At 61.7% G+C, this 57671-nt stretch carries 46 protein-coding genes (2 of these 46 running past the window's edge); 22 read left to right on the forward strand and 24 right to left on the reverse strand.

The features are described from left to right. Nucleotides 1–873, forward strand: partial view of a hypothetical protein gene (locus ACOZ4I_RS18920; protein ID WP_424004995.1) — the 3' portion only. It extends 387 nt beyond the left edge of the window; 873 of the gene's 1260 nt are visible here — the last part of the coding sequence; its start codon lies beyond the left edge, outside the window; it ends in the stop codon at nt 871–873. Here the strand turns inward: ACOZ4I_RS18920 and ACOZ4I_RS18925 are convergent. The 6 genes from ACOZ4I_RS18925 to ACOZ4I_RS18950 all read right to left on the reverse strand — a co-directional run bounded on the left by ACOZ4I_RS18925 (nt 870) and on the right by ACOZ4I_RS18950 (nt 8842). After that, nucleotides 870–1715, reverse strand: coding sequence for a class I SAM-dependent methyltransferase (locus ACOZ4I_RS18925; RefSeq protein WP_424004996.1), 846 nt, complete (start codon nt 1713–1715; stop codon nt 870–872). The genes ACOZ4I_RS18920 and ACOZ4I_RS18925 overlap by 4 nt on opposite strands. A 96-nt stretch (nt 1716–1811) precedes the next feature. Next, nucleotides 1812–3107 (reverse strand): hypothetical protein, encoded by a 1296-nt coding sequence (locus ACOZ4I_RS18930; RefSeq protein ID WP_424004997.1) that lies wholly within the window; start codon nt 3105–3107, stop codon nt 1812–1814. Between the two features lie 83 nt (nt 3108–3190). Beyond that, nucleotides 3191–4348 carry a glycosyltransferase gene (locus tag ACOZ4I_RS18935; protein WP_424004999.1) on the reverse strand — a complete coding sequence of 386 codons (1158 nt, stop codon included), beginning with the start codon at nt 4346–4348 and terminating at the stop codon, nt 3191–3193. 265 nt (nt 4349–4613) lie between these two features. Continuing rightward, nucleotides 4614–5570 (reverse strand): glycosyltransferase family 2 protein, encoded by a 957-nt coding sequence (locus ACOZ4I_RS18940; RefSeq protein WP_424005001.1) that lies wholly within the window; start codon nt 5568–5570, stop codon nt 4614–4616. 60 nt (nt 5571–5630) lie between these two features. Beyond that, nucleotides 5631–7421, reverse strand: coding sequence for a hypothetical protein (locus ACOZ4I_RS18945; protein WP_424005002.1), 1791 nt, complete (start codon nt 7419–7421; stop codon nt 5631–5633). A gap of 224 nt (nt 7422–7645) precedes the next feature. Further along, complete coding sequence (locus ACOZ4I_RS18950) at nt 7646–8842, reverse strand: glycosyltransferase family 4 protein (protein ID WP_424005003.1); 1197 nt, start codon at nt 8840–8842, stop codon at nt 7646–7648. 415 nt (nt 8843–9257) lie between these two features. Between ACOZ4I_RS18950 and ACOZ4I_RS18955 the strand changes: the two genes are divergently transcribed. Then, nucleotides 9258–10427, forward strand: coding sequence for a glycosyltransferase (locus ACOZ4I_RS18955; protein WP_424005004.1), 1170 nt, complete (start codon nt 9258–9260; stop codon nt 10425–10427). A gap of 14 nt (nt 10428–10441) precedes the next feature. Here the strand turns inward: ACOZ4I_RS18955 and ACOZ4I_RS18960 are convergent, their stop codons facing one another. Next, on the reverse strand, nt 10442–11239 hold the full coding sequence (locus ACOZ4I_RS18960) for a glycosyltransferase family 2 protein (RefSeq protein WP_424005006.1): 798 nt from the start codon (nt 11237–11239) through the stop codon (nt 10442–10444). Between the two features lie 290 nt (nt 11240–11529). On the opposite strand from ACOZ4I_RS18960, the gene ACOZ4I_RS18965 reads away from it, so the two are divergent. Further along, nucleotides 11530–12834: a glycosyltransferase family 4 protein gene (locus ACOZ4I_RS18965; RefSeq protein WP_424005008.1), complete on the forward strand. Its 1305-nt coding sequence runs from the start codon at nt 11530–11532 to the stop codon at nt 12832–12834. Further along, on the forward strand, nt 12827–14770 hold the full coding sequence (locus ACOZ4I_RS18970) for a heparinase II/III family protein (RefSeq protein ID WP_424005010.1): 1944 nt from the start codon (nt 12827–12829) through the stop codon (nt 14768–14770). Before ACOZ4I_RS18965 ends, ACOZ4I_RS18970 begins: the two co-directional genes overlap by 8 nt. Nucleotides 14771–14800: 30 nt before the next feature. Here ACOZ4I_RS18970 and ACOZ4I_RS18975 read toward each other — a convergent pair whose 3' ends face one another. Beyond that, the gene (locus ACOZ4I_RS18975) at nt 14801–15988 is read right to left on the reverse strand and encodes a glycosyltransferase family 4 protein (protein ID WP_424005012.1); all 1188 of its coding nucleotides are present in this window, start codon (nt 15986–15988) and stop codon (nt 14801–14803) included. Between the two features lie 447 nt (nt 15989–16435). Between ACOZ4I_RS18975 and wecB the strand changes: the two genes are divergently transcribed. After that, on the forward strand, nt 16436–17581 hold the full coding sequence (gene wecB, locus ACOZ4I_RS18980) for a non-hydrolyzing UDP-N-acetylglucosamine 2-epimerase (protein ID WP_424005013.1): 1146 nt from the start codon (nt 16436–16438) through the stop codon (nt 17579–17581). Nucleotides 17582–18034: 453 nt separating this feature from the next. Next, on the forward strand, nt 18035–19423 hold the full coding sequence (locus ACOZ4I_RS18985; RefSeq protein ID WP_424005015.1) for a glycosyl hydrolase family 28-related protein: 1389 nt from the start codon (nt 18035–18037) through the stop codon (nt 19421–19423). 95 nt (nt 19424–19518) lie between these two features. On the opposite strand, the gene ACOZ4I_RS18990 is transcribed toward ACOZ4I_RS18985, so the two are convergent. Continuing rightward, the gene (locus ACOZ4I_RS18990) at nt 19519–20505 is read right to left on the reverse strand and encodes a hypothetical protein (RefSeq protein WP_424005017.1); all 987 of its coding nucleotides are present in this window, start codon (nt 20503–20505) and stop codon (nt 19519–19521) included. 524 nt (nt 20506–21029) lie between these two features. On the opposite strand from ACOZ4I_RS18990, the gene ACOZ4I_RS18995 reads away from it, so the two are divergent. The 3 genes from ACOZ4I_RS18995 to ACOZ4I_RS19005 all read left to right on the forward strand — a co-directional run bounded on the left by ACOZ4I_RS18995 (nt 21030) and on the right by ACOZ4I_RS19005 (nt 25534). Further along, nucleotides 21030–22406, forward strand: coding sequence for a right-handed parallel beta-helix repeat-containing protein (locus ACOZ4I_RS18995; protein WP_424005019.1), 1377 nt, complete (start codon nt 21030–21032; stop codon nt 22404–22406). Nucleotides 22407–22665: 259 nt separating this feature from the next. Beyond that, a complete protein-coding gene (locus tag ACOZ4I_RS19000) occupies nt 22666–23628 on the forward strand; it encodes a glycosyltransferase family 2 protein (protein WP_424005021.1) in 963 nt (320 codons plus the stop codon). A 109-nt stretch (nt 23629–23737) separates the two neighbouring features. Further along, nucleotides 23738–25534 carry an asparagine synthase-related protein gene (locus ACOZ4I_RS19005; protein WP_424005023.1) on the forward strand — a complete coding sequence of 599 codons (1797 nt, stop codon included), beginning with the start codon at nt 23738–23740 and terminating at the stop codon, nt 25532–25534. 57 nt (nt 25535–25591) lie between these two features. Here the strand turns inward: ACOZ4I_RS19005 and ACOZ4I_RS19010 are convergent, their stop codons facing one another. Together ACOZ4I_RS19010 and ACOZ4I_RS19015 are read right to left on the reverse strand one after the other, a co-directional pair. Then, on the reverse strand, nt 25592–27391 hold the full coding sequence (locus ACOZ4I_RS19010) for a hypothetical protein (protein ID WP_424005025.1): 1800 nt from the start codon (nt 27389–27391) through the stop codon (nt 25592–25594). Between the two features lie 70 nt (nt 27392–27461). Continuing rightward, complete coding sequence (locus tag ACOZ4I_RS19015) at nt 27462–28466, reverse strand: DUF1616 domain-containing protein (RefSeq protein WP_424005026.1); 1005 nt, start codon at nt 28464–28466, stop codon at nt 27462–27464. Between the two features lie 265 nt (nt 28467–28731). Between ACOZ4I_RS19015 and ACOZ4I_RS19020 the strand changes: the two genes are divergently transcribed. Together ACOZ4I_RS19020 and ACOZ4I_RS19025 are read left to right on the forward strand one after the other, a co-directional pair. Then, nucleotides 28732–29139 carry a hypothetical protein gene (locus tag ACOZ4I_RS19020; RefSeq protein ID WP_424005028.1) on the forward strand — a complete coding sequence of 136 codons (408 nt, stop codon included), beginning with the start codon at nt 28732–28734 and terminating at the stop codon, nt 29137–29139. Nucleotides 29140–29207: 68 nt separating this feature from the next. Beyond that, the gene (locus ACOZ4I_RS19025) at nt 29208–30380 is read left to right on the forward strand and encodes a glycosyltransferase (RefSeq protein ID WP_424005029.1); all 1173 of its coding nucleotides are present in this window, start codon (nt 29208–29210) and stop codon (nt 30378–30380) included. Between the two features lie 83 nt (nt 30381–30463). Here ACOZ4I_RS19025 and ACOZ4I_RS19030 read toward each other — a convergent pair whose 3' ends face one another. Continuing rightward, the gene (locus ACOZ4I_RS19030; protein ID WP_424005031.1) at nt 30464–32032 is read right to left on the reverse strand and encodes a lipopolysaccharide biosynthesis protein; all 1569 of its coding nucleotides are present in this window, start codon (nt 32030–32032) and stop codon (nt 30464–30466) included. A 295-nt stretch (nt 32033–32327) separates the two neighbouring features. Between ACOZ4I_RS19030 and ACOZ4I_RS19035 the strand changes: the two genes are divergently transcribed. Further along, nucleotides 32328–33608 carry a nucleotide sugar dehydrogenase gene (locus ACOZ4I_RS19035; RefSeq protein ID WP_424005032.1) on the forward strand — a complete coding sequence of 427 codons (1281 nt, stop codon included), beginning with the start codon at nt 32328–32330 and terminating at the stop codon, nt 33606–33608. 70 nt (nt 33609–33678) lie between these two features. On the opposite strand, the gene ACOZ4I_RS19040 is transcribed toward ACOZ4I_RS19035, so the two are convergent. The 5 genes from ACOZ4I_RS19040 to ACOZ4I_RS19060 form a co-directional block, all read right to left on the reverse strand. Then, the gene (locus ACOZ4I_RS19040; RefSeq protein ID WP_424005034.1) at nt 33679–34815 is read right to left on the reverse strand and encodes an FG-GAP repeat domain-containing protein; all 1137 of its coding nucleotides are present in this window, start codon (nt 34813–34815) and stop codon (nt 33679–33681) included. 157 nt (nt 34816–34972) lie between these two features. Beyond that, entirely contained in the window at nt 34973–35914 is a 942-nt protein-coding gene (locus ACOZ4I_RS19045; protein WP_424005036.1) for a DUF1616 domain-containing protein, read from the reverse strand. 455 nt (nt 35915–36369) lie between these two features. After that, nucleotides 36370–37215: a glycosyltransferase family 2 protein gene (locus tag ACOZ4I_RS19050; RefSeq protein WP_424005038.1), complete on the reverse strand. Its 846-nt coding sequence runs from the start codon at nt 37213–37215 to the stop codon at nt 36370–36372. A gap of 377 nt (nt 37216–37592) precedes the next feature. Next, on the reverse strand, nt 37593–39434 hold the full coding sequence (locus ACOZ4I_RS19055; protein WP_424005040.1) for a CARDB domain-containing protein: 1842 nt from the start codon (nt 39432–39434) through the stop codon (nt 37593–37595). Nucleotides 39435–39692: 258 nt separating this feature from the next. Further along, the gene (locus tag ACOZ4I_RS19060; RefSeq protein WP_424005042.1) at nt 39693–39974 is read right to left on the reverse strand and encodes a winged helix-turn-helix domain-containing protein; all 282 of its coding nucleotides are present in this window, start codon (nt 39972–39974) and stop codon (nt 39693–39695) included. 782 nt (nt 39975–40756) lie between these two features. On the opposite strand from ACOZ4I_RS19060, the gene ACOZ4I_RS19065 reads away from it, so the two are divergent. From ACOZ4I_RS19065 to ACOZ4I_RS19075, 3 genes are all read left to right on the forward strand, one after another. Continuing rightward, complete coding sequence (locus ACOZ4I_RS19065; protein ID WP_424005396.1) at nt 40757–41341, forward strand: DUF7344 domain-containing protein; 585 nt, start codon at nt 40757–40759, stop codon at nt 41339–41341. Nucleotides 41342–42192: 851 nt separating this feature from the next. After that, nucleotides 42193–43263, forward strand: coding sequence for a D-xylose 1-dehydrogenase Gfo6 (gene gfo6 / locus ACOZ4I_RS19070; protein WP_424005043.1), 1071 nt, complete (start codon nt 42193–42195; stop codon nt 43261–43263). Nucleotides 43264–44191: 928 nt separating this feature from the next. Continuing rightward, nucleotides 44192–44482 carry a HalOD1 output domain-containing protein gene (locus ACOZ4I_RS19075; RefSeq protein WP_424005045.1) on the forward strand — a complete coding sequence of 97 codons (291 nt, stop codon included), beginning with the start codon at nt 44192–44194 and terminating at the stop codon, nt 44480–44482. A 173-nt stretch (nt 44483–44655) separates the two neighbouring features. On the opposite strand, the gene ACOZ4I_RS19080 is transcribed toward ACOZ4I_RS19075, so the two are convergent. The 4 genes from ACOZ4I_RS19080 to ACOZ4I_RS19095 form a co-directional block, all read right to left on the reverse strand. Beyond that, on the reverse strand, nt 44656–45303 hold the full coding sequence (locus ACOZ4I_RS19080) for an MBL fold metallo-hydrolase (RefSeq protein WP_424005047.1): 648 nt from the start codon (nt 45301–45303) through the stop codon (nt 44656–44658). 166 nt (nt 45304–45469) lie between these two features. After that, nucleotides 45470–45901: a universal stress protein gene (locus ACOZ4I_RS19085; RefSeq protein WP_424005049.1), complete on the reverse strand. Its 432-nt coding sequence runs from the start codon at nt 45899–45901 to the stop codon at nt 45470–45472. Between the two features lie 349 nt (nt 45902–46250). Beyond that, a complete protein-coding gene (locus ACOZ4I_RS19090) occupies nt 46251–47732 on the reverse strand; it encodes a tripartite tricarboxylate transporter permease (RefSeq protein WP_424005051.1) in 1482 nt (493 codons plus the stop codon). Further along, nucleotides 47723–48247, reverse strand: coding sequence for a tripartite tricarboxylate transporter TctB family protein (locus ACOZ4I_RS19095; RefSeq protein ID WP_424005053.1), 525 nt, complete (start codon nt 48245–48247; stop codon nt 47723–47725). The genes ACOZ4I_RS19090 and ACOZ4I_RS19095 overlap by 10 nt, the downstream gene beginning before the upstream one ends. A gap of 252 nt (nt 48248–48499) precedes the next feature. Between ACOZ4I_RS19095 and ACOZ4I_RS19100 the strand changes: the two genes are divergently transcribed. Beyond that, nucleotides 48500–49171: an MBL fold metallo-hydrolase gene (locus tag ACOZ4I_RS19100; RefSeq protein WP_424005055.1), complete on the forward strand. Its 672-nt coding sequence runs from the start codon at nt 48500–48502 to the stop codon at nt 49169–49171. Between the two features lie 131 nt (nt 49172–49302). On the opposite strand, the gene ACOZ4I_RS19105 is transcribed toward ACOZ4I_RS19100, so the two are convergent. Then, on the reverse strand, nt 49303–50343 hold the full coding sequence (locus ACOZ4I_RS19105; protein WP_424005057.1) for a zinc-dependent alcohol dehydrogenase: 1041 nt from the start codon (nt 50341–50343) through the stop codon (nt 49303–49305). Nucleotides 50344–50523: 180 nt separating this feature from the next. Here ACOZ4I_RS19105 and ACOZ4I_RS19110 point away from each other — a divergent pair, with 180 nt between their 5' ends. From ACOZ4I_RS19110 to ACOZ4I_RS19120, 3 genes are all read left to right on the forward strand, one after another. Further along, a complete protein-coding gene (locus ACOZ4I_RS19110) occupies nt 50524–51534 on the forward strand; it encodes a Bug family tripartite tricarboxylate transporter substrate binding protein (RefSeq protein WP_424005059.1) in 1011 nt (336 codons plus the stop codon). Nucleotides 51535–51683: 149 nt separating this feature from the next. Then, nucleotides 51684–52373, forward strand: coding sequence for an RraA family protein (locus ACOZ4I_RS19115; protein ID WP_424005061.1), 690 nt, complete (start codon nt 51684–51686; stop codon nt 52371–52373). A gap of 127 nt (nt 52374–52500) precedes the next feature. Then, a complete protein-coding gene (locus ACOZ4I_RS19120) occupies nt 52501–53277 on the forward strand; it encodes an IclR family transcriptional regulator (protein ID WP_424005063.1) in 777 nt (258 codons plus the stop codon). A 40-nt stretch (nt 53278–53317) separates the two neighbouring features. Here the strand turns inward: ACOZ4I_RS19120 and ACOZ4I_RS19125 are convergent, their stop codons facing one another. Then, the gene (locus tag ACOZ4I_RS19125) at nt 53318–54214 is read right to left on the reverse strand and encodes an NAD-dependent epimerase/dehydratase family protein (RefSeq protein WP_424005065.1); all 897 of its coding nucleotides are present in this window, start codon (nt 54212–54214) and stop codon (nt 53318–53320) included. A gap of 484 nt (nt 54215–54698) precedes the next feature. Here ACOZ4I_RS19125 and ACOZ4I_RS19130 point away from each other — a divergent pair, with 484 nt between their 5' ends. Beyond that, nucleotides 54699–55877 (forward strand): MFS transporter, encoded by a 1179-nt coding sequence (locus ACOZ4I_RS19130; protein ID WP_424005067.1) that lies wholly within the window; start codon nt 54699–54701, stop codon nt 55875–55877. Nucleotides 55878–55899: 22 nt separating this feature from the next. Here ACOZ4I_RS19130 and ACOZ4I_RS19135 read toward each other — a convergent pair whose 3' ends face one another. Further along, nucleotides 55900–56379 (reverse strand): N-acetyltransferase family protein, encoded by a 480-nt coding sequence (locus tag ACOZ4I_RS19135; RefSeq protein WP_424005069.1) that lies wholly within the window; start codon nt 56377–56379, stop codon nt 55900–55902. Between the two features lie 273 nt (nt 56380–56652). Between ACOZ4I_RS19135 and ACOZ4I_RS19140 the strand changes: the two genes are divergently transcribed. Together ACOZ4I_RS19140 and ACOZ4I_RS19145 are read left to right on the forward strand one after the other, a co-directional pair. After that, complete coding sequence (locus ACOZ4I_RS19140) at nt 56653–57108, forward strand: type I 3-dehydroquinate dehydratase (protein WP_424005071.1); 456 nt, start codon at nt 56653–56655, stop codon at nt 57106–57108. A gap of 324 nt (nt 57109–57432) precedes the next feature. Continuing rightward, nucleotides 57433–57671, forward strand: the start of a protein-coding gene (locus ACOZ4I_RS19145; RefSeq protein ID WP_424005398.1) for a type I 3-dehydroquinate dehydratase. The gene runs 439 nt beyond the window's last position; 239 of the gene's 678 nt are visible here — the first part of the coding sequence; its start codon is at nt 57433–57435; its stop codon lies beyond the right edge, outside the window.

Raw genomic sequence — 57671 nt, forward strand, 5'->3', positions numbered from 1 at the left:
AAGCTCCGACGGAACGTTCGCCTCGAGTGCAACGGCGCTCGCATCGTCCCCGACGGTGACTTCAACGTCGTCGAGATGTACCGCGGGACCCAGCTGATCGATCCGTTCATCGACACCCGTCCCGTCTCCTGGAACTCCGCTCAGGTCGTTGTCGGCGCGAGCGACGCGTCGAAGATCGAGCCGGCGAACCGCGCGACCGTCGAGAACGCGTATCTCCTCGGAGACAAGGGCGAAGGGATCGGCCTTCAGTTCCTCGGCGGCTCCCATCCGTGTTCGATGCAGGTCGCGTCCGGGAGCATCTCCGGATTCGACATCGGTATCGACTGCTACGCGAACGGGAGCGACACCAGCGGGCAGGGCGACTGGTCCAACGGCAACCGGTTCTACGGCACGCTCACCGACTTCCGCATCGGCGTGAACCACCGGTCCGAGGGCGCGGAAGTCTCGGGTAACGTCTTCCGGCTCATGGTCCAGCCAAGCGACGACGTGAGCGAGTGGCTCTGGTACATGGAAGACGACCCGCGCTCGGAGAGCCAGCGGGGCGACAACTCCTACGTGAAAGGTAGCAACACCATGCTGGTGTACCCGTGGGACACGGCCCTGTTCATGGAGAACAACGACTACAACGACGGCGGTGACCGACGCGCGCCGATCTGGTACCTCGGCAAAGGGAAGAACTACGCCAATTCGATGGTCGATCTGTCCGGAACGCTGGGTAACCAGTTCATCGTCAACAACTCGGACTACCCCGACCGCAACGGCATCTTCACCTACCACGGTGGCAAAGTTACCGGGACGAGCCAGTTCTCGCATCCCCCGTCGTACCAGCCAAACAGCGACAGTCGGATGTGGCACGAGGGCTCTATCAACTAACGACGCGTCGCGTAGCTTTCGCGGCCAACGGCGACGCCGGCGTTTCCGTAGGTGTCCCACCGGAGCGCATTCTCCATCGCGAACCGCTCGAAGGAGACGTTCCAGGCGATGTCGTCACAGAAGTACAGACACCCGTCCACGCCGGCGGCGACCCTCTCGAACGCCCGTTTCCGAACTGAGTACCGCTTCGGACCGTCGTAGACGAACGCATCGACCTCACGGTCGTCGAGTTCCACCGGGAGCAGGTCATTCATGTTCCCGAGTTGCATCTCCCAGCGGTGGCGATACTCCGCTGGAACGATCCATCCGACGTCTCGCCCCGTCGGAATCCAGGCTCCCGCAGAGTCCTCCCACTCCCCGGTGTGGTCGTCTTCGTACTTCGGGCGGTCGATACTCGTGAGGGTCCCGCCATTTTCGTTCCGCTCCAGCGCGGCCAGGGCGTAATACGAGGAGACGCCGTTGGCGACCCCGATTTCGACGACTGACTCGGGGCGCGCCGTCCTGAGCGCTGCGTAGAGGACGGGCGCTTCCACTTCGATGCCGCCGATTGCGAACGGCTTGTCGTCGAACACGCGTCGGCAGGACTCGACGTGAGGTTTGACGTCAGACTCGAACTCGTCGAAATACTCCTGGATCTCCCGGCCACTCGTCCCGAGGAGGTTTGCCAGCGCCGACCGACAGGACCGCTCTCGGAACGCGTCCTGTAGCCGTCTTGCTCGTCCCGTCGGGTCCGAACGCCGGAACCGAACCGACCGCAGAAAGTGATACAGCTCGTCGGGATTTCTGAGGCCCGTCAGGACCGATCGAGTCGTGACGTCGTGGAGGAGTCCCCCAATAGCCATGCAAGCGAATCTCGGTGGGCGGACATGAGAACACGCTCTCTACTTACATAGCGGTCCGCGGTTCTCGCTCTCACATTTCGGCGGAGTGGGGGCGAGCTACGAGTTCCGGGACTCGTGGTGCCAGACTCGGCTGTCGTTTTGCTGGTAGGCCGGATTCATCTCGAACTGCGAGGTTCCGACGACGAACCCACCGTGTGCGGTGAAGATGCCGTTTCGCATCGGGTTGTCCGAGTTGTTGACCAGATACTGGTTCCCGCGGACGCCGCTGAGGTCAACCAGGGAGTTGCCGTACCGCTTGCCGCGACCGATCAGCCAGATCGGCGGGTCACGATCACCGTCCGAGTAGTACTCGTTGCTGGCCTGATATCCAGAGACGTCCCAGGGGTGTGCAACGACGGTGTTGCCGTTCATCACGTATCTGTTGTCGTTTCGCTGTTCTCTCGGATCGCGGTCCATCTTCCAGAGCCACTCGCTCACGTTCTCGTTGGTCTGGGCCTGGACGCGAACCGTGTTTCCGCTCACCGCCGCCCCCTCCGAGCGCATACTGATGCCGATGCGGAAGTCCTGAATTCGGCCCCAGAACTGGTTGCCGTTCGTCCAGCTCCCTTGCCCGCTGGTGTTCTCTCCGGTGGCGTAGAAGTCGAGTGCTCGGTCGAATCCATTCAGCGTCCCGGTCGCGACCTGCATCGAACACGGTTTCGAACCGCCGCGGAACTGGATCCCGATTCCACTCCCGGAGTCAGCGAGGAGATACGCGTCTTTCACCCAGGCTCGATTGGCCGTGTCCAGCTTCTGTGCGTCCTCTGGACCGATGACGATCTGCGTCGAACTCCAGCCCATGTCCCGCGTGTCGACGAACGGGTCGACGAGCTGCGTGTCTCGGACGAGTTCGAACACGTCGAAGTCACCCGACGGAACCACCTTCGCACCGTTGCATTCGAGCCGGACGCCGCGTCTCACTCGGACGGTATCCTGTATCTCGTACGTCTCCCCGGACACCATCCGAACAGTCTGTGTCGGTTGTTGCCCGAACTCGGACCCCGTGGTGGCGGCGTCGATAGCGGCCTGCAGCTGGCCGGGGCGAGCGATGATCGTCCCGTCGCTCGTCCGGGTCGCTGTGGCGCTCCCGTCACCCAGCGAGACGACCGTTTCGCGACCTGCCGCGCTCCCGAACTCGAGCCACTGGTCTCCATCCCCCAGAAAGATCCGTCTCGTATCCGTGGCGAGGAACTTCGCGCCCTCTTTGGGTTCGTAGTCGCTCCGGTTCTCGGCGGCGTCTTTGATTTCGACGTCCGTGTCGATGCGAGCGAAGTTCTCGTTGAGCGGGACGTGCCAGTCCTGGGCCCCGCGATCCGGGCGCTGGTACCCGTGATTCGAAGTGTCCTCGGCCATACACTGTACTCCGCACAGGCCTAGTAAAATATACTGTCGCTACTCTTTCAGGAATGCTCGTCGCCACGACGGCTCGCGAATCGCTAGCCGTAAACGGACCCTTCGACTCCTGGCTCGTGGACGCGACGGTACACCGACTCGAACCCATCGACCATCGATGCGATCGTGAACTCGCGGGCTGCTCGCGCTGCGGCGGTCGATCCCAGCGACTCGGCGAGGTCCGGGTTCTGCAGCAGTCGAATCGTCGCCCACGCGATCTGCGGGGACGACTCTACGTCGACGAAGAGCCCCGATCGATAGCCGTCGATGAGGTCGCTGTTGCCGTCGACCGGCGTCGCGACGATCGGGAGCCCGGCGGCCATCGCCTCGATGACCGCACCGGGGAGCCCCTCGAAGTGCGAAGGGAAGACGAACAGATCCATCGCGTTCAACAGCTCCGGGACGTCCTGTCTGGTGCCGAGGAAGTGGACCGTTTCGGCACAGCCGATCTCCTTTGCGCGTCGTTCGAGCCCCGACCGTTCCGGTCCGTCACCGACGAAGACGAGATGGGCGTCCGGGATTTCCGCGGCGATTTCGGGCCAGGCGTCGAGCAGGTCGTAGTGCCCCTTCCGCTCCAGTAGTCGGCCGACGGTCCCGACGACGGTCGCTTCGGCCGGCAGATCCAGTTCCTCGCGCACCGCCGCGGGCTCTGCCGTCCGGTACGTCTCGATGTCGCGGCCGTTGTACACGACCGACACGTCGTCGCGGTCTGCACCGCGATCGATGACGAACTCGCGACCGGCCGTGGAATTGGAGACGATTCCGTCCGAGAGCGACATCGTCAGCCGGTCGAGGAGTCGGCGTGCGAGCGGATCGGAGTCAGGAACCGACCTGACGCCGGTGATCACGGTCGCGGAACAGAGGAGGCCGGCGATTCGCGAGATCACGTTGCCGTAAAAGAGAAACGACTGGATGATGTCGGGATCCTCGCGTCGGACGGCGAGCCAGAATCGTATCGGAGCGAGGACGAACGCGAGCGGTGTCTCGACGCCGGCGATCACCCCGTTTTCGAGGCGTCCGGCATCCGTGAGGCTCCTGACGGTCACGTCGTCGGAGAGTTCCGACGCGAGCGGATTCGTCGAGAAGATCGTCCAGATGGTCACGTCGTACTCGTCGTGGTCGACCTCGTTCGCCAGGTCGATCAGCGTGCGTTCGGCTCCCCCGACGACGAGGGCACCGATGAAGTACCAGAGCGTCGTCACGGTCAGTCACCCCTCGGCGGCGTCTCTTCGGCCGTATCGGAACGAATGGCTTGGTTCGTTATTGCTTCGAGTGTACGATGACCGCGCTTCCGTTTCCGGTTTTTCGATTGTCGTCCGTCTCGTGATCGTCGCGTTCCACGTCGCCGTCCGTCGACTTCCATGCTGTCTGGGGGACAGACCAGCGAACGGCATAGTAAACCAACTCCTAATCGGCGCATACTTCCGATATGTCTGGTGGGCGGCGTCGTTCCTCGGAGCCGAACGCTCACTCGGTTACCGTCCCGTTGCTGATTGCGTGCAGCGTCCGGACCGCCAGGCGCGCGGGCTCGTAGCTTAGTCGCCCGCCGAGCGCGACCAGCGCGTAGACGAGTCGGTCAGTGTGGAACGGGTAGTAGTAGACCGACTTGAGCAACTGCTTTCTGGCGTCGCCGTAGAACCGGTTTCGGAGCGCTTCCTGGCCGAGAATGAACAGCAGCGAGGCGAGAAACGCCCGCTCGTACTTGCGCCCGTGACTCTTCGCGAGGTCCCGGTGTTTCTCGACCAGCAGCGGGAACGACACGTCTCGCTTCTCCGTGTAGTTGTTGCTGATCCGCTCTTCGCCCTCTGGACAGTGCCGCCGCGTCAGTAGCTCGCGGATGACGCGGAATTCGGTGTGCTGTGACAGTCTGATCAGCCACTCCCGGTCCTGCCAGCTCGGGAACCGCTCGTCCGGCAAGCCCGCTTCGAAGACGACGTCGGTGCGGACCATGAGCGTCGAAAACTCTCCGAACGATTTCCCCACGAGAAGGTCCTCGGTCACGTCGCCCTCACAGGTGAAGATCACGTCCCGCGTGTAGTCGCCGTAATCGTACTCACAGCCGGTGTACACCACCCCGACCTCGTCGTCCGAGTTCTCGAACACTTCGACCTGTCGACTGATCTTCTCCGGTCGCCAGTCGTCGTCGTCGTCGAGCAGTGCGATGTACTCTCCCTCTGCTTTACGTATCCCGGTGTTTCGGGCCTGATTCGCACCGCGGTTCTCCTCGTGGCGAAGACAGACGAGATCCAGGTCGTCGAAAGACTCGGTCGCGAGCGTATCGGCTGCAGGCTGGGGCGAGTGATCGTCGACGACGATGAGTTCGATGTTCGGGTACGTCTGGTCTGCGACGCTGCGCGTCGCGCGCCGGAGCTTGTCCGGCCGTTTGTATGTCGGGATCACGACGCTCACTAGCGGTTTCGACATCAAGGTGCCCATAGCTTCTCGATACCTGAGTAAAGTTAGTGCCTCACTATGCCCCGTTGATCAGTTCTCCGGCGACACGGACCAGCCGGTGAACCCGCCGTTCGTGTACACCTTGTTTGCCGTCGGGTCGTTGTCGATCCGGGCGAGACTCTCCTCGCCGTACCTGAAGAGGTACTCCTGCTGTTCTGCCGTGTAGTACGAGGCAGTGTGCTGTTCGGTGTCGTGCGTCTTCGTCACGACGTAGCTCCGTCCGTACGTGTCCGCGGCTGTGATGTCTTCGCTGTAGTACCCGAGGTTCCGCGGGAGGTTGTTGTTCAGACTGAAGCTCATCGGATAGTACTGCGGGTGGTTCCGGCCGAGGACGAACGCTTCCATCTTGTGTGACGTGTCCATCGAGTGAATCGGTACGCCCGGGTCGTCGTGGGTCGCCATGAACTGGGTCCCGTCGTACTCGGCGTACGTCATGTGATTGTTCGGCTCGTACGCAGCGCCGGCCGCGAGTCCCGCGCTCAGTAACACGAGGGCCGTCAGTGCGACCGTGACTGTCGAGTACCGATTGCTGGCACAGTAGACGAGCGCCAGGGCCACGAGGACCGCGGAGAACAGGAGCGAATACCTGTTCGCACGGATGATTCCTTTGACGATGAGGTTCCCGAGCAGGAACGTCGCGGCGATGACGAGTCCGGCGACGAAGTGGCTCGTTCCGAGCCCCCAGTCGTACCGTGGACCGCGCCAGAGGAACCAGTACAGGGTCAGCAGGGTAAACAGCCCGGCGATAGCGAAGTAAATCGTCGTCGACCCGTACAGTGTGATGAACTTGTTGACGAGCTGCGGAACGGTGAACTCGACCGATCCTGCCTTCTGTAACTCCCTCGCCGCGGGGGTCGCGTCGTTCTGCGTGGCCGCGACTTTCGCGATCGCTTGCCGCGTCTGGCCGAAGTTCGTCAGCCAGGCGAACAACAGCGGGAGAAACGCCACGCCGATCCGCGGGCTCAACTGCCTGATTGGTGCCGTCGACAGCCGTCCGAAGACGCCCGAGTAGACCGCAGTAAGCAACAGCAGTCCGACCATGAACAGCGTCGTCATCGGGTGCGAGTAGATGACGAAGATGCCGATGAGGAGAAAGAGGATGAGGTACTCGTTGTCGTTGCTCCGGCGGTACAGTTCCGCCAGCGCTAGCAACGCCGGAATCAGCATGAACGAGTTCATCGCGGGGTGATTCGACAGGTGGAACGTGGTGTACACCAGGGGGCTCCCGGCCGCTAGCCCAGCCGCCAGACTCCCTCGTTTCCCCGAGATCGTCCGAACGAGGACCCCGATACCGACGATCTGTAGCACAGTGAACAGCAGAGCGGTGACGTAGGGAATCGCGATCAGTGGGACCCCAAGCATCGTCATCTCCGCCATCAGAACGTGCTCACCGGGGTACCAGATCCCGGGCAGCGACCCCGTGTCAATGATCGCTCTCACGTCGCCGAAGTGACGTAAGGCGTCGGCCGTCCCTTGCCCGTAAAACCGATAGCCACGAGCTTTCGGGAGGAAGAAGTACAGCGAGTAGTTTGCGATGACGATTGCGATCCCGTGTCGCCAGTATCCAGAGCCGGTGACTGCAGCGGCGATCAGTGTCAGGATCCCGCCGGCCAGGACGGCGTAAAAGAGGAACCAGAAGGACTGCGGAAGCGCGTTCACGAGCGAGGTCTCGTAGCCCGTCACCGGCTGGATGGTGAGGAATATCCCGCTCTCGAGCACGAGGAACCCGGCGAGTATGATGACCAGGTACTCCTGGAGGTCACGGTTCGCAAACTCGTAGCTGTCGAACAGCCCCCGTTCAAGATCTGTCTCGTAACCCATATCTTATCCCTGTAAACCGCCGACTCCCGGAACCGCTACCTGGCCCAGGTCTTGCTCTCGATTCTGCTCTTTCGCTATTAAGTAATCACTCGTTAACGCCGAGCGGAACTGGCCCTCACGCGGCGACCGATCGGTCCGGTGAGTCCATCCGAAGCCGTGCTCTGGGGCGTCGCTGACGGGGACGAACACGCGGGCCGGTGATCCGACCGTCGTTCCGCGTCCCATCATTTCACGTCTAGTTCGTCCTGTGCGATGGGCAAACTGCTGGACTGCTCTTTGCGCTCTTTCGTGGCCGGATCGCTGATCTCGGCGATCTGTCCGAGCACTCGCGTGGTTTCACGGACGGTGTCGCGCCAGTCGTACCTCGTCGTGACGATATCACGACCGTGGTTCCCGAGGTCGGCCAGCAACTGCCGATCGGTTACGAGGCTCGAGATCGCGTCTGCGAGCCCCGAAACGTCGCCGACTTCGACCGTCTTCCCCGTCTGGTCGACGATCTTCGCGGTCTGTTCGAGGTTGCTCGAGACGACCGGTGTTTCACACGCCAGCGCTTCCAGGACCGTTCGCGGGAACCCCTCAGTTCGGCTCGGGAGGACGAACAGATCGGCCGCCCTGAACACGGTCGGCATGTCGCTGTACGGGACTCGACCGAGGAAGCGGACCGACTCGCTCAGGCCCTCTTCGGAGACGGTGGCTTCGAGCCGATCTCGAAGCGGTCCGTCACCACAGAAGAACAGTTTCGCGTCGGGGCACCGCTCGCGCACTGTCTCGAACGCCGCGAGTGCGTCCTGTGGGCGTTTCCCGTCGACCAGTCGACCGACGAAGACGATTGCCGGTCCGTCTGCCGCTGCGATTTCAGCGTGTTGCGGACCGGCGGGCGAGAACCGCTCGGTGTCGATGCCGTTGTTCACGACCGCGATGTCGGCGTCGACGCCGAGTTCTCGCAGCCGCGATTGTTCCACGTCGGTGTAGCAGAACGTCACGTCCGCAGAATCGTACGTCCACTTGCCCAGCGTTCGCAGGTGGGCACGAGAGAACCAGAACGGTCCCCGCTGAGAGTTGAGTCCGTGGCAGGTAACCGCAAGCGGCGTATCGGTGTAGCGGCAGTATCCCGCCGCCACGTTGCTCGAGAAGAACAGGTGCGAGTGGGCGTGGACGATGTCGTAATCGTCTGCGTCTCGCAGATAGCCGATCGTATCAGTGAACAGCTGATTGCCGAGGAGTTCGAGTTTCGGTGGCTGTCTGACCAGCGTGTACCCGTCTCGTTCGACAGTCTCTCGCTCGTTCAGCTCGTCCGCGACGGTCAGAACTGTCACGTCGTGACCGTTCGCCGCCTGATCGCGGCTAAGGGCGTGTATGTGGTACGGTGCTCCGCCGACAGTTTCAGGGAAGATGTCCTGAGCGACCCGGAGAATACGCATTTGTGTCGGCCGAGTCTTACCGATAGACGGGTTTAGTTAATAGTCGTATTTTTCGAGTAGTACCTTTCTATACCGTCGGTGAGCACCCCTGTCCGTCCACCAGACCCCGCCTGCCGATCGTCAGCAAACGAGTACTTATCAGGCAATGTCGGTTCGCGCAGTCCCTGACTCCCTGTGTATTCGTTGTATATATTTGTATACCTCGGCCCACTATCAGCAGATTACGGCGGCTATTCCCTCGTCACGTTCCAACGTCCACTCCTCACGCTGTGAGACTCCGCTGGCCGATGGAGTCGTCATCCATGTTCGAAACCCCTTCGAGGACCACACGCGCTCGGGGACGTCCACTCACTACCAGTGGTCTGCTCCCGTAGGGACACTATAAACAAACCCGTCCACGTCGTGGGATGAACTGATGGTAAAATCTGGGCCGATCGCGTTTTACGTCCCGTCGCTGACGGTCGGTGGCGCCGAGCGCGTGACTGTATCCGTTGCGAACGGGCTCGCCGAGCGGGGGTACGACGTTGACCTGCTCGTGTCGTACAACCGAGGCGCGTTTCGCGAGGAGGTAGCTGATGACGTAACGCTCGTCGATCTCGAGACCCCGGAGGTTCCGGTGCTGGGGATCGGAGCTAGCGTTCCGCAGTTCGCACGCTATCTCAGACGACGCGAGCCCGCGATGCTGTTCTCTCAGATGACGTACGCCAACGTCATCCACCTCTTTACACAGCTCGTTGCCGGGACTGACACCGTCGCAATTTCCACGATCCACAACACGCTCGGGATGCAGGAAGAATCGAAGGAGAAACTCGTCCAGTGGCTTCAGCGCCGCCTCGCCGGGCGGTCTGATCAGTTCGTCGCCGTTTCCGAAGGTGTCGCCCAGAGCGTCGTGGAGTACGTCGGTGTCGACCGCGAGAAGGTCTCCGTCCTCCACAATCCGATCCCCGTCGACGAGGTTCGGGACCGGGCCGAGGAGTCGGTCGATCACCCCTGGATCGAATCCGACGATCTCGACGTCGTCCTCGGCGTCGGGCGACTGGAGCGGGCGAAGAACTACGGCTCGTTCCTCCGCGCGTTCGAGCGTGTCCAGGCGGCGCGACCGGACACGCGAGCGATCATCGTCGGTCGCGGGTCCAAGCGAGACGAACTCGAGGAACTGGCGGCCGAATTGGGCATCAAAGACGCGGTTTCGTTCCCCGGTTTCGTCGACAATCCTTACGGTTACATGGCTGGTGCGGACGTTCTCACGATGTCGTCGATCCACGAGGGGCTGCCGACCGTTCTCATCGAGGCTCTCGCCTGTGGTTGTCCAGTCGTCTCGACCGATTGTCCCAGCGGCCCGTCGGAAATTCTGGAAAACGGGGAGTACGGCCCGCTCGTGGCGGTCGACGACGACGAGGGGCTCGCTTCAGCCATCCAGGAGACGCTCGACGACCCGCTTCCGAGTGACGTGTTGATCCAGCGCGCGAACGATTTTGCACCGGACGCCGTGATCGATCAGTACGAAGCATTCATCCGCAACTACGTTTCGGTCGAGACCACTGGCAGTGTCGACAGGCGATCCGAGCCGGTCACTTCGTCGTGACGGCTGGCGCGCAACTACGGTACGCTGTCCCGGTCGGCGGTCGCGGTATCGGACTCCGATGATCCCCGGCCGATGGGCCGAGTGTTCCCCAACTCGTACTGTACGTACCCTCGTAACATCCCCACGTTGCTGACGACCTGGCCGACTGCGGACAGCATACTCTTCCGAACGGTCGAACTGACGTAGTAGCTCGGCACGAAGATGAACTTCGCCATCTGTTTGTGGACGTCGGTGCCCCGAATCTGGTAGTACGGTATCGACTCTTTGCCGTGTCGGTACTGTTTTTCGAGGTAGTCTGAGATCGATTCGGCGAACGGGTGCTCGACAGTCAGTTCGGGATCGTACCACACCGTGTACGACTCACAGATCCTGTCGGTCAGCTCGGTCTCCTCGTGGCCGTACGGGAGCCGTTCGTCGAACGGTCCCACGTCGGCGATGACCTCGCGCCGAACCGCCATGTTGCATCCCACCACCGTCTCCGTCGGGTGTCCGACGGACCCCTGGTCGTACTGCGTAGAGAGCCCCCGTGTCACCGGTGCGCCGGTGTCTCGAATCGGACCCGTGACAGCCGGATACTCGTCTAGCAGTTCCGCGACGCGGTCGAAGTACTCCCCCTGTGGCACGGAGTCGTCGTCGAGAAAGACCAGTTTCTCCGCTTCGGCCTCACGAATCCCCTCGTTTCTCGCCGCAGATGCGCTCCCCTCGGTACAGACGAGCAGTTCCGCCTCGACGTCTGCCGCTGCTATCTTCCCCTCCCATCCGAACTCCCTGTCGGGGTCCAGTGTCGGGATGATGATCGAGAGATCGACCATTTTCAGGTCGTTCCGTCTGCGCCACCTTGGTTAACGTGTCTGAATAACCGACGCCGTTCGAGTAGCGACACGCTGACTGCTCCCGGAACCGGTCGAGTACCGCCTCCGTGTGTATAGGTAGTGACTAACAAACACAGTCGGATTCGGTTCGACTGTCAGATGCCGTCCCACCAGTACGCGCTCGGTGTCCTGCAACTCGGCCTACCGTCCACTGAGTACGGGGGGGACAGCGAGACCTGTCGTATCGGCCGGTCCGGTCGTCGTTCGATTCAACGGAGTCTGAAGCGACGATGCCTCCCGTGGGGGAGAACACGTCGATGACCGGGACGGACCGTATCGCTGTCGTCACGCAGCAGTACCCTCCTGACAAAAGCGGCCACGCGTCGCGGATGAACGACGTCACTCGAAACCTCGCCGAGGAGGGTTGGGCGGTCGAAGTACTCGCCCCGCCGCCGTGCTTTCCCCACGGCGAGTTCGATCGCGACTGGTACCGCACTCGCCGGACGTCTGCCGGCGACGTCAGGGTCCAGCGACTGTGGGCGTGGCAACCCACGGTGGCGGATCCGGGAACGCTTTCGCGTATCGCCTACTACGTCACCTTTGCGCTTCACGCGGCGCTCTGGCTAACGATTCGTACCCGTCGATACGATGCTGTCCTGACCACGACGCCGCCGATTTCGACCGGCCTCGCGGGCCTCGTGACGGCTGTTTCTGGATTGCCGTGGGTCGTCGACGTACGCGACCTCTGGATCGACGCGTCGGTCTCGCTCGGATTCATTTCTGAGGGCGGCGTCCTGGAACGGGCCAGTCGCCGGTTTCAGCGTACCGTCCTGCACGCCGCGGATGCGATCGCTGTCACGACCGAGACGCTCGGCGAGCACCTCTGTACGCAGTACGGAGAGGCGCTCTCTCCGAAGGTGTTCCTCCTCCCGAACGGCGTCGACGTCGACCGATTCGAGTCGGCTGACGCTCCCGACGCCGCCGATCGACCAGACGAGCCACTGATCGTGTACGTCGGGAACATCGGTCACGCACAGAACCTGGACGCGTGCATTCGTGCGATGGGTGAGCTGGAGGGCGACGCGGAACTCCGTCTGGTCGGTGGCGGCGACACTGTTCCAGACCTCCGGGAAACGGCCGAATCAAGCGATGTCTCGGACGCCGTCACCTTCGCCGGACCGATGCCTCACGAGGAAATCCCGTCGCTGCTCGCGTCGGCAGACGTCGGAATCGCTCCACTCGTCGACGACGACGAACTCGCGTATGCCATGCCGACGAAGGTGTACGAGTACATGGGGGCCGGACTTCCGGTCGTGACGACCGGGCGCGGTGAGGTCGAGCGGTTCATCGACTCTTCGAACGGCGGGATCCACGCGGAGAGCGACGTCGAGAGCATCGCGAGCGCCTTCGACACACTACTAGCCGACGAGAGCTACCGCGAGCGGCTCGGTGAGAACGGGCAGGCGTACGTTCGGTCCCGCTACGACCGGTCGGCGATCACCGAAACGCTCCACGAACGGCTGCGACAATTAGCCGACGGCGGTGTGACAACTGCAGGAGACGCGACTGACAGCGCGGTGGCGGGGAATGAGTGAGAGCGACACGAGTCTCTGGGCGTTCGCGGACGCGAGCCGGCTTCCGCTGCTGTATCACACCGCCCGCAACATGGAGTCCCGGCAGCTCCTGGGGATCGCCGAGCGGAAACTCCGTCACCTCGTCGTGCCGTCGGTACCCCTGGACTTCGACGCGCGCTACGAGTCGGCGATACCGGCGTCGTTATCGGTGCGGTCCGAGCCGATCGCGGCGAACACCGCGACACTGCGCGGGTGTCTGTCGGCGTCCGCGCGGTCGAGATTTCGGACGCTGACTGCCGGTCTCGACGCGGGCGAGGTCACGTTCCGAAATCGGACGGTCGCGGTCGGCGGGCCCCGCGGCGTCGACTGGCTCGGTGCGACTATCCCGTCGCCGTCGACGCTCTGGGGCGTCCAGTTTTACGGCTTCACCTTTCTGGCCTGGCCGGTCCTCGCCTACGGTTCTGTCGACTCGTGTGCTCCGGTAGCGTCGACGCTCCGGGGGTGGATCGACGACTGGGTGAGCGCCGATGGCACGGAAATCGGTCGCGAGGGCTATCTTCGCCGCGTCTGGACGCCCCACACCGTCTCCCTCCGCGTCCTCCATCTGATTCGGTACTACGCGTGGTCCGTCGAAGATCACGAATCGGCGCACGCGCGACTGCTCAAGCGGCTGATCTACAAGAACGCGCGGTTCCTCTCGAAGCACGTCGAACACGACGTCGGCGGGAATCATCTCATCGAAAACGGTGCGGCGCTCGCATTCGCGGGCCTGTTTTTCGAGACAGAGGGCTCGACGTTCCTCCAGCAGGGCGTCGACGTTCTCCAGACGGCCGCGCCCCAATTCCTCGACGACGGGGGACACTTCGAACGGAGTCCGATGTACCACGCGATCACGCTCACCCGCTACCTGTCGGTCTGTGACCTCCTCGAACGGACGGGACGTGACGTTCCGAGGGCACTCCAGCGTGTCGCTGCCGCTGCTACCTGGCACCTCGATGCGCTCCGGCCACCTGACGGCCGTCTCCCGCTCCTCAACGACTCAGCATTCGGGATGGCGCTCCCGATGGACGCCTGTCTCGACTACGCACGGGCCGTCGGCATCGACGAGGACGCTCTGCCCGAGTCTGACCGACCGATGGTCTCCGATCCGAATCGACTGGACGCGTCCGGCTACTACTGGATCGGCGACGGGACGGACCGGCTGCTCGTCGACGGCGGTGCGATCGGCCCGCCGCATCTCCCGGCGCACTCGCACAACGATCACTTCGCCGTTCTCTGGTGGGTCGACGGACAGCGCGTCCTCTGTGACACGGGGGTCTACGAGTACCTTCCGACCGGTGAACGGCAGTACGCCCGTAGCGTCGCCGCACACAACACCGTCCAGTACGCCGACGTCGAACCGATCCCTCTCGGCGGGAGTTACCTGTTCGGGCGACGGATCGAGCCGACGGTCCGGTACGGGACCGACGAGGACCTCACGTACTTCGACGGGAGTTACGTCCGGCGTCTTTCGCGGACCGATCGCTACCGTCACCATCGTCGAATTTACGGCGCTGACGACTGGTGGCTCGTCTGGGATCGGCTCACGGCCTCCGCCCCCGATCGGATTCGAAGCAGACTCCACTTCGACCCCGCCGTCTCCCTCGAACCGGATCCCGACGCGGACCGATCTCGGCTCCAGATCCACCGATCGGATGAGGGCTCGGCCCCGCTCGGCCACTGTCATCCGATCGATGCCAGCGGCGTCTCACGGACGCAGAGTCGCTACTTCCCGTCGTTCGGGCGCTCGGTCCCGCGAACGTGCCTCTCGCTACACTCGCGGGGCGAAGACGTCTCCTTCGGGTATCTTCTGTCACGAGACTCCTACGACGCCGTAACGGTGTCCAGCGACGGCGACGGTACGGTCCTGCTCTCCCTCGACGGTCGGACGTGGAGGCTCCCCTCGGGTGGCGACTGACCCACCCTTCGAATCGTTCCTGTCACGCGTTCATTCGTCGAGGACGTCCTGATAGAGCGACTCCACGCGCTCAGCGTACGCCGTCCAGGTCCACCCCTGCTCGACGAGGCGGTCTCTCCCGCGCTGACCCATGGCGTCGAGTCGGGCTGGGTCCCGAAGTAGCGAGGTGAGCGAATCGGCGAGTTCATCCGGTCTCTCCGGTGGAATGATCACTCCGGTCTTCCCGTCCGAGACCTGCTCGGTGACGCCGCCGATGTCGGTCCCGAGGACCGCTGTTTCGGCCGCCATAGCCTCGTAAATTACCGTTGGTCGCCCTTCAGCCCGGCTCGGCAATACGAGGAGGTCGGCGACCGCGAGCCACCGTCGGAGCGCCATCGACGTGATTCCCGTATAGACGTGTCGATCGGTGAAATCGCTCTCTATCAGTGCGTTCTGGAGGTCCAGGCGCATCGCACCGCCGTGGCCTACGAACACGAACTCCGTGTTCGGAAGCGACAACTTCGGGAGGACGTCGACGAGTTCCGGAATCCCCTTTCGCTCACAGAATTCGCCGACGAACAGCGCGACGGTCGCATCTGGATCGATCGATAGCTCCTCTCGAAGGCGCTCCTTCCGATCGACCGGATAGCGACTTGGTGTTGCCCCGATTGGAACCGTTTCGACCTTCTCCGCCGACACGTGGGTGGCGGCCTCGTCAGCGAGTGCGTCGCTCACGCAGAGCACCTTTGCACTTGCTTCGAGCGTCTCGTCGACGCGGCTCCGCACGCCTCGGGACAACGACTCGTATTCGTTCAGGAAGTGCCCGTGTGAGATGACGAACAACGGAATGTCGTGCGTCCGGCAGTATGGCAGCATCCCGTAGCCGTCGAGGTAGATGTGACAGGCCTGAACGACGTCGGGGACGTCGAAAGTTTCCGCAACGTATCGGGGGACTCGTCTGGCGAACGAGTCGCCGGCCAGACCATAGAAGAGTCGCTTCGGAAGTAGATACCAGAATCGCGGGTGGTGGACGTCGTACTCTCCCCAGTCCTCGGAGTCAGGTAACGCCGCGTATTCGGATTTCGGACCGACCGGGGGCGCGAACGGTCGGGGGGAGACGACGTCTACAGCTATCCCGGCGTCCCGTAGCGAGCGTACGATACGGTGGTTGAAGAGTCCGATATACGGATTGATGGCGTCAGGATGGTTGACAGCGCTCGCCAACACTGAGACGCTCATTTGCACTGACCTCTTGGTTTCGACCCAAAGTTATGGTCATTCTACCGTCGGCTTGAGTTCTGGACATGTGATTACCAGTGATCGCAATCCGTCCTGGAGGGCCGTGGTATCCGCCCTCACCGCGGGTGACTGTGGTGTATTCGACAGACAGCAACTGTCCGAGGAATCCTGGTTCAGGAGAGCGAACGCTGCTATTCTATCAGATCGATGGTAGTCGATCCGGTCGGCCGGTATCTTCTCCGTACTCTGAGGAATCTGTGGCTTTGATACTACGCCTGTCGCTTTGGAACCGCCGACGGCCCGTCTCTCGATGATCAGGGACGACATAACCGAACAGGAGTGTTACCGAGTAACAAGTTGTCTATAACAAACAGTCTCGGCTATGACTCAGTAATATGGTATGTTCTGGCATACCCTGGGGCCGACCGAATCGGGGGGTGAGACGCGGTGACTGATTCGACAGCGGCGTTCGTACTCGGAACCCGTCCGGAGATTATCAAACTCGCACCGGTCATCAAAGCTTGCCAACGCCGGAACGTCTCGACGCTCGTGATCCACACGGGACAGCACTACTCCGAATCGTTGGACGACGTCTTCTTTCGCCAGCTCGATCTCGATCCTCCCGACGTTAACCTCGGCGTCGGATCGGGAAGCCACGGGCAACAGACCGGCGAGATGGTACTCGGGATCGAAGAGCACCTCGTCGAAACCCAACCCGACGTGCTGTTCGTCCAGGGAGACACGAACTCGACCCTCGCGGGGGCGCTGGCCGCCTGTAAAATCGATGGCATCGAGGTTGCACACATAGAGGCCGGTCTCCGCAGCTACGACCGTGAGATGCCGGAGGAGTGCAACAGAATCATCGTCGACCACGCCGTTGATCACCTGTATCCACCCACCGAAGAGACCGCGGCGCTGCTCAGGGACGAGGGAATTCCCGGCGATCGGATCACGGTGACAGGAAACACGATCGTCGACGCGGTCGAGATGTACGACGAGACCGCCGCGTCGACGAGTTCGACGCTCTCGATGCTCGATGTCGACGCGGGAGAGTTCGACCTGTTGACAGCCCATCGAGCCGAGAACGTCGACGACCGCGATCGGTTTGCGAACATTCTCTTCGGAGTCGCGGCGGCCGCACAACACCGCGATAACGAAGTGATCTATCCAGTTCACCCGCGCGCGCAGGATCGACTCGAAACCTTCGACCTCTCGGTACCGGACTGCATTCGGGCGATCGATCCGCTCGACTTCTTCGATTTCTTACGTCTCGAGAGCACGGCGTCGCTCGTGTTCACTGACTCCGGCGGCGTCCAGGAGGAGACGTGTATCCTCGGGACACCCTGTGTCACCCTCAGAAACGGCACTGAACGCCCCGAAACGGCATTCGTGGGCGCGAACTGTGTCGTCGGGCATCGACCGGACGACATCGTGGCCGGTGCGCGTCGGATGGACTCGAAATCGGGCGAGTGGGAGCCACCGTTCGGCGACGGCCACGCCGCGGAACACATTCTCGACGACGTCGGACTCGAAAGCCAGCACGCGGAACGAGAGACCGAATCGCCGGCGAAAGAGGCTCCCAGGGAACTGTAGGAGATGCCCGATCGCCCAGGGCGATACTGCTGGGATAACGGGCCTGCCTCCGACACCGGCGTGGTGAGTTCGGCGGATGGATCGGTCGTTTCTCTGCGGGATTCCCCCGCGCACAGCCTCGACGCACAACGGTGGATTCGAGCGCGAAACGGGTGAGAGTGAACAGATGTCTCTACGGCGCTGTCACACGCTCGCCGCGAGCACTGTCCGACTCCCGAACCGGTACCGCCCCACACGTCGCTTTGTCACTCAGTGGGCGTTAATTCCGCGGGTAACTACTTACTATTTATTAGCCACCGACTCCTACCGTCGGCCAGCGACAGTGGTAGTGACGCAGCCATCACCGCTTCGTGGCGTTGGCCTCCAGACGCCGTCGTCCGCGACAAGGAACGGCCCTCTCTCTGACGTCGGTGGCGTCACGCGCCTCTGTGAACCCCGCTGGAGTCCCCACTGATGCTGGATGAAAGATTGAACCGCCGGAAACTGCTCGCTCTGATCGGAGCCACAGGGGTGGGAACGGTGGCCTTTCGAGCGTATTCAGACGGTGGCCGAAGTCGGGAGTCGGGACCGCGGTCGGAAACGCCGACGCCACAGGCCACTGACGAGCCGCGCTCGTCGACACCCGACAGTCGCCAGTCCCAGACGGACGACCCGTCCGTCGTCGATATCCGCCAATTCGGCGCTCGTGTCGACGGGCAGACGGACGACACGCCTGCGATCCGCCGCGCGCTCGATGCCGTTCACCCGGGCGGTATCCTGCAGTTTCCGCCCGGCGACATCGTGATCGATTCCCCCGAAGATGTCCGGGCCGCCATCTCACTCACAGACCAGCACCGGAACGTGACGATTCGCGGGAGCGTCGACGGCGAGACACGGAGTACGCTCCACATGGCTCCGAACCAGGAGCACGTCCACTACGCGTTCCACGTCACCGGCGACGGTCTGAAAGCGAGCGACGAGATCTCGATTCGCAACGTGACAATTGACCTCCACTCCGAGCAACAGGATACGGTCGGAACCGCGATCAGAACGAACGGTTCGAACGGGACCTTCTCCTTACGAAATTGCCGGATCATGAGGACGCGCAACTCGGGGATCAAGATGGTCGGGGGGATGGATGGTGATATTCAAGACTGCAGGTTCGAGGACAACGGTGTGGTCGCCTACGGTCACGCGATTTCGCCGAAGCAGGCCACGCGGAAGACGACGACGACGATCAGGAACGTCGTCTGTACGAATCAGCGAGGTGTTTCTATCGACGTTGGAAAGGGCCGCAACGGCGACAAGCAGACCGTACACATCGAACAGTGCGTCCTGAAAGACAGCATCGGCGGCATCAAAATCAACCCGACCGCCGCCGCTGTAACGATCAAGAACACCCAGATACTCGGCGGTGAGTCGACGACGATCCCGGTCAAAATGAACCCGTACGACTACTATATGGGCACTGTCGAACTGGACAACGTCCTCATCGACGGCGGCGGCTGGCCCGGAATCGACTTCCCGAACGCGACGGCGCTCGAACTCCACGACGTCGCGATCAAGAACGTCGACAAGAACAACGAGAGCCGAGGCAGGGACCGGGGCGGAATCCGAACCGACGAACTCGACTTCGGCTCTTCCGGACGAATCTCGATACACAACGTCGGCGTCAACAACGAGGGTCCTGCACTGAAGATATTCGAGGGCAGTGGCTCGATCGCGGAAGTCAGACACGACGGAACGGGCGGACTCGGCCAAACCGAGGGCGTGACGGTCCGAGCCGACAGACAGGGGGAACCACCGCTGGAACCCGACATCCCGACCGAATCCGAGGTCGGACTCGCGGATCACTCGGTCTAGGGACGGTGACCGCTCCGTGGCCGGGCGCGCTGATGACAGTATCGACGTGTTCGGTGATCGAATCGCGGGGGATGGGGGTGCCAGGACTATGCGGCTCAGAGGTAGCCGAGATCCGCGAGTCGTTGCTCCGTCTCCGCGTCCATGCTGTCCTGTCTGGACTCCTCGACGTCGGGCCTCCGCTCCCGGTGATCCGTCGCCGTCGTCGTCGCCCACGGGACCTTCTTTAGCGACGGATGGAGAAACCCCTCTGGGTGACCGTACAGGCCCAACTCGCCGAACAGTTCCCCGTGGTCGGCCGTAATGACCACCTTCGATGCATCGACGTTACGCAGGAGGGTCTCGATCGAGTCCAGCACGAACCGGAGGTTTTCGAGGTAGAGCTCTTTGACTTCAGTGATTGTCGCCACTTCCTGATCCAGCGCCGTCCACGGATCGGCCTCGACGGCAGTCGGCGGTCTGTTCTCTGCGTACGCGTCTGCGATATACGGGGTGTGTGGCTGGAGATAGTGGACGACCATCCGATCGAACGTTCCGTTCCGGGCCGCGTTGATCGCGTAGTCGGTCATGATGTCCGGTGGCGCTTCGGGGAAGTGCTCGTCGGAGTCGTGTCTGTGGACGTGGAGGAATTTCGCGAACGCCGACTTCTCGACGATGTCCCAGTCCGGCCACATCACCGGAATGGAATACGCTTTCGGCGGAAACGTCCTGTCGTTGAACGTCTGGGGGAAAAACGGATTGGACGTGATCAGCGCCGTCTCCGCGATAGCTTCGCGGTACTCGTTCGTGAACGTCTTGCAGATCCACTCGTGTGACGCGCTGCCGACCGACCAGACCGACCCAATTTCGTCGAGGAAGTCGTACTCTGAGGCGACGCTTCGGAGAGCGTCGACCCGACACGCGTCGAGCACGAGCAGCAGATCCCAGTCTCGCTCGTAGATGTTCGTCCCGATCGGGTAGCGCGTCGTCAGTGTGTAGTACGGTCCGTTGAACGCACCTCGAAGCGCCCGTGCCACGTCTTGCAAGTCACGCTGTTGAATCCCCCGAGAAAGCTCGCTCGCCCAGCTGCGAGCATCGGTTTGCATGATGCCGTACTCGGACGAACCGGATATAGTTATACTTGGAAAAACGCCAAATCTCGACCGACGAGTCGGGCAGTCGGCCGGCGGCTGAGACCCGCTGACGGAATCAGACACCACGACGCCACCTGCGAGTCGGTCGTCCGTTCACCGACGAAGCGCTTTCGCTGACGCAGTCGGCGAGACGCATATTGGAGTGACTGACCTGACTGTTCTGGTGGTTCGCCCCGTGGTAAGAGGCTCCTACCACTCTCACACCATCGGTAATGTCCTATTACTAGAGCGCCAAACTGGTAACAAAGTGGCATCTACGCATCATCCCTTCGTGCGTAGATGCAGGGTTGACCATCGATATTCGGTTAGTTCGTTTATTAGAACAACTCCGAATCCTCTGGTCGTATGATGTCCCAGCAACCCTACGCACATATCGAACCACGCTCACGCGACCGGCTCAACTCGCAGCGATCTCAGGAGTCGTCGCGCTCTCGGCCCGGCGGTTTCACTCGGCGAGACGAGGGGGGCCGCCGTCGATGACTGTCTACGTCACAGATCACGGTGCGACGCCCGACGACGGAACCGACGATACGGCCGCGATCCGAGCGGCCGCTGACGCGGCCGCACCGGCCGGCACTGTCTTCTTCCCCGCCGGAACCTACGACGTCGGGGCGAACTCGCGCTTACCGCTCGACTTTCCCGAAGATGGCCGATGGGACGACCTGACCTGGAAGGGTGAAGACTACGCCACGACCACGATCAGGCTCGCTGGGGGTCAGACCAAGTTCCACAGCCTGTGGAACGTCACCCCTTCGACTCCGATCTCGAACGTCACGATCGAACAGTTGACGATCAACGGGAACGGCCGCAACCAGGACTACGGCATCGGTGTCGGCATTCACGCCGACGACATCCAGGGAACGACCAGCCTGATCGATTGTCGATTCGAAGACTGGGCCAACACTGGCATTACCTGCGATACCGGTGACCTCGTTATCAAGCGCTGTGAGTTCGAACGGTGCGGTCACGCGGCCCACCGGATCTCGGGGCTGGCTGGTCACGGGTTCTCCCTGAACACTGACGGAACAGTCCGAGTCGAGGATTCGGTATTCAAGAACATGATCGGGACGGACGGTGACGTGATGACGGGTTCCGGTGCGACGTTGACGATGGACCGCTGTATCGGAATGGGACGAACCGAGTATTCGGCGCTTCTCAAGATCAACCCAGGTCCAAGCGACGTCACGATCCGCCGGTGTATCTCACAGAACCGCGGGACGATGGCCGTCAAGAGCAATCCGCAGACGGACGACATCGGCTCGATCCTGCTCGACAACGTCTTGGTCGACGGGAGCGACCGTCCGGCGCTCGATTTCCCCGCACCGGGATCGGTCACCGTCGTCGACTGCGCGTTCAAGAACGTCGACCGAAGCGACATGCGTGGCTACGGTATCTACACGGACGGGATCGACTGGAGCTCTTCAGGGCCGTTCTCCGTCCACAACGTGGGGTCGAACAGCGACGGTGAAGCCGTCTCGATTCGGAACGGCGGCGGGACGATCTCCGGGCTCGTGTACGATGGCGTCTCCGGCGTCGGCTCCGCGGATGGGACGACCCTGGAGGGAGCGACCCGCGGCGATCCGGTCTCTCCCGACGTGCCCTCCCTCTCGGAGATCGGTCCGGTCTCCAGTTCTTCTTCGACCGACGGGTCCAGCGACTCTGACGGATCGACCAGCACTGACGGCTCTACCGATTCCGGTGACTCGACCGAGACGACGGACTACGGGGGCTACTCGAAGCCTGCGGCCGGCAGCCTGGAGTGGCACGTCCCGCTCAACGAGAACTTCGAAAGCATCGAGCAGGACGTCCGCGACCTCGCCCAGCGAATCGCCGAACTCGAAAAGAACCACTGACTGCGCCGCCCCTGGCCTGCAGTCCCGGTCAGGTGCCCCGTCACGGACCTGCTCTGTCGGGTGACCGCGACGGCATTCGGGAACCGACTGCTGACCGCTCTCGTCTCTCTCGGGGGTAATCTGCGCGTAACTATGCGACTTTGGCGGGGATCTCTCAGATAGTCACCGTTTGGTTATGAGAAGAGCGCACCCCCCGATCAGATTGCCCGACGACGTCACGGACGAATCAGAGTTGACTCCGAGCCATTATCCCTGACCGATGAGCGAGACTGATTCGGACGCTCCCCTCGTGTCGGTCGTCATAACGACGTACAATCGACCGGAGTGCCTCGAGCGGGCGATTCAGACCGTCTCTGCCCAGACGTACCGCCCGATCGAGATCGTCGTGGTCGACGACCACTCGCGGACTCCGGCGTCCGATGTCGTGGCAAAGCTCTCGCCCGACGTGGCAGACCTCCGCTGTATCCGCCACGACGTGAACAGGGGGGCGAACGCCGCACGGAACACCGGAGTGGACGCGGCGTCGGGGTCGTATGTGGCCTTCCTCGACGACGACGATCGCTGGGCGCCGGACAAACTGGAGCGTCAGGTCGCGGCGTTCGAGCGGTCCGATCCCGATGTCGGCCTCGTCTACAGCGGACGGAAGCACGTGGGCGACGGCACCGTCACCGAACGCAAGATTCCCGACCCGATCGAGGGGGACGTGACGAAGCGACTCCTCTGTCGGAACGTCGTCGGGACCCAGTCCAGCGTCGTGGTGCGAACGGACATCGCTCGGGAGGTTCCGTTCGACGAGGAGATTCAGCGCTGGGCCGATCTGGAGTGGTACATCCGAGTGTCTCAGGTCTGTGATTTCCTCGCCGTCCCGGAGCCACTGGTCATCTACACGTTCGACGCCGGCAATCGGATCTCCGACGACTTCGAGCGACTACAGACGACTGTCCACCAGTTCATCGAAAAGTACAGCGATCTCGCGTTGCAGTACGGGTTCCTGTTCGAGCGAAAGATGAGAGGGTGGGCCTACCACCGGGTTGCTCAGTCGTGCGTCTACGCCGGCAACTACCAGGGGGCGCGCCGTTACTCGCGGCGCGCGATAGCGGCGTACCCGTTCGAATCTTCGTTTTACGTCTACGCGTTCGCCTCGCTTGGCGGTCGCCTCACCCACAGAACAGCACAGGCCGCTCGGACCGTGTTCTCTCGAATGCCGCTCCCATCGACGTGAGTGCCTGCAGGTGACGGCCGTTACGATAGCTGCATCGCCCGGCACACGCCGAGTAACGATAGTATGGTCCCTTTTCTTATCACGAACGATGATAAATTAGCGGCAAATCATGAGCGGGATGATCGGTGGGACTGTCAACGGGTCCCGCCTCCAGGAGGCGGTGTCCGAACTCGGCGCTCGGACGCGAGAGAAGTCGTGGCTGTACGAACACGGTGGGTCGGGACTCGGACTGTCGTACACGACTGCGGACCCGCAGGGGGTGACTGTCTGGGACGACGGCTCAAGAGCGGGGGTCGTCTTCGGGGTCGTCACGAACCGAAGCGAACTCGGGATTTCGGAGACCGAGGTGTTCGACAGATTGTTGGATCGGCCGAAAGAGACCGCTCGAGCGCTGGAAGGCGAATTCCTGATCGCGTGTTACGACAGCGACCGTGACTCGCACGTCGTCGTCACCGACAAACTCGGCGCTCGCTCGTGCTACTACACGACAGACGATGGGGTGTACTACGCGACGGACGTCGACGTCCTGTTGCCGTTTCTCGACGAGCCGGAACTGGATCGCCAGGGTGCGAGCGATATGTTGCTCATGGGACACATGTGGGGTGAGCGAACGCTCGTGGAGGGCGTTCGGGCGATGCGGCCGGCGACAGTCATGGAGGTCACGAACGGCACGCTCGCGACGAGTCGCTACTGGAAACCCGAGTACGAACCGGCAGAGACCGGGTCGGCCTATTTCGACGAACTGGCAGACCGGTACCGACAGGCGGCCAGGCGATTTGGCGGGACGCTCCCGGAGAATGCTGGCATCTGGCTGTCCGGCGGTCTCGACAGTCGAACCACCGCGGCGGCACTGCTCGACGAAGCTCCCGACGGGTCGCTGGAGTCGCTGACCGCCTACGGCTACGACGCGAATCCGCCGACGAACGACAACCCGCGCATCGCCCGCGAGATCGCGGAGACGCTCGGCATCGAGTATTCTCAGATTCCGCTCTCCGCAGAGACGTTCGGCGAGGACTTCGAGCGCGTCATCGAAGCGACCGACGGGATGCTCCGCTGGAACACGACTGCGAACCTCTCGCCGACCTACCACATCCGGGACGACGTTCCGGTTCTCATGGAGGGAATGCAGGGCGAACTCATCGGCGATCACCTGCTTCGCTATCACCTCGACGATGCCCAGTCCATCGTCGAGGCCCAGCAGAACAGCGAGGCATCGACCGACGTCGAGACCGTCGAGAACCTCCTTACCGTCGACGTCGATCCGCTGGCGACGTTCAAGGCCGAGGCCGAGCGGACTCCCGAGCGGACACATCGTGGAAAGGTGCTCGACATCCACTTCCAGAACTACTACGCACGGCTGGGACTTGCGAGCAATCGGGTGATGCGTGACTGGACAGGCAACAGGGTGGTCCAGGTCGACGGCGACTATCTCGAATGGTGCGCAAAGATCCCGCAGTACTACCGGAAGGGGACGTTTCCCCTCTCCCAGCGGGTCTTCCAGTCCGACGCCGGGGGAGTACCCTACGGCACGTCGATCGCGAAACTCGAACTGTGCCGTCGGATCTCTCCCGAACTGTCGGAGATCACTTACGAGCGAACGAAGACCAAGCCCTCGAGACCCTATCATCTCCACGTCGGCGGGTTCGTCGGCAACGTCGTGGTCAACCGGCTCCGCTCGAAGCCGACCTACGCCAACGGACAACTGCAGGACTTCTGGATCAGGGACACGGACACGTACGTCCATCGCCGCGTGACAGAACTGATCGACGCCGCGATGGACCGCGACCTGTTCGACGCGGACGCCGTGGAAGCGGTCTACTCTGCCCACATGGACGGAGCGAACAACGCCACACTTCTCGCGCAGATTACGACTCTAGAGTACTGGATTCAGGAGCACCTCGATTGACCCACCACCGCGAGTCGAACGCGTGTCTCGGGGCTGCAAGCCGTTCTCACCCGCTGACTACCCGGTCCCGTTGATGCGGTAGACGTTCACGTTCCCGTTGTGATACACTTGCGACGTGGTCGGATCGCGCCGTAGCTGCTCGAAGTCCCGGTCGTGGAACCGCCACTGGTCCCGGTAGTCTGGGTACACCGACGGGTAAAACTCGCGTCCTTTGGTCGTGATCACCATGTACTGGTTCGTCTGATACGACGACCCCAGCGTGTCGTTGTCCCGATAGCCGAAGCTCGGTGGCGGTAACGGGCTCTCGGGATCGACGATCTCTCGTCGCGAGTCCTTGGTCACCCCGAAATAGGTGTCACCGAACCGCCACAGCGTGATCCCGTATTCGACGGTCCCGAAGAACCGATTCCGGTGATCGAGCAACCACTGTGACCCCTCCAGTTCGGCGTCGGTAACGTGGCGCCCGGGCTCGGCTTTCAGGGGCGAGTGATAGAGGCTCAGAACGCCGAACGTGCTGTACGCGACGAGAGTGACACAGAGGAACAGCGTGATGCCCCGCCGGAAGTCGAGTCGCTGGTACGCCCAGTAGAACAGCGGTCCGGCGAGCAGCGTCCCGAAGATGTTGACGTACAGGAGCGGGCGGCCGAATCCGACGATGAGGTCGAAGACGAGAAAGCAGACCGACGCGCCGGCGAAAGCGACGAACGAAACGACGAAGGTCCCCTCGTAGACGTCGGTGTCGAATTGGCCGACAAGTCCATCGTACACCTTCGTGAGTAGGTACAGGCCGCCGATAGCCAGAAAGATCGCAGAGACGCCGTACTCGACGAACCCGATGACCAGGATGTCCGAGAGCTCTGGTGAAGTCGAACTGACCGCCGAGCTGTACTGTCCCAGCGGTGACTGCCCCCCGGACGTCCCTAACAGTCCACGGATCGCTTCTCTGCTCCGCCTGATGATTGGGCCGAAGCCGTGATACCAGGAGAGGAACAGTCCGACCAGTAACTGGAGGGTCGCCGCTCTCCCGACGGATGCCCGCGAGCCCTCGATCCCCGAGTGGACGCTCAGTACTCCGTCCACGAGGACGTATGCGAGCAGGATACCGCTGACGAACAGCGTTATTATCGGGTGATAGATGACGAGCGACACCGCGGCGACCGCGAGGGCGATTCGGGACGGAATGGACCGAGTCTGGCGCTCCCGCACGAACAGATAGAGGACGAACGGAACGACTAACGATATCTGCGTGTACGGCGACGGGTTGGTGTAGGCACTCCCAGCGACGAAGAGTATCGCGAAAGGAAGCGTCAACAACGCCCGCTGTCGGTCGTACAGTCTGACGACGAACGCGTACCACGCCAGTACCGAGAACACCGGAACGACGATCGAGATCGTGTTGATGATATGGAGCGGCTCGATACCGGTCGCGTACGAGAGCGAGAGCGTGAGAATGTGGATGTTCGGATAGATGTCTTTCGCCGGCGGTGTTCCGAACTGGTGGATGCTCCGAATGTAGCCGATGTGCGTCAGGACGTCAGCGCGGTCGTAGGCCTGATAGCCGCGAAAGTACGGGAGCGACAGGATCAGCGTCTCGATCGAGAGTGCGATGACAACCCCGTATCGCCACGAAAGCGGCGAGTCGCTGTCCCAGAGGGCATAGCGAGCGATCAGCAACTGGCACAGGACCAATCCCGAAATCGCCAGTATCCAGAACTCGACCGGTAGTGCTCGGTAGACGGAGAACTCGTAGCCGTCCGCCGGCGGCGTGAGGAAGAGAATGATCGTCAGAAGGAGGACGACGATCGCACCACTCAGGACTGCCGCTTTCGTGGCGCGACTCTCTCGTCGTTCGGTCATCTGCGACCTCCCCACTCGGATCCAGCGTTCGATGGTGCCGTCTTCGGCGGCTGATCGGTCCCGACCATCATTACTCCGTGACGGTCACCCAGAAGTAGGTATGGCGGTAGGAACTCTCGATGCTCGGTCGCTCTGGGGGCTCACCTCTATAGAGGAGAAACGCCAGACGGCTCTGTTCCGACCCGGGGATCTGGCTGATTTCGATCGACCGATTGAGCCGTTCCGTCTCTTGGTCAGCGAGCGTCAGCGAGAACTGGTCGACGGTGGTCGCCTGTCTGACACGTCGACCGTCGCTCTCCTGTCCGATCTGTTGTTGCTCGACGACGACGGTGTAGCTCGTCTCGGTCCCCTCACGGTTGGTGATCGCCACGACCACCGACTGGGGGTCCCCGGCCGCAAACGACGTCGGATATTCGTCCGCCGTGAGGTTCCCCGTTTCGTCGTCGATCGTAAGTAGCGAGAATTCGGTGTACGTCTCTCCCTGTGGCTGGCTGATCAACGTCGCGCCCGCGACGCCTGCCGCGGTCAACAGGAGGACGACGGTGACCGCTCCGACGGTCGGCCCGCTGGAAAACTGGGCACGAAGGTCGCTCGTCACACGCTCGCCGAGGCGTGCGACGGGAACGCCTGCCCGTTCCGTACGGGATCGTGCTCGACGCAGTACCGCGGCGGCCGAACACACCACCGTGACCGCTGTCACGAGCGCGAACGTCGTGTCAGGCCCGATATCGAAGCCGAGGAGATTCACGAGTAATATCGGGAGCGGGACCGAGAAGATGCTGAGGCCGACCGTCATCACCGCGATCTCGGTTCCGAACAGCCGCGTGTCGTCCGAGACGGTCTCGCTCTCCGATCCCCGAACGATCTGTCTGTACATCGTCGGGTAGAGCGCTGCGGTGGCGGCGTACCCGGGGAGTACGAAGACGAAGAGAAACCCCAGTACGACGCGAAGCGGCGTCGGTAGCAGGGCTGGGAGCCAGAGGCTGACGACCGCGGTCCCGACCGAAACAGTACCGACAACGAGCAGATCGAGATTATCGAGGGCCCGGCCGCCTCGCTCGTCAGGATGACTCACTGTGATCGCACCCACAGATCTTGGCGAATCATAGTTTCGTGTGAGACCGGGAGAAGACTTCGCCGACGATTGCTGTCCCCCGTACTGGACTCATCGTGTTGCCTCTCGAAGGCAGACCTGCATTGTTAGTTTGAGTCTACCAATCGTTTGATGCGGGTTCCGCCCGGTCTGGTCGACCTGCTCGTTCGCCGACCAGGGTAAACGGCATATACCTCTATGTCGGAGTTTCGCACACCTTTATTATGCTCTCGACGCGTGGCACTCGGTGGGTGACTGGATCGTGAGCGAAGACACCGACGAGTTCGTCGAACCGTCGTTCTGGGATCGAATCACTACTGCGCGTTTCGACAGCTCCGATGGGGCCGATTCGCCCGTCGACCGGAACTACAGCCATCGCGGAGCAGATATGGACCAGTCCAGTCGCTTTTGGAGCCTCGTCGTCATTCAGACCGGGTGGATGGCGGCCACATTGACGCTCCTGCTTCTCTTCGACATGTGGGCGCTCGATCTGTATTTCATCCTCTCGCTCAACGGGCTACTGATCGCCAGGGTGCTGGTCGCACCGGTCCACGGGAAACCGGACTGGTGGCGTCGTCTGAACTGGCTCGTCTACCTCGGGTTCGCCCTGCTGCTGTATCTCATCGTTCAGCGGTTCGTTCACTACACGGCCTGACGCCTGTGATCTGTTTTGCGCCGTAGCGGGTTTCTAACAAAGAAGCCGAACGGAAACAGTCGAACCAGATGCCCCGTCCCGAACCCGTGACCGCCACCTCACGCCCCACCGACGATGGCGGGGAAGGTCCGTCGATCGGGTTCTACATCCCGAACCTGACGGTCGGCGGTGCGGAGCAGGTGACTGTGAACATCGTCAACGGACTGTATCGTCGCGGGTACGATGTCGAACTGGTCCTCTCTCACCCGTACGGGAAACTCCACACGGAGATCGACGAAGACGTACCGGTCGCCACGCTTGGCCAGTCACGTGTTCCCGTGGCAGGTATCACGGCGCACGTTCCGCGACTCGTCTCGTACCTCGAGAACACTGAACCGGACGCGTTACTCTCACAGGTAACGCACGCGAACACGGTCTGTCTCGCGGCGGCGAAATTTGCCGACAGTCGGACCAAAGTCGTTCCGACAGAACACAACGCGTTCGACGTCGAACCGGCAGGGTCGCTGAAGTCGAAACTGCTCAGGCGGCTGGCCGTACGGTTGCTCCCCTCGGCCGACCGCGTGATCGCCGTCTCCGAGGGAGTTTCCGACAGCCTCGTCGAGCAGATGTCGCTCCGAGCGGACGACGTGACCGTGCTGCACAATCCGATCGAGATCGAACGGGTCCGCGAACGCGCCCGCCGCCCAGTCGATCATCGGTGGATCGAAGACGACGGCCTCCAGGTGATCCTTTTCGTCGGCAGACTCGACTCGCAGAAGGACCTCGAGACGTGGCTTCGGTCGTTCGCGCGGGTTCACGAGGCGAGGCCGGACACCAGAGCGGTCGTCGCCGGTCAGGGTCCACTTCGCGACGACCTCCGCGAAACCGCCGCCCAGATGGGTCTCGGGGACGTCGTTTCGATCCCCGGGTACGTCGACAACCCGTATCGGTTTATGGAACAGGCGAGCGCCTTCTTGCTCACGTCTCGCTTCGAGGGGCTCCCGACTGTACTCATCGAGGCGATGGCCTGTGGTTGTCCGGTCGTCTCGACGGATTGCCCCAGCGGGCCCCGGGAGATCCTCGCGGACGGGCAGTACGGCCGTCTCACGCCCGTCGGTGACCCAACGGAGATCGCGACGGCCGTCGAGGAAACGCTCGACGAGGAGACGGATACCACTGCCCTACGACGACGAGCGGACGACTTCTCCCCTGGCGAGGTACTCGATGACTACGAGCAGTTCATTCAGACTCACGTCCGGTAACCTTCGGCCGACGAGTATCGCTCCGTCGACAGTGGCGGACACAGAGTGTACCAGGCCCCAGCATTTTCTCGTGGTTCCGTCGGTCAGATAAACGATGTGAGCTCTCGAATTTCGTCGACGATTCCCCACTCGATTTGCGATTCGATCGCGAGCACTGCGACGGCGTAGGTCACGATACCGACGACCACGAGTAACACGAATTCGAGTAGCGGCGCTATCGTGATGACACGCTGGATCCACAGCCCCACCAGTCCCATGACTCCGGCCGCGGGGAGCGGGTAGGCGAACTCCTTCGCCAGCCGCTGGAAACTGCCGTCGATAGCCTCGACGGCGAAGTACATGTCCACTGGCGTCATCACGAACGCGTAGACGGCGACGATTACCATTGCGACGCCCGAGATTCCGTACCTGACCGCGGCAGGATAGATCGGGATGGCGATGAGAACGATGGTGAGTAACTGTACTTTCACGAGGTAATCCTGGTTGCCGGTCGCTCGCCAGACGGACCCGAACGACGCGAGATAGCCGCGAAGTAACCCATACATCGCCAGTAGCTGCATCGGGACTACCATCGGTAGCCACTGCTCTCCCAGAACGCCGGTGACGAACGGTTCAGTCACGAGTGCGATTCCGATCGCCATCGGCGCGACCAGGAACATCGAGAGGCGGATCGTCCGGTAAAACGCGGATCGGACCGTTTCGGGGTCGTCTTGGACTTTCGAATACGCGGGAAAGCTCACTTGCGAGACGACGTGGGCTAACTCGGTCGCCGGTGCGTTCGACAGCCGATAGGCGAGCTGGTAGAACCCGAGTGCCGAGGAACCGAGCAACCACGAGACGAAGATGTCGTCCCCCTGGTTGCTCACGTAGTTCAACACGTTCGATGCGGTGATCCACTTGCCGTAATCGATCATTTCCGCGGCGCGCGCGACATCGATGGACGGCCAGGGCCGGTAGCCGCTGAGAACAAACGAAAAGCCGGTACGGACGAGATTACGAGCGACGTATCCGAACGCGAGTGCCCAGACGGTCGGGTCGAACATCGCGTACGCGAGCGCGACGAAAAAGTAGGCGGCGTCACCGCTTACGTCGTACACGAACTGCTTGTGGAAGTTCAGGTCTTTCTTGAAATAGACGATCGATGGGTTTCTCAGTCCCAGTATGGCAGGGCCGATCGCCATTACGCGGAGGATTGGTTCGATGTTTGGCTCCGAGAAGAACCACGCGATTCCCGGTGCCGCGACGAAAAGCGTGCCTCCGAGTAGTATTCCTCTGCTCCCGTTCAGCACCCACACCGTGTTCAGATAGGGGTCGACGTTCTCGCTTTCGTTGTAAATCAGTGCGTCGTTGAGGCCGAGTTTCGAGACGCGCCTGAGGCCGGTGATGACCAGCATCGCCGACCCCACGATTCCGAACGCGCGCGGGTCTAGAAGACGAGCCAGAAAGACCACCGTCAAAATCTGGAAGGCACGCCCGGTGATGTTCAGTAGCGTCAGCCAGATGCCTCCCGTCACCGACTGCTCGATCAGACTCTCTCCGGGTGTGAGGATCGTTCGAATTCGCCGGAATATCGCTCTCAACCAATCTCTCACGGTGCCTCCGGTTCTACTTGCGAGCGTGCTCCCGAGAGCCAGCGCCAGCGGTACTGCCACCCCTCTTCGACCGTGACAATATCGTACGGAATCGTGTCCATCTGTTGTCTCCGGGCGAGGTTTCCAGTCCCGATACCGTCTGCGAGCCGACGCCTGTGTCGTTCGTTAGCTAACTGTTCTAGATAGTAATACTCTTCCTTCCTGCTACACGTTTCGGTCCGTCCCTGTGAACCTCGCTCGCCCGGCGCGAGACGCGTGGTAAGGTCTATCTGCGACTGCGGTTAGCAACCGACCAGCGGCGTTACCGTTCGGTATCCGACATATAACAGAGTGGCTAACCGACAAGTCGAGCGTAATGAAGATCTGTGTCCACGGGCTCGGATACATCGGACTGGCGACAGCGTCGTTGTTCGTGCATAACGGACACGAAGTAATCGGCTACGATACCGACGATCGCGTCCGACGCCGACTGGAACGCGGTGAGCCCGAGGTCACGGAAGAAGAACTCGAATCCTACGTCTGTGGCGCGCTTGAAAGCGATCTCACGGTTTCAACCCATCCTGAACCGGCCGAATACCACCTCGTCTGCGTCCCGACGCCGTACGACATGGACGCCGGCCGTGCGGACCTCCAGTACGTCGAGGCCGCCGCACGGAACGTCCGCCCCCTCTTGCGAACCGACGACGTGGTCGTCCTCGAATCGACCGTCCCTCCCGGGACTACCGAGACCGTCCTCGCCCCGATCCTCGCCGAATCGGGACTGGAGCCCGGATCCGACATCGGATTGGGCTACGTCCCTGAGACGATGCTCCCAGGCAACGCCGTTGCCGAACTCCGGTCCAACGACCGCATTCTCGGCGGCATCGACGCAGAGTCGACCGCGGCGATCGAGGAATTGTACGGGACAGTCCCGACGGGGGACCTCAGGATCGCGCCCGACGCCACCACCGCCGAGTTCGTCAAGCTCGTCCAGAACGCGTTCCGTGACGTCAACATCGCCTACGCCAACACACTGGCACTCACTGCCCGGGACTACGGCGTCGACGTCCGTGAGGCGATCAGGCTGGCGAACAACCACCCGCGTGTCGACATCCTGCGTCCCGGTCCCGGCGTCGGTGGTCACTGTCTCCCGGTCGACCCGCTGTTCTTCGCCGAGCGCTCCGACGAGACACAGCTCGTCGACGCCGCAAGGAAGGTGAACGACCGAATGCCCGGCTACGTCGCGGACCTGGTCGCGGAGGCGCTCGACACGCTGGAGGACAAGGCCATCGCAATTCTCGGAGTCGCGTACAAGGGCAACGTCGACGACACGCGAAACAGTCCCGGACTGGAGATCGCACGGATTCTCTCCGATCCCGCAACCGCGGAGCGCCGAGTCGCGGACGGAGGTCTGGGGGCGACCGAAATCAGACTGTGTGATCCCCACGTGACGAGTCCTTCCCTCGAACTGATGCCGCTCGCCGAGGCGCTGGACGGTGCCGACGCGGCGGTGCTGACCAGCGCCCACGACGAATTCGCCGGTCTCGATCCCCAATGGGTCGGGTCGCTCCTCGGCGAGCGGGTTGTGGTCGATCCACTCGACCTCGTGGACGCCGACACGTGGGAGCAACACGGTTTCGAACACGTCGGCATCTGAAAATGCAGCAGCCGGTGTCGACCGGTGCGGTCGGTTTCGACACTTGTCAGTCCACTTCTCGAACGCACGCTTACTGTCGGTACCACACGTCGACGTGGTGGTCCGGGCCGTACGACTTCCCGACGATGTCGAGTCGCCCGTTGCCGGTCATATCGACGAGTTTCGCCTCGTGCGTGGCGATGTCCCGTTCGACGACGTGCTCGCGAAACTCGAACCCGCCGAGGTTCTCGAAGACGAGGTGGACGGGGCGGTCGTTCTCTCCCAGGGACATCTCTCCGACGTAGATGTCGGGGTACCCGTTCCCAGTCAGGTCCGCCGTCTGGAGGCTGTGGGGACAGAACATATCGTCTCGGAGTACTGTCGGGTCACCGCCGGGGTACTCGACCCACGCGACGCGTCCCGGGTGTGTTCCGAAGGTGGGCGAATCCCCCTCTGAGAGTACCACTTCGGGCGTCCCGTCGCAGTCGAGATCGGTCACGGCGACTCGCGTGTCGTCCCACCCCGTACAGAGGTCCTCGCGTCGCCAGTCGTCGCCCGCTCGATGATACACGTTCGTTCCGGCGATGATCTCACGCGCTCCGTCACCGTCCAGATCGGCCACCGCTACTCCTTCGACCCTGACACCAGTGTCGATCAGATGGAGGTTCGCGTCCGGCCACGGTTCCTGGGACGGATCGGCCGGGATGTCGTAGTAAAACACTGTTTCGCTGTCCTGCGAGAGCCCCACAAGTTCGTCGTTTCCATCGCCGTCGACGTCCGCGACGAGCAGGTCGTGGTACTTCTCGAATCGACTGGAGATGTGGTACTGCTCCCACGACTCTCTCGGGTTCTCCGGCTGGGAATACCAGTAGATGTCGGATCGACCGAACCCCTGTCCGACGACCAGATCGAGTCGCCCGTCGCCGTTGATGTCGGCGAGGTCGCTACCGACCCCCGGATGGAGGTCGGTCTCCGGTGCCAGCACGTGTCGGTCCCAGCCCGGGTTCTCGTACCAGAAGATATTCGTCTCGAATCGCGGTGTCACCCGACTGAGCGGCCCGACCGTCGGCAGCTGCACGTCTGTTCCCGCGACCGTGACCGCCGGGTCCCCGCCCATGCCCACGACGATGAGGTCTGGACGTCCGTTACCAGTGAAATCACCCGTTTGCAAGCCGCTGAGCTTGCTACAGGGCGGGTGACTGTCGATACGCTCGTGGGAGAACTGCATAGCGGCTTCTCGGCCGATGCCGGTATTGTTATTTTACTCTTATCCCGCTGTCACGTTACGTATCGCCCTCAAACCGCCGTTCTCACCGACCGTCTGGCTCATCGACGATGGATACAACAGCCTCGAACTGAGGGGGTCCGTGACCGCCACGTCGACCCTAGCTCACGGTGACGTCGACCCAGATGTGTGCCTCACGGTAGGCGTTCTCGGCCGTGGGTTGCTCTGGGATACCGTCCCTGTACAACAGATACGTCAGCCGGAGCCGTTCGCCTTCGAGCACCGGTGTGACGGTGTGGCGCTGTAGCCAGCGATCTCCGGGCGCAGTTCGGTTGTCGTAAGTATCGAGGCGCGCACGCTCGATGACTTCACCCGTCGGTGCGGTTCTGGTCAACTGCACGACGACGACGTACTCCGTCGTCTCCATCTCGCGGTTCGTGACCGAGAAGTACAGCTGTTCGGACTCGCCCAGCGTTATCTCCTCGGGATAGCCGCTCGCTTCCAGCACGCCGGTCTCGTTCTCGGTTAGCAGTCCGAACTCGGTGTAGGCCTCGCCCCGCTGTGGCTGCGCTGCAACCAGCGTCACGCTCGCAAACGTGACGAGGATCGCCAGGCAGACGACGATCGTCCCGAGTTGGATCCCGTCGCCGTCGGAGTTCCCGCTGGTTGTCCGTGAGTCACCGTACGGCATCGCGGTCTGGCTCGACCCCGTCGGCGTCCTGCTGTAGCGACGGAACAGCGCGATAGCGCTCGCCACGATCGTCACGATTGCGAGGGCGGTGACGACCGGTGTCGGACGGATCGGCCACGGCGTGAACTCGAGGTTGACTCCGACGATGATCGCCAGACAGATACTCGCCGCGACCGAATACAGGATCCGCTCGGTGGCGATTAGCCGGTGCTGTTCGTATCTCGGATTCCGAGTCGGAAAGAGGGACGCGACCACGGCATAGCCCGGAACGAACAGCAAGAACGGCAGTGCGATGGCTGCGAGGGGGATGCCATCCAGCGGCGACAGCGTTGCGAGGAGCGTAATCGCTGTGTATCCCACGACAGCAAGCAAATCGACAGTCGCTGGCGACGTATCCGACCACCTACCCATACGCTCCGTTCACGCCTCCGTCATCATAAGTAACAACTGCATAACGGGGGGAAGTCGAGTGCGATGGAGCGCAGGTCGAGTCGTTGCGGGAGGCACCCGAAAACCCGTTCAGTTCGCTGGTTACCAATTTCTCCTACGCACTTCTCGGTTCCGTACTCCCGTCGATTCGGATACCTCTCTGCGCAGTCCAACCCTGACGAACCGGGCCGATACATGCATGGCTCACCGAACGGAGCTCGATCGGCGCGTTTCGGTTCGCCGACGCCTGGTTCGACATCGACCCTCCCGAGAGCTGTCTCGAAGCGCTCGGGCTTCGACTGGCGGTGCGCGTCGCATCGCCGACGGTGGCCGTAGTGTCTGGCTGAGCTGACCAAGCGCATCGGTGGGATGGTTCCACACTTCGAACTGGTCGGACAGAATCCTCCACTAGAGATTCACGAACGTACGGGGCGTTGCTACTCGGATTCCGTTCGAGAGAGGTACTTTCGCTGAATCCGCCAGATGTAGCCCTGTAGCAGCAACAGCGACAGTTTCGGAACGAACGACCCGTATCTGATTCCGCTCGACTCGTCGCCGTAAATAGCGTCCATCGGAACGTCTTGGACAGTCAGTCCGTGGCTGTCGAGGTGGATCAACACGTCGTTCAAGAACCCGTAGTCGTCGAAGAGGTCGTCGACGTCGAGTTCGTCCAGCGCCTCCGCGGAGATCGCCGTGTACCCGTTCTGCGGGTCGCGCATGTTCCACTGGCCGCTCGCGACCTTGGTCAAGAGCGTCAGGACCACGTTTCCGAACAGGCGCCATCTGGACATCTGCGCGCAGTGTTGCCGCGAGATGAGGCGGTTCCCTTTCGCGTAGTCCGCTTCCCCCTCGACGACGGGATCGATGATCCGATCGAGGATGTCTGGATCCATCTGCCCGTCACCGTCGAGAACGGCGACGACGTCCATGTCGCTCATCAACGCGAGGTCGTAGCCTGTCTTCACTGCGGCCCCACGTCCGCCGTTCGTCTGGTGTCTGACGGGGACGATACGTCTGTCGAGGAACGACTGGTTCGCGCCGACGGACGTTCCGGCACCGTCTGCGACTAAGACTTGTTCGGCGGAGTCGTCCGTGACGGCGGCTTGCGGGACCGCTGCGTCGACGTACTCTTTGATTTCCGTCCAGGTGTCGTCAGTCGAACAGTCGTCGATAACGAAGACCTTATCGACGAACTGTGGCAGCGAGTCGATGACCTCCCCGATGAACCCCTCCTCGTTGTACGCCGGGATTACGACGCCGACTTCAGATCCCTTATAAACCACGGTGCGATCCCCCCGAAGGCAGCGACGTAGCGTGACGTGTCAGCCGGCCCGCCGGGCTCGTTGCGTCACTCCCGGTCCAGCGGCGAACCACACCGGAAGTCTCGGGTGAACACCCAGACCGGCCGTTCGTCGTCTCGGGTCGGCAGGGGTGCCGAACCCATGCGTCTGTATCAGCGTCGGTTGCAGTGATGATCATGGTAGCTCGTGGAGCCGCTTGCCGAGTCACAACACACGGCCCCCTTGCTACCACCTTGGACAAGTCATTCTATTGTTATTCCTCACTTTCCAAAATTAGCGGGAGTATACAGGTACCGTCGAAACCGCTGAATTTCGTCTTTGGTTCGAAAATACCCGATTCTGAGCGTGTGTCGTGTCTGTCAGTCGAACTGTTCCTGGTACTCAGCTCTCACCGACGACTGACGACTGGCGGTCAGATTCTCGTACGTCGTTCCGTACTCCGTCTGTGCGATCTCGTCCCACGACTCGATTCTGTCGCCGCTCTCGCTCTGGAATTGCGCGTCGAACTCCGCTTCGACCTGCTGTTGGGTCTCGATGTCGAGTGCGGTGAAGTCGAACTCCTCGCCCGGTTCGATGTCCGCTCCGTAGTCCTGGCGGGCGATCTGCTCGCGGGTCCTGACCTCCACCGCGACGAGTCCGTCCGCGAAGGGCTGTCTGTCGTAGATCTCGCGAACCTGCCGTTGGGTCTCTCCGCTCACCTCGTGGTAGTAGTACCCGTACTTGTCCTGCGTAATCTCGTCGAGCGACGCCTTTTCACCGTTCGAAACGCTCCGGTCGTCGGACTCACCGCTCGACCCACCGCCCCCGCCGGACGCCCACGCCGGCTTGACCGACAACGCGGACGAGGCTCGCGTGTCCGCGCTGTAGATACCGTACACGTAGGTTTCGAGCTTCAGTGGCTCGACCGGGTAATCTTTGCCGTCGAGCAGCGTGTACTCTAGTTCGAAGCGCACGGTAGTCTGCTCACCTGGCTTCAGCGTCACTGACTCTTCGACGCCGTAGGCCTCCGGCCTGTCGTCGCCGTCGCTGTCGATTCGGTGTTCGACTGTCTGTGTCCCAGTGACGTTCCCGACGTTGGTCACTCTCGCGGAGAACACCGCGGTGTCTCCGACGTAGAGGACGCTCGGCCCGTCCAGATGACTGACCTCGAAGTAGCTGTCCTCTACCCTCACTGCGTTCGTCGCCGCGTCAGTTTCCGTCGAGATGGTGTAGTTGTGCGTATCACGGCTCACGTTCGCCGTGGTCGCGGTGAACGACACGTTCGTCGACTCGTCCCTGGCGAGCGTCACGGTGCGGGTCGTCGGCTCAGTCCCGTTCGGTCCGCTGAACTCGACTGTCGTTGTCCCACCGACGTCACCGACGTTTTCGAGAGTCGCTGACACGGTGACCGGGTCACCGCGCCTGACTGCGGCGGGTGCGCTGGCGTTCTGAACGTCGAACGTCGCCGGCTGCTGGACGGTCAGCGTTCCATTGACCGATTCGTTCTCGGAGGCGATCCGGTACCTGTACCGACCCGGCTCCAGATCGCCCGTCTCGACACGTTCTTCGACGGTCTGTTGCTGACCACCTGCTATCGAGAGGACGCGCTTTTCGGTTGTCTCAGTCGATGAGACGCTACCGTCTCGGTCTCGGTCGACCGCGAAGTGGACGCGCTGGAGTCCGCGGTAGTCCCCGGTGTTCGTCACGTTAGCGGTCAGTGTCGCTGCGGTCCCTTTGACCACGGTCAGTCCGCTGGATTCGTCGGACAACGAGAACGCTGGCGGGTGCAGTACAGCGACGGCACCGGTCGCCGTCGAGTTCGCGCCGGAACTGACCTCGTACGTGTACTGCCCTGGCTCGAGCACCTCGGTATCGACGACGATCGTGGTGGCCGTCGACTCACCCGGACCGAGTTCGACGGTTGCGCCCGTCTCAGACACTGCTCCATCGTCGTCACGCACGCGCAATGTGAGTGATTCGGTAATCTCACGATCACCAGTGTTTTCGACTCGCACTCGCACACGCAGTGAATCTCCGGGTCTGACCTCACTGGGGCTCTCGACCCCAGTGACAGCCAGTGCGTTTCCGCCACCAGGACTCTCGCTCGCGAGTGTTGGCCCCGTCTCTCCCGTGTTCCCGACCAGTCCCGTCGTCACGCCACCGACGACGAGTAACACGAGGACCCCACCGACCAGTACCAGTCCGTACCCTGAAGTGGACATGGCGTTATTTTTGGAAATCCAATACTATTGTTACGGCCAATTTACCACGCGTTATACGCTCACTGACTGTTACCGCTGCGAAACACTTCGATTGGCGATGTATCGTCGGTCGCTACGCGGTCGACAGTCGAATTCACAACCAGCTGACGGCGTGGCCGTTTCGAAACGGGCCAGGTGTTCGCGGATCAGTGATAGAGATACCTCTGGCCCGACGGTACCGGCATCACTGGGGCATACTTTCGCTGCTGACCGGCTCGGTCAAGCCATGTTCTTCTGCTCGATCGTCTCCCAGATGCCGAGTCCCTTCTCCGTTATGTCGTATACACGCCCTTTTTTCCGATCTTCCGAAACGAGCAGATCAACGAGACCCGATTCTCGCAGCTCTTGCAGCGCGCGAGAGACGTGCGCGATGCTCATCTCCCGGTCGTCTGCGATGAGCGACGGTGTCGCAGGCCCCTCTGAAAGTCGCCGGAGTGTTTCGACCCGATACCGTGAACTGATCACGTAACTCACTTCGTCCCACTGGTCAAAGTCTGCCATCGTATCTATTCGTATTCACGAGTGTACCAACTACGCACTCTGGATACGAACTCGTGTACATGGTTATTCCATGTGCCTTCGGTTAATTGTTTCGCTAGTGTTATTTTGTTCCGCATGTGCGACAGCCGGTAGCCACCCACATGATGTGGCGAATATTAACTCCTGAACCGTGTGAAAATGGCGATTTCGCGCTTTGACAGCCTCATTTGATCATCCGCTCGGCCAGTGCTGGAAGTCCTTCGCACAGCGCTGACCACGTCCGATAGCGGCGTGATTTGCAACCTCAATAACCTCTCTGAATCACGAGAGCCCGAACGTGTCGCCCTGTGACGGCCTTAAGGATTAGTTACTTCCGATATAATCTCCAGCGATTCTCTCGAGAGTCCTCTCGCGGTATCGCGAGCACTCGTTTCGAAACCTGTGCCAAAAATAGGACAATTAATTGTTTATGTCGCAGGACCAGTTCACAACTGCCGATACACCGATCAGAACGGACGATGAAATCAGCCGTAGACTGGCAGTACTCCAAGAATACCGAAGCAACGGGTGACTACTACCAGCGGTAATCTCGGGGATATTGTATAATTTGTTACATAACAAAGTATTAAGTGCTAAGGTGCCATTTAGTTGAAATGCTTGCTGACAGCGTAACGTTCCGTCGATACAGCCGGGGGGCTGTGTGGATGCGTCCAGACGGGTAAACGATGTCGCAGCACACAGGAAGTGGGTCAAATATGGGAGTCAAAGACACCGCACGAACGCAGGCTGAACCGCACGAAGACATGTCCGACCAGTCGGCAGCGACGCCGGACAACCAGAACACCAGTACCAGTGACGGCACGACGCAGCAACAGACGGAAGCAGAACCGTCACTGGACGTCATCTTCGAGACGCTCAAGAACAGCCGTCGCCGCGAGGTTCTGCACTTTCTCCGTGAGCGTGACGAGCGCGTCTCACTGGGAGAGCTCGCAGAGCACGTCGCCGCGATCGAAAACGACACCACTACCGACGCGCTGACCTCCAGCCAACGCAAGCGCGTGTACGTAGGACTTTACCAGTGCCATCTTCCGAAGATGGACGATATCGGTGTCGTCGAGTTCAACCAGGACCGCGGTCACATTACGCTTACCGACAAGGCCGACGCTTTCGAGGAGTATCTCGACCGCCCCGAAGCGGAACCTGATCGCCAGTGGTATCGGTACTACGCTGGCGTCTCGCTACTCGGAGTTGCCGTTCTCACCGCTGCAGTTGCACTCTCTCTCCCGAGCAGCATCGTCTTGGGGCTGTTCGCGGGCGTCATCGGCGTGGGCGGAGCCTGTTCGGTCTATCACTGGTCGACCGAGCGCGAGCAGGAAGCGGACGACTGACGGCAATGTCGAGATAGCTTTCTGCGACGATCGTCGATTCGGTTAGTCTTCCACCACTCGAGTGTGTGGAATCTACCGAATCGGTTCGCCTCACTCGCTACTGCAGAGAGTGCAACGGCCACTCACAGGTCAGTGGGGTAAGTGTATCCTACTTTAGTAATCAACTATTACTATCACTCGGGATAGGAACTATCAGGCACTCTCCAGTGGGTTTAGGAGGGTATTAACTCGCTCACACAACACGAACCCCGTCAGTATGCTCTCCACGACAACTCCCTCCACTGTTGTATCGCAACCGCGTGGCTTCGTTCGTGTCAGCTCTCGCTTGCCGAGACGTTCCGTGCCAGAAGTCACTTCGAGGCAAATGAGGGGTGGATGTTCTCGGATGGCTGGTAATCACTGGCCTACTTACGACCACGGTTGGCAAACAGTCGTTTCTCTCCGAGAGCTAGTATGTGAGATAACAGAGTGTTTTCTCCAACCGGGAACTATAGACGAGCACTACTCGATTGTAACGTCCTGTAATACTATTATCCAAAACAAAATCATATTTGAAAATAGAATTGCAAAAACCATATCTATTCTTATAAAAACTAGATTTTATTTGGCATTTGAATATTTCCCGTGGCGACCGAGAACCTGTGTTTCGCAGGTCGCTGGTAGAACTTGTAATCTCCCTGTAGACGGCGACAGCCGCTTCTTGACCGGGAGCGTCCACTGGAATCTTGGCAGTTCTACACCCATCTCCCGCTCGCATCCTGGATTCGAGTGGGGGACCTGGCTCAAAGGATCTCTCACAGCGTCGTCGCTGACCAGAAAGTTATTAGCAACGGCGTTGAAACCCTCTCGACATGAAGGAATGGCTTGACGCCTACGACGACCGCGACTGGCAATCGGCGACCGAGGGGACGGTTCGATACGCGCTTCTCGGCCTCGGGTGGTGGACAATCGATCTCGCGCTACCAGCAATCGAGGAGTCGGACCTCGGCGAAGTGACAACGTTCGTGAGCAGTTCGACGGAGAAGGCCGAACGTCTGGCTGCAGAGAACGGCGTCGACCACGGCATCAGCTACGAAGAATTTCACGACGGCGAAGCAGCTGATGCCTACGATGCGATCTATATCGGGACTCCGAACGCCTACCACCTCGAATATGCAGAAACTGCCGCCGAACTCGACAAGGCGATCCTCTGTGAGAAACCCATGGAGTCGACGGTCGAGCGGGCACGCGAGATGGTCGAGATCTGCGAAGACGCGGACGCCCCGCTGATGATCGCCTACCGGATGCAAACGGATCCTGCCGTCCGACGTGCACGAGAACTCATCCGAGATGGCTTCCTCGGTGATCCGGTGTCTGTCTACGGTAACAACAGTCAGCCCCTCTTGGAGATGAACTCCAACAAGGATCAGTGGCGGCTCAATCCAGATCTGTCCGGGTACGGCACGTCGGTGATGGATCTCGGAATTTATTCCATCAACACGACTCGATTCCTGCTGGACCGAGAGCCCACGGCCGTCCAGTCGCAGATGAGTTCGCATGCGGACGGCTTTGGTGACGTGCCCGACGAGCGCTCCGGCGCCCTCCTCGCGCTAGAGGACGGCGTCAAGATGGTCACGACCGACAGTCAGAACGCCCACGAAGACACGCAACTCAAACTCACTGGAACCGAGGGCCAGATCGAGTTACGACCGGCGTTCCACGGAAAGGCTACACTTCACCTCTCCCGGGGCGATATCTCGGCGACCATCGAACACGATGCCTTCGACGCGCAACGAGAGATGCGTGAGGAGTTCGACTACTTCGCGGATCGGATTCTCACTGACGCCGACATCTCCCCGGACGGTCGACACGGCCTTCAGGACATGCGTATTATTCGAGCGATCCACGAGGCCGCAGAGAGTGGCGACGTCGTCGAACTGTAGCGTCACGGAGTACCTGAAACGTTTTTCCTCGTTCGGAATCGGTGAACGACCTTCTGGATGGGCTTTCGAAGTCGTCAGCAGTGTCCAACTGACGGATGGATTCTGCAGTCGCGTATACGTAGGGAATCGAATCCCTCAGCCCTCTCCGTACGAGATACGGGGCGAGTAGTCTGGGTCCACCGTATTCGTCGCTGGCCATCGTACCCCTCGGTGACAGCAATGGTCCGCACTTTCGTTCGACAATCTGGGAGTCGACACGCTGGTCCCGGGTGGCCGTTCACATCTTGATGACATGATTACATGTATTACATGTCGTAGCACCGAACGGAAACACTATGTATATACACGTAGCAATTCACTCACAGTCCTACTATAATAACGTACGTACAGATGTTATTTCCAAATGTCTAAATTGTGTGAATATCGGGTCATCGGACTGTCTGAAACCCGGTTGTGGTTCCTATCGAGGGACCACCCCGACGGTCTCTCGTCAGACCTGAGTTATTCTTGATCTCTCGCTGACCAACAGTAAAGAAACCACTCGAGATAGAGAAGTCTATACAGATTCCCGAAGTAGATATTATATAATAGAGAACAAATCCATATCATATGGTCTGTGCTCATACTTGGCAATATATCTCTGAAATCGCCGAGAAAGGAACCGCATTGCCACATTAGTTAGCTATCTCTGTGTTCTATAGACGTACGACGTCTGCATTTGGCGATACCAAATCGGATAATTTATTATGTAGTAGTGCCAATAGTTGGCACACACGATGGCCTCGCTCATCGAAGTGTCTCCGGTTTCCCAATCACGGTGGGCCTCGATTCCGTACTTCGAGCAGGTCGTTTCAAACTGTCTCGGGTCGACGACCGATGCTTGTGATAGACTCTCAGGGATACGCTCGCTCACTCTCACTCAGCCCAGATGAAAACGCCTCCAAACCCAGGCGATCGGCGTCTCGTGTACCGTACGGAACTCTCCCTGGATAGCGATACCGCGGTCAGCAGGGAAATTGTCGAGGCCATCTCCGACGCGGCAGACTGTGACCCGGTCGAGTTACCGCCGTTTCAGCATGTCGTCGATGTAGACGCACTGAACGCACTCTTTTCGGCTGAGACACTCGACCGAACCGGACGACGTCTCTGTTTCACGTTCGAGTACGCGAACTACGACGTATCGGTCTTCGGAGATGGGACCATCGAAGTGTATCGGTGATCAGAACAAGAATATTTTCTGGGATCCTGGTCCTCGGTCGGCGTTGAGGATGAAATTTACTCGCCAGGGAACCAAATAATATAGTTATTTGGTATAGCTATTCTATTGTGGCCACATTCGGCCTCACCGACGATACTTCCGACACCCGACCGGAGCGACTAGGGGGCTTGTCGTCAATACTGGAGGTCCCACTCGCGGTCGATGAGCCAGTCGGTGAGCTTCTCCAGTGGGTCTTCGTACACGTGTGAGCCGTGACTGACGAGGATGGTCTCGATGTCGTGTTCGAACAGTTTCACGAGGTTCCGTTCGGCTTGCGCGTGTGAGAGATCGTTGAACTGTTCGGCAGGCGGGACAAGATAGCCCGCCGGCAGTCCCCGGCGATCGGATCCTTCGAGGATGTCTCCAGCGATGAAGACGCCATCGTCCTCGAGTAGGAGTCCTGTGGTCGCGATCGTGTGGCCCGGCACCTGGACGACGCGCAGGGTCCCGTCGAGCAGGTCGCCGTCTGAGACGTGCGCATCGACGTGCAGATCGAGCGCGTCATGGAATCCTCTGGCCCCGCCGGGAACGAGCAGTTCGGGATCGAACGCATCGACCACGTCTGGCGTCCCACCGAAGTGGCCCTCGTCGCCGTGGGTGACGACCAGGCGGTCGATGCCGCCAAACTCCTCGTCCAGCACGTCGACCAGTTCCGGCCCGTCCTCTGGGAAGGCCGCGTCAACGAGAGTCGTCTGTCCTTTGGGGCGGTCTTCGAGCACGAACACGCGGACGTGATCGAACTGGACGGTGTAGACACCGTCAGCTAAGTTTGTTACGGACATTCCATGTATGAGTGGTCGCGGATAGCTTATAATGGAGGGCGTCAATTCCCAGAATCGTACAATACCGACTCGACGCCCAGACCGGCGACTTAGCGGGTATACTGCTCGGACCGAACTCGTGTTTTGATCGTGTGGTTAGTCGTGGGACTGCTGCTCCACGCCGATGTTACTCTTCTTGGACCGTGCTCGTGACCACGGGACAGGACGCGTTCAAGAGTATCGATTGGGCCACGCTCCCGAACAGCACTTTTCCGGTCCGCGACCGCTTTCGCGGACTGACCGTGACGTAGCGGGCGTCCTGCTGTTCGGCGTACTTCACGACCTCGTCGGAAGGCTTTCCGACCAGCCCCACCGTCTCGTAGGGCACCGACAGCTCTGAGACGGCGTCCTCGGCCATCTCGGCGGCGGCGCTGCGGACTTGCTCCATGTCGAGTGGCTCTTCGGCCTGCGCGCTGGTGATTCCGAGATCGAGAAACTCCGAGCGCGTCAGCGCGTGGACCACGTGAATCGTGTCCTCGAACGCCTCTGCGAGCGCTTCGGCTTCCTCGATGGCTACGGACGCTCTCTCCGATCGGTCGACTGCCGCGACGATGACCATGGCTGATGACACCGTAGTATCCATTATTATTCTTTTGGTGGCGTGATTGCGACCCGGCGACAGTCGTCAGTTCCGGGGATTATCTTTCGATAACATTGAAATTTGATTCGACGGATACCTACGTATACGTAACGGATGTACGCCTGTTATGATTGGGCTAATCTTCCGATTTCGCCCGCTTCAGACGTTTCACCGATGTTGAAACCATCTGGACTGGGACGCCGTCGGTTCGCAGATCTGATCAAGTTGAGACGACAAGCTGAGGGGCTCGTCGACGGGAGAGCCCGTTGGTGGTTCGGTGCAGACGTAGAAAAGTGAGCCGCGCGTTCTCGCTCGCGCGCCGAGACGCCTATGCACGCACCGACCGCACTGCCGGGACGGTGATCGCAGCGGCACTGAGTAGGAGGACGAGCAGGGCAATCGGGCTCGTATAGAAGATGTCGAGCGAGCCACCCGAGAGCACGAGCGAGCGCCGCAGATTCACCTCTGCGATGGGTGCCAGAATGAGGCCGAGCACCATCGGTGCCAGCGGGTACCCCCGCAGGCGCATGGCGTAGCCGAGCACGCCCGCGCCGAGCATCACCCACGCGTCGAAGACGTTTCCGCGGAGCGCGATCGAGCCGATGACACAGAGGACGAGGATCACCGGCCAGATGTGCGACGACGGGATGTTGATGAGACGGGCCCAGTAGTTCGCGCCGAGCAAGCCGAATATCAGGATGAGGATGTAGATGACGAGGAAACCCACGAAGATCGTATAGAGGAGCTCCGGCTCGTCCTGGTAGAGGCCCGGGCCGGGGTTGATGTCGTGGACCATCAGCGCGCCGATCAGTATCGCGGAGACGGAGTCGCCGGGGATCCCGAGCGTCAGTGTCGGGATCAGTGCCCCGCCGGTGCTGGCGTTGTTCCCCGACTCGGCGGCGGCGACGCCGCGGATGTTCCCGTCGCCGAACGCGGGGACGGCGTCCTTGAGCCACCGCGTCGCTTCGTTGTACGTGATGAACGCCGCGATATCACCGCCTGCACCCGGAATCGAACCGATGAACGCACCCAGAACGCCCGAACCGATACTCACCGGCATGATCGACTTGAGGTCGGACCGCGACGGGAACACGCCGGACATCTCCTGGGCGGCCTCGTCCGTGTCGTCGTCGATACCCTGCGAGTACTTGCGCAGGCCCTCGGCGATGCCGAACAGGCCGATCATCACTGCGATGAACTCCACGCCCGTCAGGAGCGTCGCCATGTCGAAGGTGTACCGGTGAAAGCCCGTGATCGGGTCGATACCGACCGTCGCGACCAGCATCCCGAGCAGCCCGGACACCATCCCCTTGGTGAGCGAGTCGCCGCTCACGCTGGCGATGATCGTCAGCCCGAAAACCGCGAGCGCGAAGAACTCGGGCGACCGGAACTCCAGCGCTGCACCGGCGATGACTGGCGAGAAGAACATCAGCGCGAGGACGCTAATAACGCCGCCGATGAACGAGGCGACCGTGCTCGCCCTGATCGCCCGCCCAGCCTCGCCCTTCTTCGAGAGCGGGTGGCCGTCGAATAGCGTCGCGGCCGCCGACGGCGTCCCGGGCGTTCGGATCAGTATCGCCGGGATCGACCCGGAGTAGACCGCGCCGCCGTAGATCCCCAGCAGGAGCATCATCCCATGTGCCGGGTCCATCGTGAAGGTAAACGATAGCAGGACGGCGATGGTCATCGTCGCCGTCATCCCCGGAATCGACCCCATGATGATCCCGAGGAGGACCCCGGCCGTCATGAGGAAGATGACGAACGGATCAGCGAGGTTCGCAAGTGCGGGGCCGATGTTCTCTACAACCATCCGGGGATCACCACCAGCGGAAGCTGCGGGAGCAGGCGCGAGATCGGGACGATCCCCTCAGGGAGTCGGATCAGGAACACCCGGGCGAAGATGTAGAACAGCAGGATCGGGAGCCCGATCGAGAGCCCCGCCATGAGCGGTTTCGACCTGATCCCCGAGTAGTAGAGGATCGCCGGCATGTACAGCATCGTTCCGACGAGGAAGCCAGTGAACGGCATCACCAGCAGGTACGCCACCAGGAGCCCGAGGACGATCGCCGGGGGTCGAAAGCTGAACTCACTGATTTCGAGGTCCGTCTCCGTGCTCGTCAGGATGTCGGCAAACGAGAAGACGACGATGCCGAGGGCGACGAGAATCGGGAAGAATCCCGGCCCGACCTGACCATCGTCGGGGAACTGACTCGCACTGAATATGACCACGACAGCGAGGAGGATGAAGACCACGGCCAGCGGGTTCGAGCGGAGACTGCTCGGTCCGAGTTGGTCTATAGTGTCCGCTACTTTTTGTTTAATCATGGGTATCCTCTTCTGCGTGTGGAAATGGCATAGCGCTGTATAAATGTACTGGTCTGGAAAACGGCGTCCTGGGCCCCGATTCCGCCCGTTTCGGGGCACTATCGGGAATCTATCGGTAGACCCGACCGGGTCCGTGGGTGCCGACACATCGACTGTGATCGACGTCGCGAAACGGTCGCCGATGGGCCGCAGGTGCCGTTTTCGGCTGAACCGGTGGATTTACATACGACTGACGGAATCTTTCGGACGAACATGAGTGTCAGCAACGTAGTCGACGGTATCGACCAGATCCAGTTCGAACACGTCCGCGTCCTCGTCCTCGAAGACGTTCCCGAGGGCGAAATCACGCTCGTGGACACGGCGTTCGACGAGAACGGACCGGACCTCGTCGAGACGCTGGAGGAAGAGTACGGCGGCGTCGACCGCGTCGTCATCACTCACGGCGACCACGGCCACCACGGCGGTCTCTCGCACGTCATGGACGCGTTCGACCCCGAACTCGCCATGCCGGCCGACGAGTCGAAGCTTTTCGAACACCTCGAAGAGGAGGGCCTCGACTTCGAGCCCGACGTGGCCTACGAGGACGGCGACGTGCTCGACGGGAACATCCGTGTCATCCAGGTGCCGGGTCACACCGAGGCCACGTCGGCGCTCCTGCTCGAAGACCGCAACATCCTGATATCCGGCGACACCCTCGACGGCTCCGACCGCGGCGGTCTCCCGGCAGGCTACCTCCTGCCGCCGCCCGCGCTATTCAACGACGACCACCGCGCCGCCGAACTCAACCTCTACAATCTGCTGGAGTACGACTTCGACACCCTGCTCGTCTTCCACGGCTCGCACGTGTTCGAGAATCCGAAGCAGAAGCTCGACGACTTCCTCGTCGAGCGCGAGTGGAACGAGTGGGATCCCCGGACAGAGTAAGTCGGTCCCGGTCGGTCCGCTGGCATTTCCTGCGGTCTTTCTCCTCGTTGTGTCAGTACTGAGTGCTTCGAGCGGTAGCGACTGGCAGAAGGAACGCTGCGTGTCGGCCGGTACGCGCGGACAGCGAGTCGTTACCGGAGCACAGACACGTCGAAAACCGGCTTGCACGTCTCGCCCGCGAGGAACGCCTCGAACGCCTCGTCGGCGTCCAGCAGGCTGAAGCGGTCGTCGAGGAAGGTCTCGTGGTCGACGTCGCCCGAGCCGATCAGCCGGAGCGCGCGCTCGAAGTCCTGATACATCGCCCCGTAGGTACACTGGAGTTCGACCTCGGCCCGGACGAGCGGCGTGTACTCCATCGAGGTCTCGCCCGTCTGTCCGACGAGCACGATCTGCCCGCCCTTGCGGACTTCCCGGGCGGCCATCGGCAGCCCTGACGGGTGCCCCGTCGTGTCGAACACCACGTCGTAGCCGATGCCGTCGGTGCGGTCCTCACGGTACGTCGCGAGGTCGTCTTCCTCGATGTTGATCGTCGGGAATCCGAGGTCCGCCGCGAGCGGGAGTCGGTAGTTCGTGTCCTGTCCGACACCGGCCACGACGACCTCGCCGCCCTGGGCGTCGGCGATCTGGGCCGAGAGCAGTCCCATCGGACCGGGGCCGGCGACGAGCACGCGGTCGCCGGGACCCACCCGGGAGTTCTCGATGACCGCCCGGGTGCAGATGGCCGTCGGTTCTACCAGTGCCGCGTGGCGCGGCGAAACGTGGCTCGGGACCGGCTGCAACGACGCCTCGGGGGCGACGACGTACTGGGCGTACGCGCCGTCGTGGTCGATCCCGGTGAGCTCGGTGTCCTGGCAGATGTTCTCCATCCCGATCTCGCACTGATAGCACTCGCCACAGCCGCGTATGGGGCGTTCGACGACCTGATCGCCCACGTCGAACCGCGTGACGTCACCGCCGACCTCGACGACGCGACCGGTGTACTCGTGGCCGATGATCGTCGGGAACTCCATCCGCTCGAACGCCGATTTGAACTGATAGATTCCGGCGTCGCTGCCACAGAGCCCCGCGTAGTCCACCTCGACGAGGACTTCGTCGGCCGCCGGTGTGGGTTCGTCGACGTCGATGAGTTCCATACTGCCGGCTTCGGGACTGGTCTTGGCTAACCCGCGCATGGTTGCAGTAGTCCGTTGCCTCACTATAAATCCACGGTATACGGACGCTCGCCTTTCGAGCAGAGACTCGGGTGTCCACGCGTAGCCCGCACACGAGAAGAAAAATATCACTTCCCACGACGGAACCATCCCAATAAAAAACCCAACTTTTAAGGGACATACGACGAACTATCAGGTACAATGGTGGACAACACCAGTAGCGGCACGAGCGACCGTACCGTTGTGAACCGTCGGAATCTCCTCCGGAGTCTTGGTGCCGGTGGGATCGCGATGACCGCTGGCTGTATGAGCAGCCTCTCGGGCCAGCAGGAGTGGCCGGCGCGCCCGATCGAGATCGTCTCGCCGTGGGCCGCCGGCGGCGGGGCCGACCGAACGAGTCGCGCTGTGGCCTCGGCCGGCGAGAACTACACAGACGTCGCCTGGAACGTGAGCAACCAGACCGGCGGCTCCGGGTCGGTCGGGATGAACGCCGCTGCCAACGCCGACCCCGACGGGCACACGATCGGCGTCGCAGCCCCCGAAATCGCGCTGTTCGAGCACCTCGGCATCGCCGACCTGAGCCCGGACGACATCACGCCCATCATGCAGTACACCGAGTTCCCGGCGGCGCTCCTGGTCCACGAGGACGCCGAGTTCAGCACGGTTCAGGAGTGGCGCGAGTACGGCCAGAGCAACACGTACCAGATGGCCAACTCCGGGTTCGGTTCCTCGTGGCACATGGCGGCTGCGGCCATCGCCAGCGAGGCCGGCGTGCAGGTCGAACACGTCTCCTACGACGGCGCGGCGCCCGCGATGCAGGCCGTCGTGAACCAGGAGGCCGACTGTACCGCGGTCGGTGCCGCCGAGGCCGCGGCGCAGGTCCGCGACGGTCCGCTTCAGGCGCTCGGGGTCGCGTTCGACAAGCAGGTCGAGGCCCTACCGGACACGCCGACGCTGACCGCTGAGGGGCTCGAAGTCCGCATCGGCTCCTGGCTCGGTCACTTCGTCCAGTCCGACATCTCCGACGAGCGCAGACAGCAGATCACCGAGGTCTACAACTCCATCTACGAGGACGAGGGCTTCGTGGAGTTCATGAACAACAACGACTTCATCCGAGTGCAGCGCGGCCCCGAGGAGTTCAGTTCGTTCCTCGAACAGCAGTACGAGTACTACGGGAACCTCGTCGACGAACTGGGCATCGAAGAACAGTAACCCCGTCTCCGAGCGGTCTTTCTCTCCCAACTTCCGCGACTCGTTATTGAGGGACTGCATCGTGAGCGTCGCGACGAGTCCCTCGTTCGCGCAGGTTCGAAGTGACCGGACCAATAGTTTAATCACTGCCGATACTCTTGGATCCAGGTATGCACACGATCGAGCACGAGGTGCAGCGACCGGACCGCGAAATCGTCGAGGCATTCGAGGACGTGCCCAGCACTATCGTCTCCGACGTGACGGGGAACATCGGACTGACGATGGACGCGGGCATCGAACCAGCCTACGAGGGCGTCGAACTGGCGGGCACGGCAATCACAGTCAAGGCCTCCCCCGGCGACAACCTCATCATCCACAAGGCGATCACGATGGCCGAGCCCGGCGACGTCCTCGTCATCGACTGCGACGGCTACACCGACACCGGCCACGTGGGCGAACTGATGTGCAAGTCCTGTCAGGTGAACAACCTCGCCGGCCTTGTCATCGACGGCGCTTACCGAGACAGCCGAGAGATCGCCGAGATGGAGTTCCCGGTCTACGGGCGCGGGACGAACCCCCAGGGACCGCTCAAGCAGGACCCGGGCTCGGTCAACGTCACGGTCTCCGTCGGCGGCGTCAGCGTCGACCCCGGCGACATCGTCGTCGGCGACGACGACGGCCTCGCCGTCATCCCGGGCTCGGGGGCAGCGGAAGTCCTCGAACGCTCGCGCGAGAAACTCGACGCCGAAGACACCGTGCGCGCCGAACTCGTCGAGGGCGAGTACCTCTTCGAACTCAACGGCTACGACGAACTGTTCGAGGACCTGAACGTCGTCGGGCCTGAAGACTCCATCCAGTAACACGCAGTCGACTTCGAGCCCTCTCTGGACAGTGTCTCCCAGGTCACCGCTGGGTGTCCTTCCCAGTCCGTTACGACATCGTTGAAAACTCCGCAGTCGTTAAGGCCGCGGGCGACGGACAGTCGGTATGGCAGACCAGTCCGAATCAGGGTCGCGGCGGTTGCAGAGCGTCGACCAGGCGTTCGCCGTCATGGACTTTCTCGACGAGGCGGACGGGGCGACACTCTCCGAGACGGCCGACGCTCTCGACATGCCGCCCAGCACGGCGCACATCCACCTCGGAACGCTCGTCGAGACGGGCTACGTCGTGCGCAACGGCAACGTCTATCGCTGCAGCTTTCGGTTCCTCGAACGGGGCGGCCGAATGCGCGACGAGATGGCGCTGTTCCGGGCGGCCAAGCCGGAGATCGACAACTTACAGGAACAGACCGACGAACACACGAACATCACCGTTGAGGAGGACGGCTACGCGGTCCAGTTGTACAAGTCACACAGCCAGCAATCTATCGACGACGACGCACCCCTCGGTGACCACCTGTACCTGCACACGACCGCGACGGGGAAGGCCATCCTCTCGGAGCTCTCGGCGGAGACGGTCGAGGGGATTCTCGACGAGCGCGGGCTGCCGGCTCGCACCGATGACACCATCACCGACCGGGAGACGCTGTTCGAGGAACTGGAGACGATTCGTGAGCGGGACTACTCGATCAACCGCGGCGAGCACTTCCCCGGCGTCGCGGCCATCGGTACGGCCATCGTCTCCGAACCGGACGACGCCATCGGGGCGATCAGCATCAGCGGCCCCCTCAGCCGGATGGGACCCGAGCGAGTCGAAGACGACCTCGCCCCGGCGCTGATGAACAAGAAGAACATCATCGAACTGAAGTTGAAACGCGCCGAGTGAGACGAGTCGCCGTCGCTTCCGGGCCGTGTGTCGTCGCCGCTCAGTTCGGGGGGCTGTCCCACTCGGAGGCGTCGTCCTGTGGCTCGTAGTCGAGAACGGCTTGCGCGTGCTCGATGTCGAACCACCGCGCCGCGTTGCCGCTGACGGCGTAGAAGGCGTCGTAGGTCACGTCCTCGTCCTCCAGACAGCACTCGAGCAGGTGCGCGAAGTCGCGCTGAGAGGTCCAGGACGCCTTGAGTCGCTTGACCATCTCCTCGTACTCCTCGCTCCCGCGCTCCCACGACCCTGTCTGGGACTGGTCCCACACCTCGTCGTCGTCGACGACGTGCTCGTCGCCGCGGTCGACGCCCCGCTCGGCGTCACCGTACGGGTGGTCGTACTCCGCGGTCCGGACGCTGGAGATGCGAAGCGAGTACACCTGTTCCGGCGCGCCGTCGCGGCGCGCGTGCGACCGACAGATGTGTTCACCGAACATCTTAGAGGCCCCGTAGTAGCCGTCCGGCTTGGGGAGCGTCTCGTGGGTGAGGCGAAGCGGGTCAAACTCGCTCGGGTAGTCCTCCGCGTAGAGTTCCGGCGCGTGGTCTTCCTCGTAGAGGCCCATGACGCGCTGGGAGGAGGCGTAGATGAGTTTCTCGACCCCCGCGTCCTCCATGGCCTTGAGGACGTTGTACGTGCCCACGATGTTCGGTTCGATGATGTCCTCGAACTCCGCGCCGGCGTCGGACTGCGCGGCGAGGTGAATCACGGCGTCCTGCCCGTCGAACGCCGGCCTGATCGCCTCGTAGTCGGCGACGTCTGCCACGAACGTCTCGTAGTCGGGGTGCTCGGTCCGGTTGAGATACGTGAACTCGTAGGCGTCCTTCTCGGCCAGGTGGTTGAGAATCGCTTCTCCGGCTTCGCCGAACGGACCCGTAACGAGTACCTGTTGCTTGGCCATCGGTGAGGAAAGGTTTGGAACTATAATATTTAAAACTTACTCATCAGGAAATCTGTTCTCTCTCTCTCGACGGAAATACAACAGTGGCGTGCTTTTCCGACCATAATTTGGGTTTCCGGGAGGAAAATTAGTAGAACTCTCACTTCTGGGAAAACGACTCCTGCTTTCGGTACTTCACGACACCAGTTTCAACGATGTTGAAATCCTTGCGGCGTGAACTCCGTACAAAATAACATCCGTACACCTGTGTCTAAAAGGATTATTCCTGATGATCCGGGCCGAGCCGGTCATAGGACGTAATTCGATATCGTTGAAACGATCCGACCGAATCTACCGCTATTTGGACTGGTACGCGGGGTTTCTGATTCTCGACCGCTCGGCTGTCTGCCGTGTCTTTCGATAATGTTGTAACGGTCTCGGTACGATGCGATTTCCCACGGGAGCCATCGGTACGCTTTTTTCTCCTTCCGCGCGAACCACCGGTATGGATCGTTCTCGCGCGTGGACGCTCGCCGTCTTCGTGTTCATCTTCGGCGACGCCGCGGCGATGCAGGCTCGGGGACCGATCCTCTCGCGCATCGGCGAGGTGTTCGACGTTTCCGAGGCGGCGCTGGGACTCGTTGCCCCCGCCGGCACCGTCGGCTTCCTCGGGGCGGTCGTCGTGACTGGCCTGTTCGCCGGCCGATTGCCGATGCGGCGACTGCTGGCGGCTGGAACGCTCGTCACACCGCTCGCGCTCGTCTTCGCCGCGTTCGCCCCCAGCTACCCCGTCTTCCTGCTGGCTCTCGTCGTGCAGGGGACCGCAGCCGGGGCCTTCCGCGGACTCGACCGCGTCGTCCTGAGCCACGTCTACCCCGACGCACGCGGGCGGATGTTCGCCGCGTACACCCTCGTCTGGGCGTTCGGCGCAGTCCTCACCCCGCAGTTGGTCAGCGTGGTGTTCTCCGTCGCCGACTGGCGAGCGGTCTTCCTCGTTCTCGCGGTCTGCTTCCTCCCTGCGCTCGCGCTCGCCGGCCGGTACGAACTGCCGTCCATGGCGGCCGAGCGGTCGGTCTCGCTAGACGCGTTGCGGACGCTCTGTCGGCGTCCTGCGGTCGTCGGGGCCTGTCTCGGCATGGTCTTCGTGGGCGCGCTCGAAGGGACGCTGTTCACCTGGCTCGTCTACTACGCCCGTTCGTTCTACCCCACGGCGCTGGCGAACTCGCTGCTCTCCGCGTACCTGCTCGCGTACATCCCCGGCCGACTCGGCTGCACCGTCGCCGTCGACCGCGTCCCCTCGCTCTCGCTGCTCCTCGTCGTGTTCGTCCCCGCGGTCCCTGCGCTCGCCGTCGCCTTTTCCGGTGTCACCGGCCCGGTTCTCTTCACCGCGGTGTTCGCGGCCGGTCTCGCGATCTCCAGCGGCTTCCCGGTGCTCTCGGGCTACGCGGTCGAGGCGGCGCCGGCCTACAGCGGTCCCGTCAACGCGGTCACGAACGGAGCGACGTACGTGGGGCTCGCGACCGCGCCGGCCGTCGTGGGCGTGTTCGCGGCGACGTACGGCATCGGCCGAGTCCTCGTGTCGACTGCGGGCGTCGCGCTTCTCTTTCTCATCACGATCGCGGGGCTGTGGCTCTGGACCGGAACTGCGGACGCGCCGACGCCGCGTCGGCCAGCGGAGTCCTGAGTCGCGAGCGCCACACTCCAGCCTATCTGTCCGCCGGTGGTCGCTGGCACTCTTCGACGACCGGCTTCGCTAACGGGAGTTCCATCGTCCGGCTCATCCCCGTCCGCTCTACTGTTTCGAAGCCGACGTTCTGATAGACGGTGATGGCTCGCTCGTTCTCCGGCGAGACGTCGAGTACCAGTCGCTCGTGGTCCCGGCCCTCGGCGTACGCGAGCACCTGTCTGACCAGTTCTGTGCCGATTCCCCGGCCCCGCTGTCCGTCGAGGACGAAGACCACGAACTCAGGTTCGCTGTCGCCTTCGGGGATGACGGCTGCGTGGCCGACGATGCGATCGTCACGGGTCGCGAGCAGACTCCACCCGTCCGAGACGATTGCTGTCAGCCACCGTCGGAGCGCGTCCTCATCTGCCGGCGGAATACCCATCGTGCGCGACTCGGCACCGAGCGACGCGTACATCTCGACGAGGCCGTCGAGGTCGTCCTCGTCGAATCTCCGGATCAATAGTGGGTCACCACGGGCGTCGAAGAACCGCGGACATCGTGGGGGACACCCGACGGTGCCCTCGCATTCGCCGTTGTCCCAGCGACTGCAGGCTCGCTTCGCGCTCATATCGCGACCTATGCACCGCATCCCTACCCGCCTTTTCCCGCACATTTTCGGGTCCCTTTCCCCCGCCGCCAATCGCGGGGGATGGACTGGCCGATTCGCGGCCGATCGAGTCGACCGTCGTTCACGCATGCAAAATTTTTGTGGATTCGCTCGGTACGGCTACTCGTGACGGAGAACGACTACGGCCTCGTAGGCGTGACGGACGACCTGCGTGCCGTGGCGGGTACACCGTCCGCCATCAAATACGTCGAGTTCCGACTCGACCGGGCTGACGACCCGCTCGACCAGCTGGCCGCCTACGACGGGTCGGTGCCGTTGATCGTCGCGAACCGATCGGCGTGGGCGGGCGGAACCGCCGGGGAGGCCGAGCGACTGGAACAGTTGGTGTCGGCCGCCGCGAACGACGCCGTCGCACTGGCCGACGTGGAACTGGAGACCATCACCGAGGAGCGATGGGTGCTCGGCGAACTCCGCGACCGGGGCGTGGAACTGATCGTCTCCGCGTACGACACCGACGGTACGCCCGCGCAAGAGATCCTCGACCGCTGGTTCGAGGCGTGCGCTCGGGCCGGTCACGCGGTTCGCGATGATGCCTGTACGCGGCTGTCCGAACCGAACTAGCCCACAGAGCAGGACAAATGTTCCAATTGTGCCGCTATGTCTCCCCATCCATCTTCTTCGGATAGATATATGTGTAAATAACGCCGAGTACTATCGTCGCTTATCCTGTTATGTGCCTATATACTACAAATTTAGGAACGAAAACCGATTCGGGCGCGTATCGAAGCCGAACGTTCTCCTTCTTCCAAACATGAATCAATAACTATGTGGGATCCATAACCAAATTTTATATGCGCTGGAATGTTAAAGGATACCATGAAAATCGACGAGTTCGCTCTCGCGGCCACAACAAACGACCTCACACGGGAATCTGACGCCCGAGGAGTGGCAGACCTCATCGAATTTCGGATGGACAAAGCGACCGACCCTGTCGAACAAATTTCTGCGTACGACGGCGAACTCCCCCTCATCGCGACGAACCGAACCCGATGGTTCGGCGGCAAAGCGACTGACTCTGGCCGGCTCGACGATCTGTTCGCCGCGTCCCGCTTCGATGCGGTCGAGTTCGTCGACATCGAGCTGGAGATCGCGCGCGCCAAGGAGTGGATCGTCCACGAGTTCCG

It is taken from the genome of Haloarcula salina, assembly GCF_049603855.1.
Classification (GTDB): domain Archaea; phylum Halobacteriota; class Halobacteria; order Halobacteriales; family Haloarculaceae; genus Haloarcula; species Haloarcula salina_A.

Bases quoted from the DNA above. Each gene is read 5' to 3' on its own strand.
- ACOZ4I_RS18985 (WP_424005015.1), top strand. From the start codon at position 18,035: ATGCTGGATGAAAGATTGAACCGCCGGAAACTGCTCGCTCTGATCGGA.
- ACOZ4I_RS18975 (WP_424005012.1), bottom strand. From the start codon at position 15,988: ATGAGCGTCTCAGTGTTGGCGAGCGCTGTCAACCATCCTGACGCCATC.
- ACOZ4I_RS18960 (WP_424005006.1), bottom strand. From the start codon at position 11,239: ATGGTCGATCTCTCGATCATCATCCCGACACTGGACCCCGACAGGGAG.
- ACOZ4I_RS19055 (WP_424005040.1), bottom strand. From the start codon at position 39,434: ATGTCCACTTCAGGGTACGGACTGGTACTGGTCGGTGGGGTCCTCGTG.
- ACOZ4I_RS18940 (WP_424005001.1), bottom strand. From the start codon at position 5,570: ATGTCGAAACCGCTAGTGAGCGTCGTGATCCCGACATACAAACGGCCG.
- ACOZ4I_RS19125 (WP_424005065.1), bottom strand. From the start codon at position 54,214: ATGGCCAAGCAACAGGTACTCGTTACGGGTCCGTTCGGCGAAGCCGGA.
- ACOZ4I_RS18970 (WP_424005010.1), top strand. From the start codon at position 12,827: ATGAGTGAGAGCGACACGAGTCTCTGGGCGTTCGCGGACGCGAGCCGG.
- ACOZ4I_RS19000 (WP_424005021.1), top strand. From the start codon at position 22,666: ATGAGCGAGACTGATTCGGACGCTCCCCTCGTGTCGGTCGTCATAACG.
- ACOZ4I_RS18990 (WP_424005017.1), bottom strand. From the start codon at position 20,505: ATGCAAACCGATGCTCGCAGCTGGGCGAGCGAGCTTTCTCGGGGGATT.
- ACOZ4I_RS19040 (WP_424005034.1), bottom strand. From the start codon at position 34,815: ATGCAGTTCTCCCACGAGCGTATCGACAGTCACCCGCCCTGTAGCAAG.
- ACOZ4I_RS18930 (WP_424004997.1), bottom strand. From the start codon at position 3,107: ATGGCCGAGGACACTTCGAATCACGGGTACCAGCGCCCGGATCGCGGG.
- ACOZ4I_RS18950 (WP_424005003.1), bottom strand. From the start codon at position 8,842: ATGCGTATTCTCCGGGTCGCTCAGGACATCTTCCCTGAAACTGTCGGC.
- ACOZ4I_RS19065 (WP_424005396.1), top strand. From the start codon at position 40,757: ATGTCCGACCAGTCGGCAGCGACGCCGGACAACCAGAACACCAGTACC.
- ACOZ4I_RS19095 (WP_424005053.1), bottom strand. From the start codon at position 48,247: ATGATTAAACAAAAAGTAGCGGACACTATAGACCAACTCGGACCGAGC.
- gfo6 (WP_424005043.1), top strand. From the start codon at position 42,193: ATGAAGGAATGGCTTGACGCCTACGACGACCGCGACTGGCAATCGGCG.
- ACOZ4I_RS19105 (WP_424005057.1), bottom strand. From the start codon at position 50,343: ATGCGCGGGTTAGCCAAGACCAGTCCCGAAGCCGGCAGTATGGAACTC.
- ACOZ4I_RS18955 (WP_424005004.1), top strand. From the start codon at position 9,258: ATGGTAAAATCTGGGCCGATCGCGTTTTACGTCCCGTCGCTGACGGTC.
- ACOZ4I_RS18995 (WP_424005019.1), top strand. From the start codon at position 21,030: ATGACTGTCTACGTCACAGATCACGGTGCGACGCCCGACGACGGAACC.
- ACOZ4I_RS19090 (WP_424005051.1), bottom strand. From the start codon at position 47,732: ATGGTTGTAGAGAACATCGGCCCCGCACTTGCGAACCTCGCTGATCCG.
- ACOZ4I_RS19010 (WP_424005025.1), bottom strand. From the start codon at position 27,391: ATGACCGAACGACGAGAGAGTCGCGCCACGAAAGCGGCAGTCCTGAGT.
- ACOZ4I_RS19130 (WP_424005067.1), top strand. From the start codon at position 54,699: ATGGATCGTTCTCGCGCGTGGACGCTCGCCGTCTTCGTGTTCATCTTC.
- ACOZ4I_RS19060 (WP_424005042.1), bottom strand. From the start codon at position 39,974: ATGGCAGACTTTGACCAGTGGGACGAAGTGAGTTACGTGATCAGTTCA.
- ACOZ4I_RS19025 (WP_424005029.1), top strand. From the start codon at position 29,208: ATGCCCCGTCCCGAACCCGTGACCGCCACCTCACGCCCCACCGACGAT.
- ACOZ4I_RS19045 (WP_424005036.1), bottom strand. From the start codon at position 35,914: ATGGGTAGGTGGTCGGATACGTCGCCAGCGACTGTCGATTTGCTTGCT.
- ACOZ4I_RS19120 (WP_424005063.1), top strand. From the start codon at position 52,501: ATGGCAGACCAGTCCGAATCAGGGTCGCGGCGGTTGCAGAGCGTCGAC.
- ACOZ4I_RS18945 (WP_424005002.1), bottom strand. From the start codon at position 7,421: ATGGGTTACGAGACAGATCTTGAACGGGGGCTGTTCGACAGCTACGAG.
- ACOZ4I_RS19075 (WP_424005045.1), top strand. From the start codon at position 44,192: ATGAAAACGCCTCCAAACCCAGGCGATCGGCGTCTCGTGTACCGTACG.
- ACOZ4I_RS19085 (WP_424005049.1), bottom strand. From the start codon at position 45,901: ATGGTCATCGTCGCGGCAGTCGACCGATCGGAGAGAGCGTCCGTAGCC.
- ACOZ4I_RS19110 (WP_424005059.1), top strand. From the start codon at position 50,524: ATGGTGGACAACACCAGTAGCGGCACGAGCGACCGTACCGTTGTGAAC.
- ACOZ4I_RS19005 (WP_424005023.1), top strand. From the start codon at position 23,738: ATGAGCGGGATGATCGGTGGGACTGTCAACGGGTCCCGCCTCCAGGAG.
- ACOZ4I_RS18925 (WP_424004996.1), bottom strand. From the start codon at position 1,715: ATGGCTATTGGGGGACTCCTCCACGACGTCACGACTCGATCGGTCCTG.
- ACOZ4I_RS19035 (WP_424005032.1), top strand. From the start codon at position 32,328: ATGAAGATCTGTGTCCACGGGCTCGGATACATCGGACTGGCGACAGCG.
- ACOZ4I_RS19100 (WP_424005055.1), top strand. From the start codon at position 48,500: ATGAGTGTCAGCAACGTAGTCGACGGTATCGACCAGATCCAGTTCGAA.
- ACOZ4I_RS18965 (WP_424005008.1), top strand. From the start codon at position 11,530: ATGCCTCCCGTGGGGGAGAACACGTCGATGACCGGGACGGACCGTATC.
- ACOZ4I_RS19080 (WP_424005047.1), bottom strand. From the start codon at position 45,303: ATGTCCGTAACAAACTTAGCTGACGGTGTCTACACCGTCCAGTTCGAT.
- ACOZ4I_RS19115 (WP_424005061.1), top strand. From the start codon at position 51,684: ATGCACACGATCGAGCACGAGGTGCAGCGACCGGACCGCGAAATCGTC.